Below are 56,078 nucleotides of genomic sequence, written 5' to 3' on the forward strand. Positions count from 1 at the left end.
TCCCGGCGAACGTTCGCCCCAAACTCAAAACCCCGCCGGACCGCTCCGACGGGGTGCTTCAATTCCGTGTTCCGGACCGTCCGGCTCAGATGTCCGACTGGCTCTCGATGATGCGGGAGACGAGGCCGTACTCCTTGGCCTCCTGCGCCGACAGCCAGTAGTCGCGGTCGGTGTCCTTGGCGATCTTTTCGACCGGCTGGCCGGTCGCGGCTGCGAAGATCTTGTTGAGGCGCTCGTTCATCTTGATGATCTCGCGCGCCTGGATCTCGATGTCGGAAGCCATGCCGCGGGTGCCGCCGGACGGTTGGTGCAGCAGGAAGCGGGTGTTCGGCAGGCAGAGGCGCTGTTCCTTCGGAACCGAGACATAGATCAGCGCGCCGGCGGAGGCGACCCAGCCGGTGCCGATGATCCAGACCTTCGGCTTGATGAACTTGATCATGTCGTGGATCGAATCGCCCGATTCGACATGCCCGCCCGGCGAATTGACGAAGACGCGGATGTCGTCGTCGCTGGCGGCGGCCAGTGCCACGAGCTGGGTGCAGACCTTCTGGGCGAGTTCCTGGGTGATCCCGCCATAGATGAAGATCGAACGCGACTTGAAGAGGTTCGCTTCCGTTTCCTTGCCGAGCGGCAGTTCCTTGCTCTTGTCGTCGTCGTCTTCATTCATCGGACATTCTCCACTTGGGGTTCACTCTCCCGCACATAGTGCGACTCAAGTCCTAAAACAATGCGGGAAAAAGGGGAAGCACCGAACCGGTGAACAGGCGGTTAGCAGAGGGAAACGGCAGGGACGGAGGCGCCTCCCTCGCCCGCGGCGGATGATTACCGCGAGATCCGCGTCGACAGGATGATCGAGGAGAGCGTGCGCTCGACGCCGGCCAGTTCGCCGATCCGGTCGATCAGCCGGTCGAGCTCGGCAATCGAGGCGGCGGCGATGACGGCGATCAGGTCGAAGGGGCCGTTGACCGAATGGAGCGTCGTCACCTCACGGATCGCAGCAAGTTCGGCGGTGACCGCCGAGAGCGACTTCGGGGCGATGGTGATCAGCACGTGCGCGCGCACGAGCCCGCTCAGATAGGCGTCCGAGAGCTTCAGCCCGTAGCCGGCGATCACACCGTCGCGTTCCAGCCGCTCCAGCCGCGCCTGTACGGTCGTCCGCGAGAGACCAAGCCGCCGTGCCAGCGTTGCGACCGGCATGCGGGCATTCTCGCCGAGCAGCGCCAGCAACTCCTGGTCCTTGGCCGAAACTTGCATTTTGTCCATTCCCTTTGCCGATATGCCGATACAGGCACATCATATCGCACAAATTGCAGCTATGAAACGACCAATTACGGCGTCATTCTGATGCTTTCCGTTTGCAGAACTTCCAAGGGGACATCAATGAAGGACATTGTCGTAATCGGCGCAGGCAAGATCGGCGGCGCAATCGCCCACATGCTCGCCGCGACCGGCGACTACCGCGTGACGGTAGCCGACCGCAGCCGCGAACAGCTGGACGCTATCGCACCGCACGAGGCCGTTTCCACCGCCGCCGTCGACATCTCCGACAGCGTCGCGCTGGATGCCCTGCTTTCGGGCAAGTTCGCGGTCCTGAGCGCCGCGCCCTTCCACCTGACGGGCGCAATCGCCGAAGCCGCCGCCCGCACCGGCATCCATTATCTCGACTTGACCGAGGATGTCGCCACCACCCGCAAGGTGGAAGCACTCGCCAAGGGCGCCAAGGGCGCCTTCATCCCGCAATGCGGGCTCGCGCCGGGCTTCATCTCGATCGTCGCCCATGACCTCGCGACCGGCTTCGACACGCTGGACAGCGTGCGCATGCGTGTCGGCGCCCTGCCGCAATATCCGTCGAACGCTCTGAACTACAACCTGACCTGGAGCACCGACGGGCTGATCAACGAGTATATCGAGCCCTGCGAGGCGATCGTCGAAGGCAAGCTCGTCACCGTCCCGGCCATGGAAGAGCGCGAGGAATTCTCGCTCGACGGCGTCACCTACGAGGCCTTTAACACCTCCGGCGGCCTCGGCACGCTCTGCAAGACGCTCGAAGGCCGCGTGCGCACGATGAACTACCGCACCATCCGCTATCCCGGCCACCAGGCGATCGTGAAGGCGCTGCTGAACGACCTCAACCTCAAGAACCGCCGCGACGTGCTGAAGGACCTCTTCGAGAACGCCCTGCCGGCCACCATGCAGGATGTCGTCGTAATCTTCGTCACTGTCTGCGGCACCCGCGAAGGCCGCTTCATGCAGGATACGTACGCCAACAAGGTTTATGCGGGCGTCGTCGCCGGCCGCAAGATGAGCGCCATCCAGATCACCACGGCGGCCGGCATCTGCACCGTGCTCGACATGCTGGCGAACGGCGAACTGCCGCAGCAGGGCTTCGTCCGGCAGGAGGAGATCAGCCTCGAACGCTTCCTCGCAAACCGCTTCGGCCGGGTCTATGATCCGGAAACCCTGCGCCTGCCGAAGGCGTCGTAAGTCTCCGCATTTCGCTCTGGCGAATCGTCGAACGGGGTGAGAGTGTCCGCACTCTCACCTCTTCTCTTTATGGAAAGGCCACCATGCCGAAGGCGCTGCTGATCATCGATGTCCAGAATGCAATCCTGGCCGGCAAGGGCTCGCCCGAACGCCAGCCGGTCCTGGACCGCGCCCTCGACGAAACCGTCTCACGACTGAAGACACTGAAGGACAGGGCAAGGGCGGCCGGCATCCCCGTCGTCCTCGTCCAGCACGACGGCCCTGCCGGCCATCGCCTCGCCGTCGGCACACCCGGCTGGGACATCCGCCCCGAGATCGCGCCGGCGCCGGGCGACGTCGTGGTCCACAAGCAGGCCTGCGATTCCTTCTTCGAAACCGACCTGAAGGAAAGGCTCGATGAGAGAGGCATAGACACGCTCATCATCGGTGGCTGCATGACCCAGTTCTGCGTCGACACGACGACACGGCGCGCGGTTTCGCTCGGCTATGACGTCACGCTGGTGGCGGACGGCCACATGACCGCCGATGCCGGCGCCCTCACCTACGATGAGATCATCGCCCACCACAACGCGACGCTCGACGGCTTCGATGCCGGCGAGCGCGTCGTCAGCGTTCGCCCGGCTGCCGGGATTGCGTTCTGACGGCGGTCAGGTCCCGCAGAAGGTCCGCGCGACCCGTTCCTCCAGCTTCGGCGGCTCCATGAAGGCGGCGAATTCCGGCCGCTCGACGTAAGGCTTCGACGTTGCTTCCAGCATTTGCTCGAAAGGTTTGAAATCACCGGCGAGACCAGCGGCGATCACCGCCTCGATACGGTGGTTACGCGGAATGATGGCCGGGTTGACCGCCTCCATCGCCGCCTGACGGTCCGCGGCCGGCCGCAGATCGGCGCTTAGGCGGGCGCGCCACCGGGAGAGCCAGTTCGTGACGCCCTCCGCATCAGAGAAGTGTGCCAGCAGAGGCGCATCCGGCGCGCCGCCGGCGAGCTTGGCGAGTGCCCGGAAGGTCAGCGTGAAATCGGCCTCACCCCGATGCATCAGCGCCAGGAAATCGTTGACGAGCGGCTGATCGTCATGAGCTTCGCCGGTGAGTCCGAGCTTCTCGCGGAAGGCCTCGAGCCACCGCGCCTGGAAGACGCGGCCGAACTCGGCAAGCGCCTCGTTGGCGGCTTCGACATTCTCGTCCTCGCGCCCGCCCATCAACGGCAGCAAGGTCTCGGCAAACCGCGCCAGGTTCCATTGGGCAATGCCCGGCTGGTTGGAATAGGCGTAGCGGCCGCGCTGGTCGATCGAGGAGAAGACCTTGCGCGGATCGTATTCGTCGAGGAACGCACAGGGGCCGAAGTCGATCGTCTCGCCCGAGACGGTCATGTTGTCGGTGTTCATGACGCCGTGGATGAAGCCGATCGACATCCAGCGCGCGACGAGCGCCGCCTGGCGGGCCGCCACCGCCCGGAAAAGCGCAAGATAGGGATCCTGCAAGTCCGCAAGCTCAGGATAATGGCGGGCAATCACATGACCGGCGAGCGCGCGCAAGCCGTCGATATCGCCGCGGACGGCGAAATACTGGAAGGTGCCGATGCGGACATGGCTCGCCGCGACCCGGGTCAGGATCGCGCCAGGCAGCGCCGTCTCGCGGTAGACCGGCTCACCCGTCAGCACAGCGGCGAGCGCCCGCGTCGTCGGAATGCCGAGCGCGTGCATGGCTTCCGAGACGATATATTCCCGCAGCACCGGTCCGAGCGCCGCGCGGCCGTCGCCCTGCCGGGAGAACGGTGTCTCGCCTGCCCCCTTGAGCTGGATGTCGCGGCGGATCCCGTGGCGGTCGAGCACTTCGCCGAGCAGGATCGCCCGACCATCACCGAGCTGGGGCACGAAACTGCCGAACTGATGGCCGGCATAGGCCATGGCAACCGGGGCGGCCCCTTCCGGCAGGGCATTGCCGCTGAAAAGGCGCGCAAGCGCGTCGTCGTCGAACGCGCCGAGATCAAGGCCGAGTTCGTCAGCAAGGGGTGCGTTGAACCGGATGAGGCGCGGCGCGGCGACCGGACGGGGCTCGACCGGCCTGAAGAAGCGCTCGGGCAAACGGGCATAGCTGTTGTCGAAGGCAATCAAGCTTGCGTCTCCTTCGCAAGGTCCGTGCAACCGGGCACATGGGGCAACCATCTCGAATATGGGATCGTCTGCCGTCGGAGCAAGCGGCGAGCTGTGAAAAGCCGCCGTCCGTCGGTTTTCCGGGGGTTATGCCGCCCATTTTTGGGCGGACCGGACGTGTCCTGTTGTCTCGCCTTTTGCCGGCGAACTAACGTCGCCGCGACAAGCCGACAGATCGAGAGGACCCCGCGACCGCGCTTGCGAGGGGAACGGTCTGCCGGATGGCTGGGAAACGACAGGGGTATCCGACATGAAGATCCGTCTCGCCGCACTGGCGCTTGTGGCTGCAGCACTCGTGAGCTGCACGACCACAGAAGAAGCCAACACCGTCATCCAGTCGCGCTGGATCGGCCAGCCGTCCGAACTCTTCTTCTCCCGCTACGGGCCGCCGGTCTCGGAGTTCCGCACCGCCAGTGGCAACACCATCTATACATGGCGTGGCGGGGAAAAGACGCAGTACATCCCCGCGCAATATTCCACACCGGCCGAGCAGCCGGTCTACGGCAAGACCGTCACCAAGACGACCAGCCGCGAAAAGGAACCGGGCGTCACCGTCACCAAGACGACGACGAGCAGCATGGGCGTCTACGTCCCGCAGCAGCCGCAGATGATTTCCCCCGCCCGTGTCGAGGAACTCTTCTGCGAGGTGCAGATCACCGTCGACGCGACCGATCGCATTCGCGCGATTCGGGCGAGCAACGACACGACCGGCGAAGGCTTCAGCCTGTCGCGTTGTGCCGAAGTTCTCGACGCCCAGAAGTAAGGCGAGCTTCTTCCGCCACCGCGGCGTCCCGCGCCCGATGTCGCAATTGCCGATCCCGGCGCCGCAAAGGCTCCGGGATCGTTCATTTCGCTGTGCGTATTTGTTACCGGTGCGAAAATTGCTGCCGAACCGGGCTGACCGGCTTACGTCACGCGTTCGGATGGCCTATAGCTTCGAGGGCAGGCGTGACCGATTTCCGGGCGCCGTGTCGACCAAACCGAGGGACAAGAGATGTTCAAACGACTTTCACTTTCTGCCGCCTTCATCGCCGCTGCCACGGCTCCGGCCTTCGCCCACCTCGATCCGACCGAGCACGGCTCGATGATGGCCGGCGTGTCGCATCCCCTGAGCGGTGCCGACCACGTGCTCGCCATGGTGGCCGTCGGCCTCTGGGCCTCGCAGATCGGCGGCCGCGCGCTCTTCGCCGTTCCCGCAGCCTTCGTGACCACCATGGCCGTCGGCTTCCTGCTTGCCGTCTCCGGCATCGGCCTGCCCTTCGTCGAGCCGGCCGTGCTGGCCTCCGTCATCGGCCTCGGCCTGCTGATCGCAACCGCCGTCCGTCTTCCGACCGCAGTCTCGGCGGCGATCGTCGGTCTCTTCGCGCTCTTCCACGGCCACGCCCATGGCGGCGAACTCGGTGCTGCCGGCGCCGTGCAGTTCGGCCTCGGCTTCCTCGTCTCCACCGCGCTCCTGCATGCAGCGGGCGTCGGCCTCGGCATCTCGCTGTCCCGCATGGGAACGATCACCACCCGCCTTCTCGGCGCTGCGACCGCACTCGGCGGCGCGGCCCTCGTCTTCGGCTGATCCGAAAGCATCCCCAAAACCAGGACGGCGGGCACCAGGCCCGCCGTTTTCATTTGTGCCAATCCTGGGAGGGCTATTCGTCGATCTTCGACGGCTGGCCGCCCTTTCCGCGGCCGCCGGCCGGTGCGCACGATTCAGCCGCGACCGCGATAGGTCGGAACGCCCTGGTCGGGAAGCCACACGCCGGCAGGCACCTCGCCCGTCTGCCAGAACACGTCGATCGGAATGCCGCCGCGCGGATACCAGTAAGCGCCGATCCGCAGCCACTTCGGCTGCAGGAGGTCGACCAGCCGCTTGGCGATATAGACCGAGCAATCCTCGTGGAAGGCACCGTGGTTGCGGAAGGAAAAGAGGAAGAGCTTCAGCGATTTCGATTCCACCAGCCAGTCGCCGGGAATGTAGTCGATGACGATGTGCGCGAAGTCCGGCTGGCCCGTCATCGGGCAGAGCGAGGTGAATTCAGGCGCGGTGAAGCGGACGACGTAGTCGGTCCCGGCATTGCCGTTCGGCACGCGTTCGAGGACCGCGGATTCGGGGGTCGTGGGCGCCTCGACGGACTGACCGAGCTGCGTCAACCCGGAAACGTCGGTCTTGCTCATCATGAAACTCCTTCAGATTTCGACGCCGTTGCCGTGCGCCATTTCGTTCTCCGGCTCGACATGGATCGTGACGCGCGTGCCGGGCAGTGCCTTGTGCAAGGCCATTTCCAGCCGGTCACAGATCACATGGGCATCCCCCACGGTCATCCTGGAGGGCACCACCAGGTCGAAGGCGACGAAGGTGGCGGCACCGGCCCGACGTGACCGAAGATAATGCACCCCGAGCGAGCCTTCGGAATTCTCCTTGATCGTCTGCTTGATCGCCTCTTCCTCCTCCGGCGTGACCGCCTGGTCCATGAGGCCGGCAACGGAATGCGAGATCACCTTCCAGCCCTGGAAGATGATGTTGAGCGCGACGAGGATGGCGAGCAACGGGTCGAGGATCGCGTAGCCGGTGACTATGGCAAGCACAAGGCCGATCAGCACGCCGCCCGACGTCACCACGTCGGAGAGCACGTGGTGGCCGTCCGCCTGCAACGCCGGCGACCGATGCGTCTTGCCGACACGAATGAGTGTCAAGGCCCACACGCAGTTGATGACGGCCGCGAGCGAGTTGATGGCAAGACCGAGCACCGGTGCGTCGAGAAGCTTCGGATTGGGGAGAGCACCGACCGCTTCCTGAAGGATCAGCAGGGCCGCGACGACGATCAGCACGCCTTCGAGGACCGCGGAGAAATACTCCGCCTTGTGGTGACCGTACGGATGGCTCGAATCCGCTGGCTTCTGGGCGTAGCGGATGACGAAGAATGCGACGACCGCCGCCACCACGTTGACCGTCGATTCCAGCCCGTCTGAGAGCAGCGCCACCGACCCCGTCACCTTCCAGGCGACGAGCTTCAGCCCCATGACCCCGATGGAAAGGGGAATGCCCCAGAAGGCCAGGCGCCTTACCAGACCGTTGCTCGCTGTCGTCATCTTCCTGCCGCCCCTGCACTTGCAAGCGAATTGCATTCGCTACTTCCACAACGACGAAACCGCCCACGGACGGTGGACGGTTTCGCAATCAGGTCCCTATGACAAATGGCGGTACGGGGTCAAGCGTTCGCCGTCGTCACGCCGCCTTTTCCTTCGCACGCCGGGCGAGATGCGCGACCACGTTCTCGATCATCCGCATGCCGGCGTCCTGCCCGAGCGTCATGATCGATTCCGGATGGAACTGCACCGCTGCCACCGGCTCCTTGGTGTGCTCGATGCCCATGATCGTGCCGTCCTCGCTCTCCGCCGTGATCATAAAGTCACGGTCGAGCGTTGCGGGATCGGCGAAGATCGAGTGGTAGCGGCCGACGGTCACTTCCTTCGCAAGACCGGAGAAGACGATGCCGGGTTCGAGAACACGGATACGCGAGGGCTTGCCGTGCATCGGGATCGCGAGCTGGCGCAACTCGCCGCCATAGGCTTCGGCAAGCGCCTGCAGCCCGAGGCAGACGCCGAAGATCGGCAATTGCCGCGCCCGCGCCTTCTTGATCGTCGCCTTGCAGTCGAAGTCCTTCGGGGTACCGGGGCCGGGCGAAAGCACCACGAGGTCCGGCTTGAGGCGGTCGAAGACCTCGTCGGCGACCGGCGTGCGCACGGTCGTCACGGTGGCGCCGGTCTGGCGGAAATAGTTTGCGAGCGTATGGACGAAGCTGTCCTCGTGATCGACGAGCAGGATGTTCACGCCCTTGCCGACGGCGGCGACACCGCGCTTCGACTTCTCGTCGTTTCCAGATTTCGCATCGCGAATGGCAGAAATCATGGCGGATGCCTTCAGTTCGGTTTCAGCCTCTTCCTCTTCCGGTATGGAATCGTTCAAGAGCGTCGCGCCGGCGCGCACCTCGGCGATCCCATCCTTGATCCGCACGGTCCTGAGCGTCAAGCCGGTGTTCATGTCGCCGTTGAAGCCGACCATGCCGACCGCCCCGCCATACCAGGCGCGCGGGCTCTTCTCATGCGCCTCGATGAAGCGCATCGCCCAGAGTTTCGGCGCACCCGTCACCGTCACCGCCCAGGCATGGGAGAGGAAGCCGTCGAAGGCGTCCATGCCGTCGCGGAGCCGCCCCTCGATGTGGTCGACGGTGTGGATGAGGCGCGAATACATCTCGATCTGGCGGCGGCCGATGACCTTGACCGAGCCCGGCTCGCAAACGCGGGACTTGTCGTTGCGGTCGACGTCCGAGCACATGGTGAGCTCGCTCTCGTCCTTCTTGGAATTCAGAAGCTTCAGGATCTGCTCGCTGTCGGCGATCGGGTCGGCGCCGCGCTTGATCGTGCCCGAGATCGGGCAGGTCTCGATGCGCCGGCCCGACACGCGGACGAACATCTCGGGCGAGGCCCCGACCAGATATTCCTGGTTTCCGAGATTGATGAAGAAGGAATAGGGAGACGGATTGATCTCCTTCAGCCGCTTCGAAATCTCCGAAGGCTTCGATTCGCAGCGCTCCATGAACTTCTGGCCCGGCACCACCTCGAAGAGGTCGCCGCGGCGGAAGCTCTCCTTGGCCTTGACCACGAGTTCGGCATATTCGCCCGGACGATGGTCGCCGCGCGGCGGGATCGTGTCGGTCGCCTTGAACGGTTCCGGCGCGATTGCGTCCGCCTTGCCCTCGGTCGTCACGCCGTCCTTCTCGAAATCATAGCGGTCGATCCAGGCCTTGGCGGAGTAGTGGTCGACGACGAGGATCTCGTCCGGCAGGAAGAGCACCATGTCGCGCTGGTCTTCCGGACGTTCGAGCGACAGCTTGATCGCATCGAACTGGAAGGCGAGATCGTAGCCGAAGGCGCCGAAAAGGCCGATCGAGCTGTCCGCCTCGGAATGGAAGAGATCGGTGATCGCACGGAGCACGGTGAAGACCGTCGGGATCTTCGAGCGTTCCTCTTCGGTGAAGATGCGGTCGGGCTCGTTGACCGTCAGATCGAGACGGCGCGCCGTCGAGGCGCCGAGCGTGATTTCCGCGACCGTCCGCAGCCTTGCGGCGATGAAGGAGAGCAGCACCTCGCCGCGCTCGTTGTAGGCCTCGATCCACATCTTGCGGCCGAAGCAGGAAATGCCGAGCGGCGGATCGACGATCGCCGTGTCCCAGCGCGTATAGCGGCCCGGATATTCGTAGTTGGAGGAGAAGACCGCACCGCGGCGCTCGTCGAGCCTGTCGATGTAGCCGTTGATGGCATCGGCATAGGGCGCCGCCCGGCGCGAGCGCGTCACCTTGATACCGCCGCGGGTGGTATAGGTCTCCCCGCCATCATCCCGAATGATCGTCGTCATGCTCTCTCTTCACTCCGTCGTTCAAGGCCCGGATGGAGGCGCCTGAATACAAAAAAGCCGCCTCAGGTTTTCCGGGCGGCTTTGGGTCACTTGTCTTTAGGACATGACTGGTCAAGGCCGCGTTAGCGAGCCCACCACCAGTTACCGATGTTCAAAAACGTCGTCATGACGAAACTCATACCGTCAAGCCGGCGGCCGCGCAAGAGGGCTTGGAGGACTGTATTTCCGGCTATCGATGAAACCAAATACGCGCTAGGCCGTTGTCTACAGGCCCGACAACGGAGACAGGACGGTTGCTGAGACTTCTTCTGCTGGCGGCAGCACTCGCCGCCGCCACCGCCGTGGCTGCGCCGGACAATCCTCCGGTCCCCCTGCCGAAACCGCCTCAGGCCGACCAAGCCCCCACCGCAGGGCCTCCCCTGCCCGCTGAAAAGCCGGAGGAAAGGCAAGAGCCGGCGGCACCGGAACCGGAGAAGAAAGAGGAGCCGGCAGCGCCGGCCGACCCCGCCCCTCCGCCGCCACCGATCGAAACCGAAGACCAGGCGACATTCGATGCCTGCACGGCCGAACTGAAGGAACTCGGCGCGGCGTTCAAGCTACTCCCGCGCATCGACGACGGCGAGGGCTGCGGCATCGACAAGCCGATCGCGATGACGCGGCTCTCGGCCGACGTCGCGATCGAACCCGAGGCGACGGCGCGCTGCGAGACGCTGCTGCAGCTCGCCCGCATGACCCGCGATCTCGTCGCGCCCGCCGCACATCTCGGCCTGCCGGACATGGGCAGGCTCGAGGCCGTGCATCAGGCGTCCGGCTACGTCTGCCGCAAGCGCAACAGTGCCGACACGGGTAAGATTTCCGAACACGCCCGCGGCAACGCGATCGACATCGCGGCGCTGGAATTCGAAAAAGGCCCGGTTCCGATGAAGATCGTCGGGCAGGAGGATTCCAACCTCGCCGCCGCCTTCCAGCGGACGCTGAACGCCGCCGCCTGCCTCTATTTCACCACCGTCCTCTCCCCCGGCAGCGACGGCACGCACGAGGACCACATGCATCTCGACGTGATGAAGCGGACGGGCGGCTATCGGTATTGCCGGTGAAGTCAGGGGAAGATGCAGGCGTAGGAGGATGAATTTGCGCCAGTTGCGCACCTGTCGGCCTGGGCTATTTCGCTCATGGCGCATGACAGTGTATGCCGGAGGGAACTATGTTCTCCACGGGAGGCAAAGGCGAATGGCCGGCGATCGAGCCAGTTCAGAAAATCATACGGATGTGCTTGCACTGGCGGAAGATCTTCGCGCCACGCTTGGGAGATTTGTCCGTCTCGTCAAGAGTGAGGCGCATACGCCGACCACGTCTCAGTCGGAGACCCTGTCGCTTCTTGATCGGAGCGGTCCGCTGAGTGTTGCCGAACTGGCGAACCTCCGCAATGTCAGACACCAGAGCATGCGACTGGTCACCGCACAGCTGGAGCTTGACGGGCTGGTCGGCAAACTGCCCAATCCGGCCGACGGGCGCAGTCAACTTCTTTCCATAACCCAAAGGGGGCGGGAAGAATTGTCCCGCTCCCGCGAAGCCCGGACATCGAAGATTGCGGCCCTGATCGAAGAGCGGCTATCCAGCCAGGACAAACAGACGCTTCAAGCCGCAATCCTCGTCATCGAGCGGCTCATGTAGCCCGGACCGCTACGCCTTCGACAGTGCGGCGAGGACATTGGACAGGGTGTTCAGCCCCCAGTGCTCGGCATACCTGCCGTCCTCCACCCGCACGATATCAATGACGCTGATGGCGACGTCCCGGCCTGTGGCGGGAATTCCCATCAATGTGCCGGAGTGAACGCCGCTGATCGTCTTTCGGGTCGTCACCTTGTCACCCTCGGCGATCTGATCGTGGATTGTTATCTTCAGGTCGGAAAAGGCGGGGCGAAGGACGTTCTGGAAGGTGTTCCACATGCTGTCCGGGCCATTCGGCATTCCCTGCGGCGCTGAATGGTTGATGAAATCCGGAGCCATCAGAGCATGGAATTCGGTCTCGTTGCCGTTTTGGATGACCTCGATGTTGAAGCGGCGAACCACCTCCTTGTTGTCGGCAGACATGATTGATCCTTCCCGTCAGCTATCGTATCGAAATTATACAGTTTAACTGTATAGTTTCGATTTATCCGCTGCGGCACCGGTTTTCAAGTGATGCCGTGGATGGAATACGATCAAAGGCGCGTCATGAGACGTCCGCCTCGATCTCGGCCTCGGTGTCCGTGCCGAAATGGTTGATCGCGACGATCACCGCCGCCGCCTGCCTCTGCTTCACCACCGTTCTCTCCCCCGGCAGCGACGGCACGCACGAGGACCACATGCATCTCGACGGGATGAAGCGAAGGGGTGGGTATCGGTATTGCCGGTGAAGGCGGGGGAGATGGGGCGCGGGGGATTGCGGCGGGAGCGGACCTCCGCTCGCCCGCGATAGATGACCGACTTGGGCTCGGAAGGTCACGGTCCGCAATTGGAACGAAAGTACCAACCATCGCAAGCCTTTGCTGGGGCCGCGTCGGACGTTCATTGTCCGGCGGATCATCCTCATACCGTATGCTAGCTTGTAGAGAGAAGCCCGCATTGTATAGGAATAGATGATAATAGTTTGAATGCTGCGTCGGCTCTAAAGAGGAGCGAGACGAAGTTGGAGAAGATTGTCCATGAGCCTACCCACCTCGCTCTATCCCGAGAGAAATATTGTGGACTTCGCAGCACTGGCAAGACTGCAAGACGCAGGTTGCCGGGAGCGTCGCACGCGCCTTTCCAATTGGCTTGTTGAGGTTGGCCTGGATGGGGCCCTGATCACGCGACCTCAGCACCTGACGTACTTTTTTGGGTTGCGAGGATGGAGAAGCTCGCCAGCCTCGGGGTTCGTCGGCCGCGATGGCTTCGGTTTGATCTCGGTCGGCAATTCAATGGAGTCTGACGTCTACGCCGATGAAACAGTCCGGTTCGACGATTCGATGTTCACGACCACTTTCGAAGACCGCGAGCGAGCGGGACTTGCGGCGTTGGATATCCGCCTGGCTAAAACGAAGGCGCTTGGCGCGGATTGCACCGATATCGCAGGACACACCATCACACCGATATCCGGGCATATCTCGTCGATGCGCCGACGCAAGTACCCGGATGAAGTCGCGCTAATTTCCGCGGCCATTGCCGCCAATGAAGCTGGATACCGTGCGATCGCGCCGCATATCGCCCCCGGACTTCTGGAAACCGAAGTGTTTGCCCTGTTTCAGGGAGCTGCAATTGTGGCTGCGGGACAGACGATGGGGGAGCTAGGCAACGATTTTCGTGGGGGACAGCCAGGCGGCCGGCCTCGACCCGTGCCTCTGGTGGAGGGCGATCTTCTGCCCGTGGATGCCGGAGCGGTTGTCGCAAACTATTTTTCCGACATGTGCCGGACTTTCGCTGTGTCGGGGACGCGAGCGCCGGTGCAGGAGGAAGCCTTCAGCCGCGTTGTTCATGCACTGTCGATAGCCGAAGACATGATCCGGCCGGGCGTTCGATGCGGGACAGTTTTCCAGGAGATTACATCCATCCTGAATAGCCACCGCGATGACTGGCGCTTTGACCATCACTTGGGCCATGGGCTTGGCCTGGACCCGGTCGAGCGCCCGTTCATAAATTCGGGTTCGAACGACATCTTTGAAGAGGGCTGTACGTTCACGCTCGAACCCGGCTTGTACGGTGACAGTCTCCGGGGTGGAATACGTCTCGAGCAGAATTACGTCATAGAAAATGGCGCTCTTCGCCGGCTGTCCAACTTACCTCTGGACATCTGAAAATGTCGCGGCCCCGAAAGCTCGCTCTGGGGAGGGACCGCCGCTCATCCTGATGCTGGATGAGGCGATCTCTGCGCTCGACGTATCGATCCAACAGGAAATCCTGAACCTGCTGATGCACCTGCGCGAGCGCGAGGGTCTGACCTGCATCCTCGTCGGCAACGATCTTGCCGTCATCTCTCCTCTCTGTGATCGCGCAGCCGCCTTCCAGCGGGCGCTGAACGCCGCCGCCTGCCTCTGTTTCACCACCGTCCTCTCCCCCGGCAGCGACGAGACGCACCGCGACCACATGCATCTCGACGTGATGAAGCGGACGGGCGGGTATCGGTATTGCCGGTGACGGCGGGGGATGGGGGTGGCGTACGGGAGGACACCACATAGCTCCGAGTGGCGACCGATTTGCGGCTGATTCCAGACGGTCGGCAAGGGCCAACTTAAGGAACGCCGCCATTCAGATTATGGGCGAAGTCGCTTGGAAGGCCCTTGTTCGCTCCGAGTATCGGCCCACGTCGAATTAATTGTAGCCGTAATAGCCGAGCAGAGCCTTTTCCAGAAGCGCACCAGCAGCACCAAGGCTTACAGCCCATGCTCCGGAGCCTGCCTTGCTCACCATCTTGCCAAGCCACACTGTCACCTTGGGGCCGAACTTTTTGTCCTGGCCTATTGCTGGCTCAGAGCTAACGGCTGCTTCAAGTTCGATAAGGTCCGCTTCCTCGACACCCTCTTTTGCCAACACTGACCGAAGGTCTTTGATGCTGCCCGCGTTGACAGTGACATTTATGGTCGCCCCGCTGTTATTGCCCACGGGCCCTGCATTGTCGCCGTGGATTGTGGTATTGTAAATTTGGGTCACTGCTTGATTAACCTCCGGTGTTTTCGTCGTAAGTCCATCAATCTCCCCGGCGTCGGGGTAGGTTCTTTTGAGTTTCAGCACAAAGTCGAGGACGCGGCTGCGAACTGCATCGATAATCCCCATAACCTGTGATGCAGATACCTCTCCCCAAAATCGGGAGATGTTAAAACTTGGCTCGAATAGTTTGCCCTGCATGAGCAGAACGTAATTATCGAGATTGATGGAGAGTTTGCCCTTACTGGCTTTGATCTCGTCAGGGCTAATCGTGCCAATCGGCTGCCGGCACTCGAAAAAGTGGAACGTGTCATCGTTGACGATTTGATTGACGAGAACCTGCGGCACTGGCTGACCCGTCAACTGCCACCTAGCATTGGCGCCACTAACTTTGAAGTTCATTACGAACTTCCGGTACGCAGGAACCTCGACATCAGCATCGTATCCGTGCAACTCATGCCGCACCCAGTCCTCAAGCAGAGCACTATCTAGGTTGGCAGCGAGCACCATCACTTTTCGGAGCAACGTAGCAACCGGAACGGTATCGGAGAGAGCGTCGTTCTGAATTTCAGCAAGCAAACCCATGCAGGCTATCCTTCTGTATTGTAATAATTTAGACACTCTGCCGAACTTAAAGAAGAGTTTTGTTGATTAATTCATCGATTTATTTCGGCCAGCTGCCAACGTATCGCATCCGCCTTGTCCGCAAGAACGGCCAGCACCATGAAATTGTACATGCTGATCTGGATCGCCCGACCCAAGTCAGCAATCAATTTCGTCTGGTCTCGGCGCAGTTATCTTCGAGATGGAGAACTTCTAAGTGTCGACCTCGCCCAGTCAGCCAACGCTCGTAGAAGTCCATCATCGTCAACGCATTGAAATGTATTCCCGCCGTATGCGTAAACTGATGCGTCACTCGATTGGACAGAGTCCATCTTGGGTTTTGCCGAGATGACCTGAACGACCGACATGAAGGCCCTCCCCCTCAGAACAGCCCCTCGATATACCCCTGCTCATTGAGAAAAATCCGCTCGGCGGCGGGGGATTGCGGCAGGCCGGGCATGGTCATGATCTCGCCGGTGATCGCCACGACGAAGCCGGCGCCGGCGGAAAGCCGCACCTCCCGCACGTTGACGACATGGCCCTCCGGCGCGCCGCGAAGGCCGGGATCGGTGGAGAAGGAATACTGGGTCTTGGCGATGCAGACCGGCAGCCCGCCATAGCCCTGCTCCTCCCAGAGCCGCAATTGCTCGCGCACCTGCTTGTCGGCGGTCACCTCGCCGGCGCGGTAGATGTCGCGGGCGATGCGCTCGATCTTCTCGAAGAGCGGCAGCTTGTCGGGATAGAGCGGCGAGAAATGCGCAGTGCCGGCATCGGCCAGATCGGCCACCCGCGCGGCGAGCTCGGTGATGCCGGCGGAGCCCTCCGCCCAGTGCCGGCAGAGGATCGCCTCGGCGCCCTGGCGGGCGGCGCAGCGCTTGACCGCCTCGATCTCGGCCTCGGTGTCCGAGCCGAAATGGTTGATCGCGACGACCACCGGAACGCCGAACTTGCGGACGTTCTCGATATGGCGGGCGAGGTTTTCCGCGCCGGCGACGACGGCGTCCACATTCTCCTGCCCGAGATCGTCCTTCTTCACCCCGCCGTTCATCTTGAGCGCCCGGACGGTCGCGACGATCACCGCCGCCGCCGGCTGCAGGCCGGCCTTGCGGCACTTGATGTCGAAGAATTTCTCCGCCCCGAGGTCGGCGCCGAAGCCCGCCTCGGTCACCACGTAGTCGGCGAGCTTCAGCGCCGTGCGGGTGGCGACCACCGAATTGCAGCCGTGGGCGATGTTGGCGAAGGGGCCGCCGTGCACGAAGGCGGGATTGTTCTCGAGCGTCTGCACGAGGTTCGGCTGCATGGCGTCTTTGAGGAGCACCGCCATGGCGCCGTCGGCCTTGATGTCGCGGGCACGCACCGGGCTCTTGTCGCGACGGTAGCCGATGATGATCTCGCCGAGGCGGTGTTCGAGGTCGGCGAGGTCCTCGGCGAGGCAGAGGATCGCCATCACCTCGGAAGCGACCGTGATGTCGAAGCCCGTCTCCCGCGGATAGCCGTTCGCCACACCGCCGAGCGAGCAGACGATCTCGCGCAAGGCCCGGTCGTTCATGTCCATGACGCGGCGCCAGGTCACGCGGCGGCTGTCGATCTGCTGCTCGTTGCCCCAGTAGATGTGGTTGTCGATGAGCGCGGAAAGCAGGTTGTGCGCCGAGGTGATCGCGTGGAAATCACCGGTGAAATGGAGGTTCATGTCCTCCATCGGCACGATCTGCGCATAGCCGCCGCCGGCCGCCCCGCCCTTCACCCCGAAACAGGGTCCGAGGGAGGCTTCGCGAATGCAGACCATGGCGTTCCGGCCGATGCGGTTCAAACCGTCGACGAGGCCGACGGTGGTCGTGGTCTTGCCCTCGCCGGCCGGCGTCGGGTTGATCGCGGTGACGAGGATGAGCTTGCCGTCCGGCCGGGAGGAAAGCGACTTGATGAAATCGGCGGAAACCTTCGCCTTGTCGTGGCCGTAGGGAACGAGCTTCTCCGGCGGAATGCCGAGCTTCGCCCCGATCTCGGTGATCGGCTTCTTTGCCGCCGCACGCGCGATCTCGATGTCCGATTTCATTCCGGTCATGCACACCCCTCCCCGTTGTCTCACGTCCTGAAACCGGGCAAGGCGCTCTCCGCCTGCACGAAAACGGCGTGATATACCTGATCCTTAACCGGCGAACGGCACCCCAGCAAGCATTTCCGGGCGACGATTTCGGGACCAAATGGCGCAGGCCCACGTATCGGAGAGAGGTCGCCCGGGAGCCGGGCGACCGGTTTTGTCCTCAGCCCTCGCCGATGGCGATCAGGCTCGCATTGCCGCCGGCGGCCGCCGTGTTGACCGAGATCACCTGCTCCTGCGCAAAACGCATCAGGTAGGCCGGACCGCCCGCCTTGAAGCCGGTGCCGGAAAGGCCCGAGCCGCCGAAGGGCTGGGTGCCGACGACCGCGCCGATCATGTTGCGGTTGACGTAGACATTGCCGGCGTCGAGCGCTTCGGCAACGGTCCGCACCGTCGCCTCGATGCGGCTGTGGACGCCGAGCGTCAGGCCGTAGCCGGTCGCGGCGATCGCCTCGACGACCTTCGGCAAGTCCTTCGCCTTCCAGCGCACGACGTGCAGGACGGGACCGAAGACTTCCTTGGTGAGCGCCTCCGGCCGGTCGAGCTCGATGATGTGCGGGGCGACGAAGACGCCCGTATTCGGAACCGTCCCGGCATAGCGGACCTTCTGGCCCTTGCGCATGTCCTCGATGTGGCCGGTCAGCATCGCCTGCTGTTTCTCGTCGATCACCGGGCCGACATCGGTGGTGATCCGTGCCGGATCGCCGAGGTTCAACTCGCGCGCCGCCCCTTCGATCATTTCCAGCATGCCGTCGGCGATATCCTCCTGCAGGTAGAGGATCCTGAGCGCCGAGCAGCGCTGGCCGGCCGAGCGGAAGGCCGACATCACCACATCGTCGGCGACCTGCTCGCCGAGCGCGGTCGCATCGACGATCATCGCGTTGATGCCGCCGGTTTCGGCAATCAGCGGCACGATCGGGCCGTTCTTGGCGGCGAGCGAGCGGTTGATCGCCTGGGCGGTCGCGGTGGAGCCGGTGAAGGCGAGGCCGCCGAGCTTCGGATGGGCGGCGATCGCCGCGCCGACTTCGCCGGCGCCCGGCAGCAGGCAGAGTACGTCGGCCGGAACGCCGGCCCTGTGGAAGAGCCGGACCGCCTCGTAGGCGACGAGCGGCGTCTGCGGCGCGGGCTTGGCGAGCACCGCGTTGCCGGCGACGAGCGCCGCCGACACCTGTCCGAGGAAGATCGCCAGCGGGAAGTTCCACGGCGAAATGCAGGCGAACACGCCGCGGCCGCGCCAGAGCAGCCGGTTGTCCTCGCCGGTCGGGCCGGGCATCGCTTCGGGCTCGGCGAAGAGCCGCCGCGCCTCGCCGGCGTAGTAGCGGCAGAAATCGATCGCCTCGCGCACCTCGGCAATGCCGTCGTCGAGCGTCTTGCCCGCCTCCGCGGAAAGCAGCGCGACGAACCGGATGCGATCGGCTTCCAGAAGCTCCGCCATCCGTTCGAGGCAGGCGGCCCGCGTCTCGACCGGCTCGCGCGACCACGCGGCAAAGCCCTTGCGGGCGGCAACGAACGCCTTGTCGACGTCGGCGGCGGTGGCGTTCACCACCGTGCCGATGCGGCGCGACCGGTCCGCGGGAGAGAGCACCGGCTGCGCTTCGCCGGCCGGCGCCACGCCCGGCACCAGCGGCACGGCCGCGATGTCGAAACGCGCGGCGGAGAGTTCCTTCACCAGTTGCGCGAGGCTCTCGCGATGGCCGAATTCGAAGCCGGCGCTGTTCTTTCGGGCGCCGTAGATCTGCAGCGGCCGCGGGATCTGGCTATGGCGGACACTGCGCCCCTCATCGAGTCCGAGCCGCTCCGCCGGCCGTTCCAGCAGCGTTGCGACCGGCACGTTCTTGTCGCCGGCAACGGCGACGAAGGAGGAATTGGCGCCGTTCTCCAGCAGGCGACGGACGAGGTAGGCGAGCAGGTCGCGGTAGCCACCGACCGGTGCGTAGATGCGGCAGGCGACGCGATCCTCGCCGGAGAGAAGGCTGTTGTAGAGCGCCTCGCCCATGCCGTGGAGGCGCTGGAACTCGAAGCCGGAGCGGTCGGCGCCGGCAAGTTCGAGGATAGTCGAGACGGTCAGCGCATTGTGGGTCGCAAATTGCGGGAAGATGCGTGCCCGCTTGGCGAGCAGCCGGCTCGCGCAGGCGAGATAGGCGAGGTCCGTCGCCGGCTTGCGCGTCCAGACCGGATAGTCGTCGAGCCCCCGCTCCTGCGCACGCTTGATCTCGGTATCCCAGTAGGCGCCCTTGACGAGGCGAACCATCATCCGCCGGCCATGGGCCGCGCAGAGAGCGTCGATGTAGTCGATCACCTCGGGCGCGCGCTTCTGATAGGACTGGATCGCCAGACCGAAACCGTCCCAGCCGGCAAGCGAGGGATCGGCGAAGACGGCGGCGATCACGTCGAGCGACAGTTCCAGCCGGTCGGCCTCTTCCGCATCGACGGTGAAGTTGAGCTCGTGGGCCTTGGCCATCTGCGCGAGCTTCAGGAGGTCGGGCACCAGTTCGCGCATGACGCGGTCGTGATGGGTCGCGAGATAGCGCGGATGCAGCGCCGAGAGCTTGACCGAGATGCCCATACGGTCGGGCAGCCGCTTGCCCTTGCCGTGCTTCGCCATGAAGGCGCCGATCGCCTCGATCGCCTCGGCATAGGACTGGAAGTAGCGCTTGGCGTCGGCCGAGGTCCGCGCGCCCTCGCCCAGCATGTCGAAGGAATGGCGATAGCCCTTCTCCTCGCTCTTGGCCGCACGCGACAACGCATCCTTCATCGTCTCCCCGAGTACGAAGTGATGACCGAGGAACCGCATCGCCTGCTTGGTGGCGCTGCGCACCGTCGGAAGCCCGAGCCGCTTGACGAGGCCGCGCACGACGCCTTCCGGCGTCTCGCCCGGACGGATGACGCGGGCGGACAGGCCGAGCGCCCAGGCGGACGCCGAAACGAACCAGCTGTCGCCATGCGCCTCATGTTCGCTCCAGCCGCCTTCCTTCAACTTGTCCTCGATCAGCCGGTCCTGCGTCAGGGCATCCGGCACGCGCAGCAGCGCCTCGGCCAGCACCATCAGCGCCAGCCCCTCGCGGGTGGAAAGCCCGTATTCGCGCAGAAAATCCTCCACCCCGCCGATCGAGCCGGAATTGTCGCGGATCGCTTCGACGAAGCGCGTCGCACGCCGATCGATGGCGGCATTCTGGGCAGGCGTGAAGGAAAGTTCCGCGGCAAGTTGCCCGAGAAGAGCGTCGTCGTCGCCGGCAAAGGGGGCGCTGAAGGGCGGAACTGCGGGCATGTCTGCGTTGATCATTGTCACCTCCGTGTTATCGGCAACATATCGACGACATACTAGCGATACTCGCCATATTTTGATATACACTCAGAGAAAATGTCCACGAATATCGGCATCTATAGGGAACAATGAAAGAGCTTGACCGCCTCGACCGCAAGATCCTCCGCGCCCTCCAGCAGGAGGGCCGGCTCACCAATATCGAACTGGCCGAACGTGTGAGCCTTTCGCCCACAGCCACGGCGGAGCGGGTCAAGAGACTGACCCGCGACGGCTTCATCACCGGTTACATGGCGATCCTTTCGCCGCAGAAACTCGGGCGCAGCCTGCTCGTCTTCATCGAAGTCAAGCTCGACCGCACCACACCCGATGTCTTCGACGCTTTCGCGGCGGCGGTGAAGCGCAGCGACGATGTGATCGAATGCCACATGGTCGCCGGCGGCTTCGATTATCTCGTCAAGGCACGCGTCGCCGGCATGGAGGCCTACCGGCAGTTTCTATCCGAAGTGATTCTGCCACTCCCGGGCGTGCGCGAGACGCACACCTATGCCGTCATGGAGGAAGTCAAAGCGGGCTCACTCCTTCCCGTCTGACATATAGAAAAGATAACATATTGTGATTTAACGATAAATCGAAGCTTCCCGAAATTATTCCCGTCACTGCCGGCGACAGCGGTAAAAAAAGCTGACTTTTTAATCATTCTGCTATATTCGCTAAAGTTAACATTCTAACAGGTCTAATTCGAACCCGCGCAGATGATAGCCGCCCAACGCCAGTCGCTCCTCAGCAGCGAAATTTCAAGCATCGAGACACGTTCCGGATTCATGGAGTGCATGATGCGGGTCGCAGAGCGGTTCGGGCTGCAGCATTTCTCCGTGCTGACCGTCCCGTCTCCGGATGACGAGTTCCTGGCTCCGCATTTCCTCGAAACCACCCTTCCCGCACAGTACATCCGCGAGTTCGACTGCAACCGTCTGCTACGCTACTGCCCGGTCCTGCCGCAACTCAGCCGGTCGGTGATGCCGCAATGCTGGACCGTCGACGACGACGGCGCCTGCGATTTCGACTTCCCGCAGGCGATGTTCGATCTGCTCAGGAAGTACGGACTGAAGATGGGTCTCGTCTTTCCGCTGACCTCGGTCGATTCCAGTCGCTATTTCTTCCGTTACGATGGAAGCCGCCTGCCGCTGACCCAGGCCGAAATCAACGAACTCGGCATGATCACGCTGCAGGCCTTCGACGTGTTCGACCGCATCCGCCGCGCCGAAAAGGCCTGCGCCAACCTTCTCTCGGCGCGTGAACTCGAAGTGCTTCGCTGGACTGCGCAAGGAAAGACCTCGGTCGAGATCGGACAGATCCTCTCCCTCTCCGACCACACGGTCAACGCCTACATGATGAACGCGATCAAGAAGCTCGACTGCGTAAACCGCACACAGCTTGTCGCCAAGGCGATCCGGCTGAAACTGATCTGACGGCTTTCCGTCCTCCCGATCCTGCAGACAACCAGCGCCGCGCTGAAGGAAGGCCGCCTCAGCGATCGAGCACCGAGCGCAGTTCCACCATGTTCGAGCGGACGCGCAGGATGTAGAAGCCCATCGTCGCGAGATGCGTCGGCATGATCCAGCCGTCCTCGCTGCCGTTCGAGATGATCGCGGGCTGAATTCTGAGCGCCGCCTGCAATTGCTTTTCCATCTCCGACCATATGGCCGTCAGATTGCGGTCCCGAATGACGTCGACGAAGTCGGCATGCGCCGCACGCAGGACGGCATACTGGCCGTAGAGCTGACCGTATGCAAACCAGAAGCGGTCGTCGGCACGCGTATCGAACCAGCCGGAATTGAACTCCTCCGAACGGCGGCGCAGGATGTCGGACGTGCTGCCGAGATCGCTCGCCATGCGGTCGAGGAGCTGGACGAGGTTGTCGGCGCGCGGGTCGAAGACGGCCTTGCAGGCCGCAAGATCGGCGTTGAACTTCGTCCAGTTGCGGATCGCCGCGCGATAGAAGCTCGGGGTCGGCGTCTTGAAGCCGAACGGACTGGTGCCGAAATACCAGGTACCCTCGTCGAACTGGATGTTGCCGCGGGCCTCCTGCAGATCGTTGTTGATGCTCGAAGTGCCACGCACGCGTCCGAGATTGTCGACGAGTTCGATCGCCATGCGGCGGGCAACCTGGTTGACACCACGCTGGAAGGACGCCTTGTTGTCGAAGAAGGGCGTGTGATCCCAGTCAACGCCGAAGAAACCGATCTTGTAGAGCAGCGTCGAGGAAATCCACGTGTTCTTGTTGACGTTGGCGTCGGTGAGATCGGAGACGATGCTGACGATCGCCGAGTTCTCGCAAGCGCCGGGCTGCTCGGCGATCGGCTGTCCGGCCGGACGCTTGCGCTCCTCGAACTTGTAGGCCTGGACGAATTCCGGATCGAAATTGTACCAGACCTGCGTGCGCCAGAAGAACTGGCCATAAAGGCCGATCAGCAGGACGAGGAGCAGGAGGATCGGTCCCCTGACCAGCCAGGTGCGGCGCGAATACCATCCGTGAGCAGCGAGAAACGGCCAGAGCAGACCGGCGACGACCAATCCGACACCGCGTCCGACGGCGCTGAAGACGCGATGGAAGAATGCAATGATCGGGTCAAGCATGGTCGTCTCCTTGTGCCGTCGCAGCCATGGCGAGAGCTTCTCTCGTCATGCACATATGTCTCGACGGGGCGGGATGCAACAGCCTGGCGAAGCACCCGCCGATCGCCGTTGACAGCATCATAGAAGCAGCTTCCGCCGAGACCAAGCGCGACACGGCGTCCGGGAAGCGGCCGACGCCCGCCCTATTTTGTTCCGATGAACGGGACTGCTGAACCCGGAATCATCGTTGCCGGCAACTGGCCGTTCCAACGCTCCGCAGCGATGAGGTCGATCAGGGCCGGGTTGTCACGCAGCGCCGCCCCCTTCGCCCGGATGGCGTCAGCTTCCGCCTCGCCGGCAAGCCGCGTCGCCGCCGCCTGCGCCTCCGCCTGCGCGCGCACAGCCTGCGCCTGGGCGTTCGCCTGGGTCACGGTGATCTCCGCCTGCACCTTTTCCCGCTCGGCGTTCTGTCGCAGCTTCTGCACTTCGACCTCGGCCAGCATGCGGTTTTCGATCGATTGCTCGTAAGCGTCCGAAAAATCGATGTTCTCGATCTGCACGCTGTCGATGAGGACCGGTCCCTTCACCGCATCGCGGATCGCGGTTTCCGTTTCCGCATTCAGTCGCACACGCTCCTGGATCGCGGTCACGGCGTTGAACTTGCCGAAGACGTTCTTCGCCTGTTCGAAGACGCGCCGGTCGATCAGGCGCTGCACCACGCCGTCCTCGCCACCGTACTCGGCGTAGATGCGCTCGACCTCGTTCGCCGGAAGCCGGTAGTTGACGGAGAGCTTCATCGTCGCAGCCTGCTGGTCGCGGGAATAGGTTTCCACCTGTTCGTAGATCTGGGCACGGCTCTGGACGCTGATCTTCACGACCCGGTCGAGGAACGGGATCTTGAAACCCAGCCCCGGCTCGGCGGTGCCGACCACCGCCCCCATCCGCAGGATCACGCCACGCTCGCCTTCGTCGACCGTATAGAACGACTTGCTCCCCATGACCGCGACGATCGCGGCGACGCCGACGTAGAGCAAAATTCTCGCCCGCCCGCTGCCGCCGGCAGACGCCCCGCCGCCATTGCTTCCGAGTGCGTGCCCCAATGCAAGCTTTGCCATTTGTCCCCCTGAACCTTTCCCTTGCGATGTCGTTCGACACCGCTGAACACACCGCAGCCGCGCGCGACGTGGCCGCCCTGCCGGAAGTCTTAGCCGGACGCGTCGTGCTTTTCCAGAAGCCTGACGAAACGACGAGCAAAGGCGTCGTCGGCGAGCGTCTTGCGACGCCGGATCTCACGTGCAGTCTGCGCGCCCTGGCTTGTGGCGTGGATCTCGCCCGCCACGCCCGGCGCGAAGCCGCCGAAGCCCCAGCCCTCGACCGCCCGACAGAGGAGACGTCGTTGCTGTCCGTCGATCGCGAGCTTGTTGAGCAGTGTCTGCATGGCGGCGATGCCGTCGTTCAACGATTCGACCAGCGCCCGGAAAATGGATGTGGCGCGTTCCAGCAGGGCGTCCTCGGCGAACAGTCCGGACTCGCCGGGCTGCCGCGCCGCTAGGTCTAGCAGGCGTGCCGTCCCCTTCCGGCGTTCGATCAGGTGGACGAGGTCTCCCTCCGCTCTTTGCTGCTGCTCGGCGGCAAACGCACGCTCCTCCTCGATCAGGCGAAGGATCGCGCCGGATTTCGAAAGCAGGTCCTCGAGCCTTGCGGCAAGCGAATGCTCCATCGTGCGCGAATGACGCATCCGTCCGGCCTTCCGTATCGAGAAGAACGCGACAAAGTGCTCCAGACGCGTGAACCGCTTCATGCCGTCGAAGGCGACAGCGGTGTCCCCGGTCGCTTCGTCGAGGCGGAGGACGAGCTCGGCGATCGTCGCGACAACCGCCTCCTGCCGACGGATGGTCTCGGCGAGACGGGCGGCTTGCGCGTCAAGTTCGCCGTCCTCCATCCTGCTTTCGGCGGCCGCGATCCTCGCGAGTGCCGCGGTCGACTGCCCCGTCTCTTCTCGCAGGTCTCCGAGGGCGACACGGACCGTCTCGATTTTCCGGTCGAACAGTTCGAGCTTCGCCATTGTCCTTCCCTCCCCTGCGGTTCGCCGCCGATCAACGGTTACCACGTAAGGCTGCGAAAGATCAGCTGCAATCTCCGGTCCGACATCGCAGCTCCGGCTGGCCGCAGCCCCTCTCGCGCGGAGTGCCGGAACACGCGCGAACAAAAAACCCCGCCACCGAACGGCGACGGGGCTTAGCTCCAATGCCGTCAGCGCGGCTTACTGCGCGGCGGCCGGGTCTTTCAGGTAAGCGATGACGTTCTCGATATCGTCTTCCTTCTTGAGGCCAACGAAGGTCATCGTCGTGCCCTTCACGAGATCGCGCGGCTTGGGAAGGTAGGACTGCAGGAGTTCCTCGGTCCAGGTCTTGCCGTCAGCTCCGAATTCGGTCATGGCCTTGGAATACTTGAACCCCTGAGCGGTCGCGACCGGACGGCCGATCACCCCCTGCAGCGTCGGACCGACTTTGTTCTTGCCGTCGACCGTATGGCAGGCGGCGCATTGTTTGAAGACCTTGGCGCCGGCAACCGGGTCGCCGTCGGCAGCGGCGAAACCTGCAGGCAGGACCAGCGCGGCGGCTAGGACAAGACAGTTGATTTTCATAGAATACCTCTCTCCACGTCGTTGATGCCCCTGGGTAGCCAGTGACGATCGGAAGATAGACGATTTTAAGGCTTTTGCCACGAGGCGGGTTGCCGCGGCGACACGCATCCGACGGCAGATGCGGAAACCTCAGGCACAATTGAATTTTTCGTCCCAGTGCCGGCGGCAGAAGGAATCATACTTCTCGTTGCCGCCGACATCGATCTGCGCGCCCTCCCGGATGAGGTTACCTGCGGCATCGAAGCGGGCGGCCATCGTCGCCTTGCGGCCGCAATGACAGATGGTGCGTATTTCCCTCAGTTCGTCGGCGAGCGCCAGAAGCGCCATCGAGCCGGGAAAGAGCCGGCCCTGGAAATCGGTCCTCAGCCCGTAGGCCATCACCGGGACGGACATCCGGTCGGCGACGCGCGCGAGCTGCCAGACATGCGCCTCGGTCAGGAATTGCGCCTCGTCGATGAAGACACAGGCGATCGCCCCTTCGGCGGCAAGTTCCTCGATTGCGCAGTAGAGGTCGGTCCCGGCGTCGAAGGTCAGCGCATCCGTCGAAAGCCCGATGCGCGAAGCCACCTTGCCCGCACCGCTGCGGTCGTCGAAGGCGGCGGTGAAGATCACCGTGCGCATGCCGCGCTCCTGATAATTGTAGGAGGCCTGCAGGAGCATCGTGGACTTGCCCGCGTTCATCGATGCGTAATTGAAATAGAGCTTTGCCATGCTTGTGTCTCCGGTCGCAGCCCCTTTCGGAAAAAGCTCGGCCGGATGGAAGCCCGTGGAGCGAAGAATCACAGCTTTTTCCGGAGGCGGCGACAGACGCGCTTTGCGGGAAAATAAATGTCGAGACGTCGCAAAGGGGGTAGGGAGCACGGCGCAAACGCGCGGATGCGCTTGCTTTTGTGGTGTATAGAATGTTGACTTGGGAACATTAAAACAAAAGGGAGTACCACCAATGCAAAAAATCAAATTGCGCCGCCTTTCGATCGCCACGGCTGCGGCCGTGTTTGCGCTCGGAACCGCTTCGGCCTTCGCTGCCGAGCCGGCGAGCTGTTCGCCTGTCCGCTTCTCCGACGTCGGCTGGACCGACATCACCTCGACGACCGCCACGGCATCCGTGATCCTCAAGGCGCTCGGCTACGAGACCTCGGTGACCGTACTCTCCCTCCCGGTCACCTACACCTCGATGAAGAACAAGGACATCGACGTGTTCCTCGGCAACTGGATGCCGAGCCAGAGCAACGACATCAAGCCTTACATCGACGACAAGTCCGTCGAATCCTTCGGACCGAACCTGGAAGGCGCGAAGTACACGCTCGCGACCAACGCCAAGGGTGCCGAACTCGGCATCAAGGACTTCGGCGATATCGCCAAGCACAAGGACGAACTCGACGGCAAGATCTACGGCATCGAGCCGGGCAATGACGGCAACCGGCTCGTTCTCGAAATGATCGAAAAGAACGACTTCGGCCTCGAAGGCTTCGAAGTGGTGGAATCTTCGGAACAGGGAATGCTCGCCCAGGTCGCCCGCGCCGAACAGGAAGGCGCACCGGTCGTCTTCCTCGGCTGGGCTCCGCACCCGATGAACTCCAACTTCAAGCTGACGTACCTCACGGGTGGCGACGACACCTTCGGCCCGAACTTCGGCGGCGCCTCGGTCTATACCAACGTTCGCGCCGGCTATCTCGACGAGTGCCCGAACGTCGGCAAGTTCCTGAAGAACCTCGTCTTCTCGCTCGACATGGAAAACGTCGTGATGGGCAAGATCCTCGATGAGGGCAAGGACCCGGAAGTAGCCGCGACCGAATGGCTGAAGGCCAACGGCTCGGCGGTCGAACCCTGGCTTGCCGGCGTCACCACCAAGGACGGCGGCGACGCTCTGGCAGCGGCAAAGTCGGCGATCGGTTTCTGATCGGTTCGTTGAAACAAACGCGCGGGAATGGCACCATTCCCGCGCGAGCTTTATGAGCGTTTGTTTGGCGCCAGATTCCGGGAACATTCATGAACTTCTTGACCGACTACAAGATCCCGATCGGGGTCGGAGCGAAGGAAGTGGTCGCTTGGCTGACCACCAACCTTAAGATCTTCTTCGATGCGATTGCCGCGATCCTCAACGCGTCCATCAATGCCATGCTCGTCGTCCTGCAGGCGCCGTACCTGAAAGGAACCGGGCTCGAAGACTTCTACCCGCTCCTCATGATCCTCGTCTTCACGGCGGTCGCCTGGTTCGTCAGACGTTCCGCAGGTGTTGCGACCTTCACGCTCATCGGCCTCCTCGTCATCTATAACCAGGGCTACTGGAAAGAGACGATGGAAACGCTGGCGCTGGTGCTCGCAGCCACCGGCGTGTCCATGGTGGTCGGCGTTCCGATCGGCATCGCCTGTGCGCGCCGTCCGTGGCTCTATGCCGGCGTTCGCCCGATGCTCGACCTCATGCAGACGATCCCGACCTTCGTCTACCTGATCCCGGCCCTCATCCTCTTCGGCCTCGGCATGGTTCCGGGCCTCATCGCGACCGTCATCTTCGCTATTCCCGCACCGATCCGCCTCACCCGTCTCGGCATTATCTCGACGCCGCCGTCGCTCGTCGAAGCCGCCGAGGCCTTCGGTGCCACCAAGACGCAGGTGCTGACGAAGGTGGAGCTGCCATTCGCCACGCCGCAGATCATGGCGGGCCTCACGCAGACCATCATGCTGTCGCTCTCGATGGTGGTCATCGCCGCGCTCGTCGGCGCAAGCGGCCTCGGCGTGCCGGTGGTTCGCGCGCTGAACACCGTCAACATCGCCAAGGGCTTCGATTCCGGTCTCTGCATCGTCATCCTGGCCATTATTCTCGACCGTATATTCCGGTCCTCCGACGAAGGAGACGCATGATGACCGCGGTCAAGTTCGATAACGTCTCCATCGTCTTCGGCGCCAATCCGGAACGGGCGCTCGCGCTGGTCGACAAGGGCAAGACGCGCGACGAGATCGGTGCCGAAACCGGCCTGGTGCTCGGCGTCGCCGATGCCTCGCTCACCATCGAAGAGGGCGAGATCCTGGTGCTCATGGGGCTCTCGGGCTCCGGCAAGTCGACGCTCTTGCGTGCCGTCAACGCGCTCGCGCCGGTCGTGCGCGGCGACGTCAGCGTCTCCAACAGGGGCAAGTTCACCAATCCCTACAAGTGCGACCCGGCGGAACTTCGCGACCTGCGCATGCATTCCGTCTCGATGGTGTTCCAGCAGTTCGGCCTCCTGCCGTGGCGCACGGTTGCCGAGAACGTCGGCTTCGGTCTCGAACTCGCCGGTGTCCCGGATGCCGAACGCCGCCGTATCGTCGGCGAACAGCTCGAGCTCGTGAACCTGACCACCTGGGCGGGCCGCAAGGTGCAGGAACTGTCGGGCGGCATGCAGCAGCGCGTCGGTCTCGCCCGCGCCTTTGCCACCGGCGCCCCGATCCTGCTGATGGACGAGCCGTTCTCCGCGCTTGACCCGCTGATCCGCAACCGCTTGCAGGACGAGCTGCTCGAGTTCCAGAGCCGTCTGAAGAAGACCATCCTCTTTGTCAGCCACGACCTCGACGAAGCGTTCCGCATCGGCAACCGCATCGCCATCATGGAGGGCGGACGTATCATCCAGTGCGGCACGCCGCAGGAGATCGTCAAGAATCCGGCCGACCAGTACGTCGCCGACTTCGTCCAGCACATGAACCCGATCAACATGCTGACTGCCCGCGACGTCATGCGCATGGGCATCGACGCCGCCGCCACCCCCAACGCGGTGATGGGGACGGCAAAACCGGAAACGCCGCTCGTCGACATCCTCGACGCGATGGCGCGTCAACCTGGCGCAATCGGCGTGGTTGACAACGGCACGGTCGTCGGCTCGATTTCCGCCGAAGACATCGTGGCCGGGCTGACGAGGCACCGGCAGAGAGGCTGACCGGCTCGAAGACCAACGTCGGTGTCGCAGCTTTCTGCGGCACCGGCGCGCATTGCGCGCCGCATGGACGACGGATGACTGCCCCCGGTCCCTCCGACGAAGAGAGGCGAGCAGGAAAACCATGACGGACAAACCTTCGGTCATTCGTGAAACCGACGACGAGGCGCGCGGGCTCGCCCGCCGGCTGCTGCGCTCGGCCCGTTACGTCGCCCTTGCCGTCCTCGACCCGGAGACCGGCTTCCCCTTCGTGAGCCGCGTGCTGCTCGGCACGGACACCGACGGCTCTGCGGTCATCCTTGTCTCGGCGCTCTCGGCGCATACGCGGGCCCTGAAGAAAGATCCGCGCGCCTCCCTGCTGGCCGGCGTTCCCGGCAAGGGCGATCCCCTCGCCCATCCCCGCGTAACGGTCCAGTGCCTCGCCGACGCCGTCGATCGCGACAGCCCCGAGCACGACCGGTTGCGGGCGCGCTTCATCGCCCGCCATCCGAAGTCCGCGCTCTACATCGACTTCGGCGACTTCGGCTTCTTCCGGCTAGTGCCCCAGTCGGCAAGCCTCAACGGCGGCTTCGGACGCGCCTATCTGCTGACCGGCGAAGACTTCCGGATCGTCGCTCCTGAGGCGGGAGACATCGCCGGACACGAGGCAGAGGCACTACAAGATTTAGCTAAAATGGCCCCGAATCTGGCGAACGCGATCGCCACCCAAAAATGCGGCCAAAAGCCCGGAAAATGGGCGCTTTGTGGGCTTGACATGGCCGGCATAGACCTCATTTGCGGCGATTCACTCATTCGTTACGAATTCGGTTGCTTAATTACCAGGCGCAAGGACTTGTCATCAGTCCTGACTAATACAGAAAAACCGATACCTTAAATTTAGGAATATACAATTTTTCTCGGATCGCTAGAGTTTTACAGCGGCATATTTGACTGATTGTAGACGGCACATTTCCAACCAGAAGGTGCCGCGCATAGGGAAGACTGAACATATGAAGACCAAATCATTGTCCGAACAATCGACCGTAGCAGCAGGACTTCTGTCGGCCATGGCGAACCCCAAACGATTGATGATTCTCTGCAGCCTGGTGAAGGGGGAAGTACCGGTTGGCGTTCTCGCAACCCAGGTCGGGTTGAGCCAGTCGGCACTGTCCCAGCATCTGTCGAAGTTGCGTGCCCAGAAGCTCGTGAAGACACGGCGCGACGCACAGACGATTTACTATTCCAGCTCATCGGAATCCGTCATCAAGATTCTGGAGACGCTGGAAGACATTTATTGTGAGGCAAATACTAACAGGACTGCCGCGTAACCAAGAAGCCCGTATGAGGGGGACAGAGAAGCTGTCGAGAGGGCGATGAACGCCTGAACTCGATACAGCGGCGATTTCGACTGACGAGCATGCTAATAACCCTGGCCGGCAGATCCACGATCTGCCGGCCTTTGTTTTTTGCAGCAGGACGGGTGGCGAGGCGGCGAAGGCGTTCGCGGGTCCGGGCAAAACCCGTTCTTTCCAGCGATTTTCGCCCCCATCCATAACCGCCGAACAGGGCATCCATGACGTTTTGTGATGCCGGGTTGACGCTTGTCCAAGCCTTGATAATTTGGCCCTGCCATTCGCTTTTTTCGGCAGTTTTGCAGCCAATCGGGAAATGGCCGCCCACAAAATCAACGGCCATGGAGAGCATCATGTCCAACCGCCTGACTTCCACCCCCAACGACCTGCGCGCCTTCTGGATGCCGTTCACCGCCAACCGGCAGTTCAAGAAAGCGCCGCGCCTCTTCGTCGGGGCGAAGGATATGTACTACACGACCCATGACGGACGGCAGGTGCTCGACGGCACCGCCGGCCTCTGGTGCGTCAACGCCGGCCACTGCCGTCCGCAGATCACCGAGGCGATCCGCGAGCAGGCCGGCGAACTCGACTACGCGCCGGCCTTCCAGCTCGGCCACCCGAAGGCCTTCGAGCTCGCCAACCGGCTGGTCGACATCGCCCCGGACGGCATGAGCCACGTCTTCTACACCAATTCCGGTTCGGAGTCGGTCGACACCGCGCTGAAGATCGCGCTCGCCTACCAGCGCGTGAAGGGTGAAGGTACGCGCACCCGCCTGATCGGCCGCGAACGTGGCTATCACGGGATCAACTTCGGCGGCATGTCGGTCGGCGGTATCGTCGGAAACCGCAAGATGTTCGGCACGCTGCTCGCCGGCGTCGACCACATCCGCCATACCCACCAGCCGGACAAGAACGCCTTCACCAAGGGGCAGCCGGAATACGGCGCAGAACTCGCTGACGATCTGGAACGCCTGGTCAACCTGCACGACGCTTCGACGATCGCGGCCGTCATCGTCGAGCCGGTTGCCGGCTCCACCGGCGTCCTCATCCCGCCGAAGGGTTACCTGCAGCGCCTGCGCGAAATCTGCGACAAGTACGGCATCCTGCTGATCTTCGACGAAGTCATTACCGGCTTCGGCCGCCTCGGCACGCCGTTCGCGACGCAGTATTTCGACGTCAAGCCTGACATCATCACCACCGCCAAGGGGCTTACGAACGGCGTGATCCCGATGGGTGCGGTGTTCGTCACCTCCGAGATCCACGACGCCTTCATGACCGGCCCGGAGCACCTCATCGAGTTCGCCCACGGCTACACCTATTCCGGCAACCCGATCGCGTCCGCGGCCGGCATCGGCACGCTCAACACCTATCGTGACGAAGGCCTGCTCACCCGCGCCTCCGAGCTCGCCCCCTACTGGGAAGAACAGCTCCATTCCCTGCGCGATTGCCCGAACGTGATCGACATCCGCAATATCGGCCTCATCGGCGCAATCGAGCTCGCGCCGATCGCCGGCGAACCGACCAAGCGCGCCTTCAACGCCTTCCTCAAGGCCTATGAAGACGGGCTGCTGATCCGCACCACCGGCGACATCATCGCGCTGTCGCCGCCGCTGATCATCACCAAGGACCAGATCGACGAACTGTTCGGCAAGCTCCGCAAGGTACTGCAGAACAACATCTGATCCGCGAGCCCCCTCCCCCGACCCGGCGGGGGAGGCTACCCCGCCGCTGCATCTTTGCACGCAAGGCACGTTACCTTTCATCGCCTTTCACGCTATTGTCGCATCCGCGACTTCGTTAGCCATCAATGAAGCACCGACCCGGCGGCTCCAAAACAGGGAACCGCCGGCGACGAACGGTGCCGAGCCCGGGCCGTAGGGCCCATCCAAGGAGACGAAAATGAACCTGAGACTCTTGACAGGCACCGCCCTGGTTGCCTCGCTGGCATTCGCACAGGTTGCCCATGCGGAACTCGTTCTCGGCCTGATCGCACCGCTGACCGGCCCGGTCGCCGCCTATGGCGAGCAGGTGAAGAACGGCGCCGAAACCGCCGTCAAGGAAATCAACAAGAACGGCGGCATTCTCGGCGAACAGGTCGTCCTGAAGGTCGCCGACGACGCCGGCGAACCGAAACAGGGTGTTTCGGCGGCAAACCAGCTGGTCGGCGAAGGCGTCCGCTTCGTCGTCGGGCCGGTGACCTCGGGCGTCGCCATTCCGGCCTCCGACGTCCTTGCCGAAAACGGCGTCCTGATGGTGACGCCGACCGCCACCGCCCCGGACCTCACCAATCGCGGCCTCACCAACATCCTGCGCACCTGCGGTCGTGACGACCAGCAGGCGGAAGTCGCCGCGAAATACGTGCTCGGCGCGTTCAAGGACAAGAAGATCGCCATCATCAACGACAAGGGCCAGTACGGCAAGGGCCTCGCCGACGCCTTCAAGAAGACGCTGAACGAAGGCGGCATCACTGAAGTTTTCAACGACGCGCTCACGCCCGGCGACAAGGACTTCAGCGCGCTGACCACCCGCCTCAAGGCCGAGAATGTCGACGTCGTCTACTTCGGCGGCTACCATCCGGAGGCCGGCCTGCTCGTGCGGCAGATGCGCGACCTCAACATGGACGCGACGCTCATCGGCGGCGACGGCCTGTCGAACACGGAGTTCTGGACGATCGGCACCGAAGCTGCGGCCGGCACGGTCTTCACCAATGCCTCCGACGCGCTCAAGAACCCGGACTCGAAGGCTGCCGCCGACGCGCTTGCCGCCGCCAATATTCCGGCCGAGGCCTTCACCCTCAACGCCTACGCAGCCGTCGAAGTGCTGAAGGCCGGTATCGAGAAAGCCGGAAGCGCCGAGGATGCGGAAGCCGTCGCAACCGCGCTGAAGAGCGGCGAACCGATCGCAACCGCGATCGGCAAGGTCACCTACGGCGAAACCGGCGACCTCACCTCGCAGGCCTTCTCGCTCTACAAGTGGGAAGACGGCAAGATCGTCCCGGCCGAGTAAGGTCGAAATCACCTGGAATCCGGAAGGCGGCTGGCGACAGTCGCCTTCTTGCGCTTCGTGCATGCAGGAAGGTCCGTGGCCAGCCGATCGCCGCGTCAGTCCGCGATCATGCCCGAGGTGAGGTTCACATACGCGGCCGTCATGGCGCGCGCCCTGTCCGACATCAGGAAGACGGCCGTCTGGGCAACGTCCTGCAGGGTCGGCAACCGTCCGAGCATGGTCGTTCCGGCCGCCGCGGAGCCGATCGCTCCCGAGCCGCCGAAAATGACGATGTTTTTGTTAGAGAGAAACATGATGACCTCCGCGGGCTGGTGCGAACGGCAAGATCTGCCGCATGCCGGAGTTAATTCACCCACATGGTTGAATAATATCTTTCATAAGTCGCGGTACTGAGATAATCAACCATAAGGATGAATATAGGATATCCCGTTCGACCAAGGCATCCGGTGACAGCGGCGGCCGGGCTGCTATGGTCCGTGCCACGACAGATCAGGAGAACGGCGTCCTTGCGCCGCAGGAGGACAGAATGAAGAGAGGTTACAAGGCCTTGCTCGCGGAGGCGAATGCGGTCGTCGAAGCGATCGACGCAGCTGAGGCGAGGATGCTGCACGGTCGTAGCGACGTGATCTTCGTCGATCTGCGCGATCCGCGGGAGCGGGAACGGGAAGGCACGATCGAGGGTGCCTTCTCCTGTCCGCGCGGCATGCTGGAATTCTGGATCGACCCGGAAAGCCCCTATCACAAGCCTGTCTTCGCCGGAAACAGTCGCTTCGTCTTCTTCTGTGCAAGCGGCTGGCGCTCCGCACTCGCAACGAAAACGGCCGGCGAGATGGGTCTGGAGAATATCTGTCATCTGGATGGCGGCTTCACCGCCTGGCGGGCCGCCGGTCATCCGGTCGAGGCGGTGGCGGCGAAGCCGCGGACGTGAACCGGAAAGCGCCGCGCGTTGCTGCTGGCGGCAACCGCCGCGCTTGCGCTATGATCAGTACGTGAAAGGCGGGTGTCATCATGTCCGAGACGATTCTGATCGAGAACGAAGAGCTCGCCGTAGAGGTGCATCATTTCGGTGCCGAGATGCAGTCGTTGAGAACCGCGGATGGCCACGATTTTCTCTGGAACGGTGATGCCCGATGGTGGACGGGCCGCTCGCCGATCCTCTTTCCCATCGTCGGCAAGGCGCCGGACGACGTGATCGCCGTCAACGGCAGGACCTATCCCATGGCCCAGCACGGCCTTGCCCGGCGACGCATCTTCGACCTCGTCGATCACACGACAAACGCCTGCCGGCACCGCCTCGTCTCGACGGAGGAAACGCGCGAGGTCTATCCCTTCGACTTCGGCCTCGTGGTCGAGCACCGTCTCGACGGCCGGACCCTAACCGTCTCCGCCGAGGTGACCAATCCGGGAGACAGTCCCCTTCCCTTTGGCATCGGTTTCCACCCGGCGTTTCTGTGGCCCCTGCCCGGCGCGGCAGGAAAGGCGCATCACGTGATCCTCGACAACGGCGCAGAACCGGGCGTCGTGCAGCTGGAGAACGGCCTCATCGGAAAGACGCTGCACAACTCGCCCTTCGAGGACGGGCGACTGGAACTCGCACCTTCGCTCTTCGAGAACGACGCGCTCATCTTCCCCGAAGGCGCCGGCACCGGCCTCACCTACGGCACCGACGGCGGACCGACACTGCATTTCACCTTCGAGAACCTGCCCATCGTCGCGCTCTGGCAGAAGCCCGGCGCCCCCTTCCTCTGCATCGAACCCTGGCACGGCATGGCCGCGCATGCCGGCGGCACAGCCGAACTGGTCGAGCGTCCCTATACGGTGGCTCTGGCCGCGGGCGAGAGCATGCGCTTCGGGTTTGCGGTCGAGATCAGGGCGTAGGTCGACGGCTGCACGGGCATCGCAACGTCTCGTCGAAATCGCAGATGCTCTGCCGCTTGCCGCCGGAATGCACATCCTCACGGTCGGCTGCGGTCCGGTGTTCTGACCCGCCTCATCGACGGGGTGCCTTTCGGGCAGGTAATCCCCTCAAGGAACTCGCGCTTCTGCGCCACCGCGACTAGAGTGAAGGTACAACGGAATCGGAGACACCGCATGACTGACCTCGAACGCCGCATCGACCAGGGAACGGGACGCGAACCGGCCGACATGGTGCTCAAGGGTGGGCGCTTCTTCGATCTCGTGACCGGCGAACTGGTCGCCTCCGACATCGCAATCTGCGGCGGCACCATCGTCGGCACCTGCGGGGACTACCACGGCCGCGAGGAGATCGACATTTCAGGCCGCATCGTCGTGCCGGGCTTCATCGACACCCATCTCCACATCGAATCCTCGCTGGTAACGCCCCACGAGTTCGACCGCTGCGTCCTGCCCTACGGCGTCACGACCGTCATCTGCGATCCGCACGAGATCGCCAACGTTCTCGGCACCGAGGGCATCCAGTTCTTCCTCGACAGCGCACTCGAAACGATCATGGACATCCGCGTCCAGCTCTCATCCTGCGTTCCGGCCACCCATCTCGAAACCTCCGGCGCCGACCTGCCGATCGAGCGTCTCCTGCCCTTCCGCAGCCATCCGAAGGTTATCGGGCTCGCCGAATTCATGAATTTCCCGGGCGTGATCCACAAGGATCCCGTCTGCATGGCGAAACTCGAAGCCTTCCAGGGCGGTCATATCGACGGCCATTCGCCGCTTCTTTCCGGCAACGACCTGAACGGCTATCTCGCCGCCGGCATCCGCACCGATCACGAATGCACCACAGCCGAAGAGGCGCTCGAAAAAATCCGCAAGGGCATGCATATCCTCGTGCGCGAGGGCTCGGTATCGAAGGATCTCCACGCGCTGATGCCGATCCTCACCGAGCGGCTCTCGCCTTTCCTCGCGCTCTGCACCGACGACCGCAATCCGCTCGACATCGCCGAACAGGGCCATCTCGACTACATGATCCGCGAGGCAATCGAAAACGGCGCCGACCCGGTCGCCGTCTATCGTGCCGCCTCGATCTCGGCGGCCCGCGCCTTCGGGCTCCGCGACCGCGGCCTCGTCGCCCCCGGCTGGCGCGCCGACCTCGTGGTCATCGACAGTCTCGAGAACTGCAAGGCTGAAATGGTCTTCGCGGCCGGCCGGCGCGTGACGGACGAGCTTTTTGCCACCCGCAAGCCGGTCGCGCCCGTAGGCCTCGACAGCGTCAAGGCGCGGATCGTCAAGGCGGCGGATTTCGGCGTGCCGGTGACCGAGGGCGAGACGCCGGTGATCGGCGTGCTGCCGGGCAAGATCATCACCGAACATCGCCGCTACCATCTGCCGACCTCCGGCAACCAGACCGCCGTCGATCTCGACCGCGACATCATCAAGGTCGCCGTCATCGAGCGCCACGGCAAGAACGGCAACCATGCCAACGGCTTCGTGCAGGGTTTTGGACTGAAACGCGGCGCGATCGCCTCCACCGTCGGCCACGACAGCCACAATATCTGCGTCGTCGGCGTCAGCGAGGACGACATGGCGCTTGCCGCCAACCGCCTCGGCGAGATCAAGGGCGGTTTCGTGGTTGTCGACGGCGGCAAGGTGACGGGCGAGATCGCCCTCCCCGTCGCCGGGCTGATGAGCCTCGAACCGTACGAGGCCGTGCGCGACACCCTGCACGACCTGCGTCACGCGGCCTATGCGCTCGGCACCACGCTGCAGGAGCCCTTCCTGCAGGTCGCCTTCCTGCCGCTGCCGGTCATCCCGCATCTCAAGATCTCGGACATGGGCATGGTGGACGTCGACAAGTTCATGCTGCTCAAGTGAAAAATAACGCGATCTCCGGCGCGTTCGGCTGTAAGTCGCCGTTTTCCGGAAACGCTCACAGCTCCTTGCGGAAATAGACCACCCGTTGCGTCTCCTCGAAACCCAGATGCCTGTGCATCGCATGTGAGACCGTGTTGGCAAGATCGGCGTCGGAGGCAACTTCCTGCACGCCGATCTCGCGCGCCCATTGCTCGACGGCAGCGACGAGTTGACCGGCAACGCCGCGGCGACGGTGTTCGGGCACGACGAAGATGCCCTCGAGAAAGACGACCGGCGAGGTTCCGCAACCGTTGACGTAATCCCGACGAAGGCTCGCCTCGGCAAAGCCGCAGACGCTTCCTCTCTCCTCGTACAGGAAGGCAGCGAAACGGTCGGGGGCCTCCAGCATGGCGGCCTGTTCGCCGGAATGCGCATCTACCGGGGTGTCCGGCCAGAGCTGCAAGCGCAGCCTTCCCCATGCAGCCAAATCGTCAACGGTGGCCCTACGGACCTTCATGCGCCTACCCTCACACAGCAACCATCGAGGGCGCCGAGCCGCAGCTGCCCCTTCTCGATACGTCCGGAGCAGCCGGGCAGCGCCAGCACTTCCTTGACGGTGACATGGGCCTGCAGCGCCACGTCCTGCGGTCCACGGCGCATGTTGAAGACGAAGAGCAGCCGTTCCCCGCCCTTGTCGCGGATGAAGGCAAGCACGTCCTCTTCCATATCCACGAAGGTCAGGCCCCCCTCGACCACCGCCGGATGCGCCTTGCGGAAGGCGATCGTCCGACGATAGTGATTGAGGACGGTTTTCTCCGCCGCCGCCTGTACTTCCACTGACAGGGCCTTGTGCTCGCGCGGAACCGGCAGCCAGGATTTATGCCCCGACGAGAAGCCGGCATGATTGCCGCCGGAGGTCCAGACCATCGGTGTGCGACACCCGTCGCGGCCCTTGTAGGCCGGCCAGAACCGGATGCCGTAGGGGTCGCGCAGGTCCTCGAAGGAAAGCTCGGCTTCGGGCAATCCCAGCTCCTCGCCCTGATAGAGGCAAATCGAGCCGCGCAAGGCGGCAAGGATGCTGATCGACAGCCGCGCGACCGCCTCGCGCTCTTCCGCCGATTGCGCAAACCGGCTCGCATGGCGCTCCACGTCGTGATTGGAGAAGGCCCAGCAGATCCAGCCGTCGGAAATCATCTCTTCCGCAGCGCGGACGCAAGTGCGGATGTGGTTCGCGGTGAAGTCCGGCGAGAGAAGGTCGAAGGTGTAGCACATGTGCAGCTTGTCGCCGCCGCCGGTATAGGCCGCGACGGTCTTCAGCGAGCGGGCGCCGTCACCCACCTCGCCGACGGTCGTGCGCCCCGGATAGCGATCGATCAAAGCCCTCAGTCGTTCGAGGAAAACGAGATTCTCCGGCTGGGTCTTGTCGTAGAGGTGGTTCTGCATGCCATAGGGATTGACGTCTGGCGCATCGAGGCCCGGCGCATCGTCGTCCGTCACCATCGCCGGATTGTCCCGGAGCTCCCGGTCGTGGAAGAAATAGTTGACCGTGTCGAGGCGGAAGCCGTCGACGCCGCGCTTCAGCCAGAACTCGACGACCTGCAGCAGCGCCGCCTGAACCTCCGGATTGTGGAAGTTGAGGTCCGGCTGGCTCGCGAGGAAATTGTGCATGTAATACTGCTTGCGCACGCCGTCCCACTCCCAGGCCGGACCGCCGAATATCGAGAGCCAGTTGTTGGGCGCCGTGCCGTCCGGCTTCGGGTCGGCCCAGACATACCAGTCCGCCTTGGGATTGTGGCGGTGCGCGCGGCTTTCCTCGAACCAGGGATGCCGGTCGGAGGTGTGCGACAGAACCTGGTCGATGATGACCTTGAGGCCGAGCCGGTGCGCCTCCTTCATCAGTTCATCGAAATCCGCGAGCGTCCCGAACATCGGGTCGACGTCGCAATAGTCGGCGACGTCATAGCCCATGTCGGCCATTGGTGAGGTAAAGAATGGTGAAAGCCAGATCGCGTCCACCCCGAGCGAGGCGATGTAACCGAGCCGCTGCGTCACGCCCCTGAGATCGCCGATGCCGTCGCCGTCCGTATCCTGGAAGGACCGCGGATAGACCTGATAGATCGTGGCGCCCCGCCACCAATCCGATCGGCTCGTTCGGCTACTGCTCTTGTGGTCGGGAGAGGGCATCGAGGCTCCTGCGGTTCGGCCAGTGGTGATCGTGGGGCAGTATAGGCGAAGGCGGCAACGAGGCCAGAGGCCGATGTTGTGAACAGGCGGGTGACATCAACCTGTAACACTGCGGCCACATAAAGCCTGAAGAAAGCGGAGGGTTCCCGCCTTCCGGTGCCGAAGAGAAGTTCGTCCAGGCATGCCCAGAATTGTCATCGTCACCGACGCATGGCGACCGCAAGTCAACGGCGTCGTCCGGTCCATCGAGAACACCAATCGCGAACTCGCGCGCATGGGCGTCGAGGTCGCGATGATCACTCCGGACGCCTATCCGAGCATCCCCATGCCGACCTATCCTGAGATCAGGCTGTCGATGGCGCGTTACAGCCGTGTCGCCCGCGCCATCGAGAGCCACGCGCCGGATTACCTCCACATCGCGACGGAAGGGCCGCTCGGACTGATGGCGCGCCACTGGTGCCTGAAGCAGGGCATGGGATTCTCGACCACCTACCACACCCGCTTTCCGGAATATGTCGCAGCCCGCGTCCCGGTGCCGATGTCCTGGCTCTATGCCTATGTCCGCTGGTTCCACAACGGCGGCGGCGTCTGCATGGTCGCGACGGAGAGCCTGAAGAGGGAGCTGGAGGGGCACGGGCTCGACAACCTGCGCCTCTGGAGCCGCGGCATCGACCTCGATCTCTTTCACCCGAGGCCTCGCGCGGAGCGTCCCTTCGGCCTGCCGCGGCCGCTCTTCATGACGGTCGGGCGCGTTGCGGTGGAAAAGAACCTGCCGGCCTTTCTCGACCTCGACCTGCCGGGCTCGAAGGTCGTGGTCGGCGACGGTCCCGAACGGGAAAACCTGCAGCGGCGCTATCCGGACGCCGTCTTCACCGGCGCCAGGTTCGGCGAGGACCTCGCCGCCGCCTATGCGCAAGCCGATGTCTTCGTCTTTCCCTCGCGCACCGACACCTTCGGCAACACCATCCTGGAAGCGCTCGCCTCCGGTGTGCCGGTCGCTGCCTTTCCCGTCACGGGGCCGGTCGACATCATTCCGGGAGACGGCAAGGCGGGCGTTCTGAAAGAGGATCTCCGCTCCGCCTGCGAGGCGACGCTGGCATGTTCCCGCGACGACGCGAGGGCTCTTGCCGAGACGTTTTCATGGGAGCGCGCGACGCGCCAATTCCTCGACAATGTCGAGGCAGCCAAAGCGCGGCCCTCGCCGCGCTGGGCGACGGCCACGGGCTAGCGATCAGCGCTTTTTCTTCTTGCCCTCGAACGGGTTTTCGGACGCCCGCAGATGGATGCGGATCGGTACGCCCGGCATCTGGAAATCGTTCCGGAGCCCGTTCGTTAGGTAGCGAAGATAGGATTCCGGCAGTGCTTCCGGCCGCGTGCACGAGATCATGAAGGCCGGCGGACGGGCCTTCACCTGCGTCATGTACTTGAGCTTCACGCGGCGTCCGGAGACGGCCGGCGGCGGATGCTGCACCTGCTGGCTTTCGAGCCAGCGGTTGAGCTTCGCCGTCGAGATGCGGCGGTTCCAGACGCGGTCGGTCTCGACCACCGACTGCATCAGCCGGTCGAGGCCGTAACCGGTCTGCCCGGAGATCGGCACCGCGCGGATGCCGCGCACCTGCGGCAAAAGCCGCTCGGTCTTTTCACGCAGATCCGCAAGGAACGCCTGCGGGTCCTCGATCAGGTCCCACTTGTTGAAGGCGAGCACCGGGGCACGACCTTCGCGGGCAACGAGATCGACGAGATGCAGGTCCTGCTTCTCGAAGGGGATCGTGGCGTCGAAGACGATGATGACCAGTTCGGCGAAGCGGATGGAGCGGAGGCTGTCGGCGACGGAGAGCTTTTCGAGCTTCTCCTGCACCCTCGCCTTCTTGCGCATGCCGGCGGTGTCGAACATCTTGATGGTGCGGCCGCGCCACTCCCATTCGACGGAGATGCTGTCGCGGGTGATGCCGGCTTCGGGGCCGGTCAACAGGCGATCCTCGCCGAGGAAGCGGTTGATGAGCGTCGACTTTCCGGCGTTCGGACGGCCGATGACGGCGATCCGCAGCGGCTTCGTTTCGTCGTATTCCGGCTCGACCTCCTCGTCTTCGGCACTCTCCGCGGCACCGGGCACATCACGCACGTCGACGTCGGTGACGGCCACATCGTCCGCCTCCGGGAAGGCGCGCTCCTCGCCGATCGCCGCGACGATCGCGTCGCGCAGGTCGAGCATGCCCTGGCCGTGCTCGGCCGAGATCGGGCACGGTTCGCCGAGCCCGAGCGTAAAGGCATCGTAAAAGCCGCCGTCGGAGCCGCGTGCTTCCGACTTGTTGGCGACGAGCACGACCGGCTTGCCGCTCTTGCGCAGCATCTCGGCGAGCGTCTGGTCGGCCGGCGTCAGTCCGGCCTTGGCGTCGATGACAAAGAGGGTGACGTCCGCCTCGTCGATCGCGGCACGGGTCTGCGCCCACATCCGGCCCTGCAGCGTCTCGGGACCGGATTCTTCGAGGCCGGCGGTATCGATGATGGTGAAGCGCAGGTCGATGAGCTTTGCCGCGCCCGGACGACGGTCACGCGTCACCCCCGGCGTGTCGTCGACGAGCGCCAGCTTCTTCCCGACCAGGCGGTTGAAGAGCGTGGACTTGCCGACATTCGGACGACCGACGATGGCGACGGTAAAACTCATGGACCTTGCTTTCTGGCTGCCGCCGGTGTGCCGCTTACGGCGCCTTGCCGGAAGCGACGATGTTGTCGAGCATCATCTGTGCCCGGCTGGAGACATTCCCCGGCGTTTCGTTGTCTTCAGTAATCTGCTCGAACCACTCGCGGGCCTTCACCATGTCGCCGGCCTTGTAGGCGGCAAGCCCCAGCACTTCGCGAGCCGAATGGCGCAGCGCGTCGCGGGGTGCTGCGAGCACCTCGACCTCGGCAGAGACCTGCTCGTAGGTGCCGGCGTCGACCAGCAGCCAGGCGGCGCGAAGGCGCGCGACGTCGCGGATCACCTGCGGCACGGAAGTGTCCTTGCCGATCGCGGTGAAGGCGTCGATCGCCGCCTGTGTCTCGCCCTTCTCGGCCTGAACGGTCGCCGCCCGCATGCGGGCGAGCACGCTATAGGCGCCGTAGCCATCCTTCTCGAGCGCGGCGAGTGCGGCAAGCGCCTCGTCCCGCTTGCCTTCGCTGGCGAGCGTCAGGGCCGCGAGGAACTGGTCGCCAGAGGCCGAGGACTGACGGTCCTGCCAGTATTCGTAGCCGCGGTATCCGGCCGTGCCGACCACGATCAGGACGGCGACGCCGATGATGTATGTCCCGAAGCGGCGCCACACCTGCTTGACCTGATCCGAGCGAAGCTCTTCGTTCACTTCGCGGATGAAGCTGTCGTTGTTCTCAACCATGGTTGTCTCCGGCCTGACGGCCATTCATGCCTTTGTGTTCGTGAGCGGCCTTCTACCCGATTTTTCGGGCCTTGTAAGTGGGAATGCCGCGAATCCTTTGCAAAGCCTACATGACGATCGGCGGAACGCCGATCAGCAAGGCATGCAGCCTCGCGATGAAGAGGCCCCAGACGATCGCGCCGATCACGATCGCCAGCAGGTCGTAACGGGCGGAAACGAAGGGCCGCGGCTTCAGATCGCCCGCCCTTTCCCGCCGCTTCAGGGAAATGCGGACGACGACACCCCAGGCGAGGAAGGAGCCGAAGAGCAGGACGGAGCGCAGATCGCCGTTCGCCAGCAGGTGGGCGAACGCCCAGATCTTCACCGAGAGCACCATCGGATGTTTGGCTCTGGCGGCGATATGGCCCGCCGGCAGCAGGCTTGCCACGAGGACGATCATCGCCAGCAGCATCAGGGTCAGCGTCAGATGCGCCGTCCAGACCGGCGGATAGTAGAGATCGACGATCGGCGCGTTTGCGTAGCCGTAGACGAGCACCACCAGCGCCGCGAAACTCGCCAGCGAATAGAGCCCCTTCCAGCGCTGCTCGCCGAGCTTCGCGACCGTCGCGTCGCGGAAGCCGGGCGCCACGATCCGTGTCAGATGTATGCCGAGAAACACCACGATCCCAAGGATGAGCAAAGCCATCGTTTCGAGCCCCATTTTGAACATTCCCAATGGAATAGAGTGCACGGGGCGAAATTGCCAGCGCGTTCAAAGCTTCGCCCCATTTTGATGACAGGAAATCCCCTCTCCCGCGAGGGCTCCGGGAAAGGCGCGAGGCGCCTTTCGTACGGCATCGCCCGAAAATGAGACAAGGCGCCCGGCTGCTCGAACGCCGCAAGCCGCCCCACCGTCAGGATTGCCATGTACCGTTCGCTTCTCCTCCTCTCCACCGCCCTCCTCATGCCCGTGACCGAGGCCGCAGCCGCGGAGCAGCCGATCCTCAGCAGGCGTCCGCAGATCCTGGTGATCTCGTTCGATGGCGCGGGCAGCAACGAGCTCTGGGCGAGGAGCCGGGCGATGGCGAAGAAGGTCGACGCCCGCTTCACCTATTTTCTCTCCTGCACCAACCTGATCCCGCGCGAGGCGAAGAAGGGCTATGCGGCACCCGGTCAGAAGCCGGGCCGCTCGAATGTCGGTTTCGCGCCGAGCAAGGAGGATGCCGCCGCCCGCCTTGATCACATCTGGCAGGCCCATCTCGAAGGCCATGAGATCGCAAGCCACGCCTGCGGCCACTTCGACGGCAAGGACTGGACGCGCGACGACTGGCTGAAAGAATTCTCGACCTTCGACACCGTGCTGAAGGGCGCATGGCAGGCGAACGGCGTCGGCGAGCGGGAGCCGAAGGAGTGGCAGGATTTCGTGGAGAACGGCATTACCGGATTTCGTGCGCCCTACCTTTCCGCGACCAAGGCACTGACCGAGGCGGAGCGTGCCGCCGGCTTCGTTTACGACGCGAGCGGCGTGGCCAAGGGACCGCAATGGCCGGAAAGCGACGGCGGGCTCGTCCGTTTCGCCCTGCCGCTGATCCCCGAGGGGCCGCGGGACCGGCAAATCCTCGGCATGGACTACAATCTCTTCATCCGCCATTCGGCCGGCCTCGACAATCCGTCGAAATCGATCGAATACGAGGAACGCGCCTACGCCGCCTTCAAGAGCGCCTTCGACGCACAATATGACGGCGAGCGCATTCCCCTGCAGTTCGGCTTCCACTTCGTCGAGATGAACGGCGGCGCCTACTGGCGGGCGCTCGAGCGGCTGGTGGGCGACGTCTGCGGCCGCGCCGACGTCGCCTGCGTCAGCTACACGGAGGCCATGCACGTCATCGAAACCGGTCAGCGCCGCGCGGCGCCGGCCTCCAATTAGGATTGTCGCCCGGCGGCGATCCGCCGGGCGAATGTCGCTTACCGGGTAGCGGGCAGTTCGTTGGCGTCCTGCAGGTATTCCTGGTCGATCTCCGGCAACGGTTCGTTGTCGATCGTCGCCTCGAAGGCGCGCAGGCGCTTGTAGATCGACAGCAGTTCGACGATCGTGGTCCACGAATTGACGAGATACTGGAACGAGCCCCTGACTTGGTCAAAGACGTTGTTGATCTGCGTCATCAGCCCGAGCGTCAGCTTGCCGGCGACGATCGACGGCACGAGCACGACGAGGCTGAAGAGATTGTCGGCCTGAAGATAGAAAATGCGGGCAACATTGAAATACATGTAGTGAAAATACAGGCGGAAATAGTTGCGGCGCACCTCGTCGTAGAGCTCCGCCACCGTCATCGGCCGGGCGCGTGAAGGATCGTCCTCGCCGTAGACCAGTTCCTTGCGATAGGCCGCTTCGACGCGTTGATTGCGGAACTCCAATCCCGGAAGTTTGACCCCGACGGCAGCGAGGAAGACAGTCCCGAAAACCGACCAGAAGATCGCCGCCCATACCAGCGCATGGGGAATATTGCCAATGAGCGGCAGTTCGGTGATGTTCGCGCCGAGGGTAAACAGAACCGGCAGGAAGGCGATCAGCGTCATCACGGAACTGACGAGGCTGACGCCGAGGCTCTCGACGGTCGACGAAAAGCGCATCGTATCTTCCTGGACACGCTGTGAAGCGCCCTCGATGACGCGGAGCTTCGGCCAGTAGGCCATGTAGTATTCGTTCATCGCCGTGCGCCAGCGGAAGATCCAATGACTGACGAAGAAGCGACTCAGCACACCGATGGTGATCGCGATGAAGGCGATCCCGGCGAAACCGAGCATGCCCATGTAGAGTTCGCCGGCGGAGACCGAACCGGCCTGCGACAAGGCTTTCTGGATCATGTCGTAGAACGGACCGTACCAGGCATTGATGGCGACGCTCACCTGAACGCTGAAATAGGTCGTGAAGATGATGAGCGCGCTGCCGAGCACCGACCAGCGCTGCCAGCGATGCGGGCTGACGATGAACCAGAAGGCACTGAAGATCGCAACGGCGACGGTGTAGTAGATATAGAACCAGAGGAACGGGGTCGACCAGAAGACCGAAGCCCCGATCGGGGGCTGCTGTCCCGCGGCCAGCGGCGGAAGTCCGATCACTGCGCCGAAGTCACTGCCTCCGGCATACCAGATGAAAATGGCGGCCAACGACCAGAGCGTTGCCGAGAGAAAGAACAATCTGGGGTTCGGGAAGAATGATTTGAACACGGGCGGGTACTTTCCTGGCAGGCGCCTTCAGGCTTCGTCGGACGTCTCGATTGTCGCGAAACTAGGGCAGAACGATGTTGCCAGCAATGCTCTCAGGGGTTTGTTACGACATTGTAACCTGCTGTTCACCACCCCGCGGAAGCCCGCACTAACGCAGCCTCAACCGACGCGTTTCCACACCGGCACCGCCAGAACCGCAGCGAGAACAAGCGCCAGGATCGCGCCCGCAGGGTATCCCGTGAAATTGTCTACCGAGATGGACCACCCTTCAGCTGCGACCAGCTTGAACCACCGTTTCAAAGCCCGGCTTGCTCCCACGGCAAAAATCGCTAGTGGAGAAGCGACAATCCGAAGGAGCACCCCATGAACGACCTCACCCTGAGCCAAGCCATCGACAACATCTATGCCTCGCTCAACAACAACAACGAGGAGATCGACCTCCACATCGCGGCGCTGAAGGGGGCCATGGCCCGCGAGGGCGTCAAGGAAGCGGTGTTCGAGACGGCGAAGCTCGCCCAGTCCAACCGTCAGGGCCGCAAGATCATGCAGTCCTACTTCAAGAAACGGGGCGTCGCCGTCGCGTTCTCCGCCTGAGATCGGGCGGCCACCGGCGACTCGCCGTCATGGCGCCTCGAAATCAAAATCCTCATCGAGGGGCATCCCCGGCGGACGTTGCTGCCCGTGGCGAATGCCGAGGATGACGATAACGCCTGGGCGGATTTCGTAATCGACCAGATAGGCTCCCATGACGAAACGGAGGACTCCTGGCACCGGGGTCTCGTCCGATACTTTTCCCAAATGCGGAAACTGTGACAGATGCTCCTTGAGCTGCTTCAGGCTGTCGGCAAAACGCCGCGCAGCCTGCGGACTGCGAGCCTTGAGATATCGCGCCTCGGACGAAACGTAGTTCCTGGCCTCCGGGGCGAGCAGCACCTTCAAGCGGCGGCTCCCTTAACGATTGCCTCGACCTCCTTGAGCACGTCGTCGAGATCGTGGACATCGCCAGCATCGACCGCCCGACGCGCTCTTGCGAGTTCGAGAACTTCTCGTCCTTCGTTTGCCAGATAGGATTTCAGCGCCCGGACGATGACCCAACTGCGGCTTCGCTCGCATGTCCGGGCCACGTCCTCGATCTCCGACAGAACGTCGACCGGCAGGCGAAGGGTGATCGGATCGGATAGCTCACGCTTGACGGACATCACTTTTCACCTCCGTTTGTAATACGAAGATAGTCCCGAACAGGGCCGAGGTCAAACCGGAGGCGCCTTGCCGCCCGCTCTCAGTCGGCGAGCGTCAGGATCAGCGGCCCGTTGCGGGTGACGACCAGCGTGTGCTCGAACTGGACGGTGGGCGCCTTCGGTTCGCTGTAGAGCGTCCAGGCGTCGTCGCCGTCCTCCGCCCAGTGCCCGCCGAGCGACAGGAAGGGTTCGACGGTGAAGACCAGCCCCTCTTCCATGATCCGTGTTTCGTCAGGATCTGGCCAGGTTGCGACCTCCGTCGGCTCCTCGTGCAGCGACCGGCCGACGCCGTGGCTCGCAAGGTTGGTGATCAGCGTGTAGCGGTTCTTCTTCGCGAAGGTGCCGATCGCGTTGCCGATATTGGCGAGCGGCTGTCCGGTGCGGATCTGGTTGAGGCCGACCCAGAGCGCCCGTTTGCCGTCGCGGCAGAGGCGTTCGGTCTTCGACGTGACCGGAGGCACGGCGAAAGACGCGCCTGTATCGCCGAAGAAACCGCCCTTCTCCGCCGAGACGTCGATGTTGACGAGATCGCCCGCCTTGATGATCCGGTCGCCCGGAATGCCGTGGGCGATTTCCTCGTTGACGCTGATGCAGGTGGCGCCGGGAAACTGATAGCAGAGTTCGGGTGCCGAGCGGGCACCGGCATCCTCGAGGATCTTGCGGCCGATCATGTCGAGTTCGCGGGTGGTGATTCCGGGCTCCAGCGCCGCCCCCATGGTTTTCAGCGCGACCGCGCAGAGGCGGCCGATCTCCCTCAGGCCGTTGAGTTCGTCTTCACTGGAAACAATCATTCGTGCTCTTTCACGCGCAGGCAGACCGGGCAGTGGCCGGTCGCGGCTGTTTCGGGCTGCTTACGCGCCCGTTTCCGCGGGCGTCAACGCTTTTCTGACCAGCGGGGCGACTTTTGTGCCGAAGAGCTCGATGCCGCGCATCACCTCCCGGTGCGGCATCAGGCCGATCGCCATCTGCAGCAGGAAGCGGTCATTGCCGAAGATCTCGTGGTGGGCGACGATCTTCTCCGCGACCGTCTCCGGGTCGCCGACGAAGAGCGCACGCTCCGGCCCGCGCGACTGGTCGAAATGCTGCCGGTTGGTCGGCCCCCAACCGCGCTCCCGGCCGATGCGGTTCATCACCGCCGCCTGCGGCTCGTAGAAGACGTCCGCCGCCTTCTCGGTCGTATCGGCGATGAAGCCGTGGACGTTGATGCTGGTCTTCAGCGTCGCAAGATCGCGGTTGGCGCGACGCGCGCTCTCGCGGTAGAGGTCGAAGAGCGGCGCAAAGCGGCGCGGCTGACCACCGATGATCGCGAGCGCCAGCGGCAGGCCGAGCACGCCGGCACGGGCGACCGATTGCGGCGTGCCGCCGACGGCGATCCAGAGCGGCAGCGGCTGTTGCAGCGGCCGCGGATAGACGCCGCGACCGGGGATCGCGGCGCGCGTCTCGCCGGACCAGCTGACGACTTCCTGTTCGCGCAGCGTCAGCAGAAGATCGAGCTTCTCGGCAAAGAGCCGGTCGTAATCGTCGAGATCGTAGCCGAAGAGCGGGAAGGATTCGATGAAGGAGCCGCGACCCGCCATGATCTCGGCACGGCCGTTCGACAGAAGATCGACGGTCGCAAATTGCTGGAACACCCGGACCGGATCGTCCGAACTCAGAACCGAGACCGCGCTGGTGAGCCGGATTCGCTTCGTCCTGACGGCGGCGGCCGCGAGGATCGTCGCGGGAGAGGAGACGGCGTAGTCGGCCCGATGATGCTCGCCGATACCGAAGACGTCGAGCCCGACCTCGTCGGCAAGCGCGATCTCCTCCATGAGGTTCGCGAGCCGGCGTGCGCCCTCGGCTCCCTTGTCCGTAGCATTCGGATCGACGTCGGCGAAGGTATAGAGGCCGAGCTCCATGGCTTTGTCCCTTGGTGACTGGTGAACCGCATGAGAGATAGCAGCCGGTTCACCCGAAACAAGGGACTGTCCCGGCGACACAGTGTTCGCCGGGCTGCTTTGATGTTCGAGTGCTCGGTCAGAAGTCGCTCAGTGTGCGCCGTACCGCATTCCGCCAGCCCTTGAGCTTCGTCGTGCGGGTCTTCTCGTCCATTGCCGGCTCGAAGCGACGGTCACGCGCCCAGGCCTTGGAAAACTCCTCCATGCCCGGCCAGATGCCGGCGCGGCTGCCGGCGAGGAAGGCGGCACCGAGCGCGGTGGTCTCGGTGATCGCCGGCCGGTCGACCGGGGAATCGAGAAGGTCGGCGAGGCGCTGCATGGTCCAGTCGGAAGCGACCATGCCGCCGTCGACCCTCAAGACAGTCTCATCGCCGCCGTTGCGCCAATCCTTGTGCATTGCGTCCAGCAGATCGCGGGTCTGGTAGCAGACCGCCTCGAGCGCCGCGCGGGCGAATTCGGCCGGTCCGGTATTGCGGGTCATGCCGAAGACGGCGCCGCGCGCTTCCGGGTCCCACCACGGAGCGCCGAGGCCCGTGAAGGCCGGCACCAGGTAGACCTGCTGGCCGGGATCGGCGAGTTCGGCGAGCGTGCCCGTCTCGCGGGCGTCGCCGATGATCTTCAGCCCGTCGCGGAGCCACTGCACCGCCGCACCGGCGATGAAGATCGAGCCTTCGAGCGCATAGGTGGTTTTGCCGTCGATCCGGTAGGCGATCGTGGTCAAGAGCCGGCTCTTCGAGCGGACCATGTCGCTGCCGGTGTTCAGGAGCGCAAAGCAGCCGGTGCCGTAGGTCGACTTCATCATGCCCGGCGCAAAGCAGGCCTGGCCGATCGTCGCCGCCTGCTGGTCGCCGGCGACACCGAGGATCGGGACGGCCGCGCCGAACACGGCGGGATCGGTCACGCCGAAATCGGCCGCGCAATCTTTCACCTCCGGTAGCATCGCGGCCGGCACGCGAAGGATTTCGAGCAGTTCGGAATCCCACTCGTTCGTCGCGATGTTGAACATCAGCGTCCGCGACGCATTCGTGGCGTCGGTCACATGGGCGCGACCGCCGGTGAGCCGCCAGATGAGATAGGTGTCGATCGTGCCGAAGCAGAGCTCGCCCTTCGCCGCCCTCGCCCGTGCCCCCTTGACGTTGGAAAGCAGCCAGGAAAGCTTGGTGCCGGAGAAATAGGGATCGAGCAGCAGCCCGGTCTTCCTGACGAAGAGCTTTTCGAGGTCCTGGCGCTTGAGCTTGTCGCAATAGCTCGCCGTGCGGCGGTCCTGCCAGACGATCGCGTTCTGTAGCGGCCGGCCGGTTTCGCGGTCCCAGACGACCACCGTCTCGCGCTGGTTGGTGATGCCGATTGCGGCAATCTGGTGCGGCTCGACGCGTGCCCGGCCGAAAGCGTCGTGGATCGACGAGAGAACGCTCTGCCAGATGTCCTCCGGATCATGCTCCACCCAGCCGGATTTCGGGAAGTGCTGCGGGAATTCCTTCTGGCCGATGCCGACGATCCGCATGTCGCCGTCGAAAACGATCGCCCGGCTCGATGTCGTCCCCTGATCGATCGCAAGCACAAATCCGCCCATACACTTCCTCCCCGATATGCGCAGTTTCTTCTCCGGGCGTGAGTTCAATACGACTGCCGGATACTTGTCAAAAAGAAAGCGCGGCGATCCGGACGCTCGCTTCCGGGACATCGGGAAAAGACGAATGCGCCCCGCAACAACGCAATTGCCACCGTCGCCGGTTTGCGCGTAACTTCGTTCGACTATTGCGGCGCAACAGAACGCCGCGCTGTTCCAGAAAGAAGTTCTCGGGAGAAACTGAAATGGCCAGAACCGTCGTCGTCACCGGCTCCACCAGCGGCATCGGGCTTGCGATCGCCCGCGGCTTCGCCGCCGAAGGCGACAATCTCGTCATCAACGGGTTCGGCGATGCGGCGGAGATCGAGGCGATCCGCAGGAGCCTGGAAGAGAAAGGCGGCCGCGCAATTTATCACGGTGCCGACATGACGAAGCCGGAAGAGATCGCCGACCTCATGGCGACCGCCGCCGCCGAGTTCGGCATGGTCGACGTGCTCGTCAACAACGCCGGCATCCAGCACGTCGCGGCCATCGAGGAATTCCCGGTCGAGAAATGGAACCAGATCATCGCTATCAACCTGTCGAGCGCCTTCCACACCATGCGCGCGGCGATCCCGGCGATGAAGGAGAAGCGCCACGGCCGCATCATCAACGTCGCGTCCGCCCACGGGCTGATCGCCTCGCCGTTCAAGGCCGCCTATGTCGCCGCCAAGCATGGGATCATGGGGCTCACCAAGACGGCGGCGCTGGAACTCGCCGAATTCGGCGTGACGGTGAACGCCATCTGCCCCGGCTACGTGCTGACCCCCCTCGTCGAAAAGCAGATCCCCGACACCGCCAAGGCCCGCGGGATCAGCGAGGCACAGGTGAAGTCCGATGTCATGCTGAAATTCCAGCCGACCAAGGACTTCGTCGCCGTCGAGGAGGTCGCCGCCGTCGCGCTGTTCCTGGCGAGCGACGCTGCCCGCCAGATCACCGGCACGCACATCTCCATTGATGGCGGCTGGACGGCGCAGTAACCTTGACGGTTCAGACAGCGGAAAGGCACTGCATGACCGACTGCATTCGCTTCATCCTGAACGGGAAGGACGTCGCATTGAGGGACGTCGATCCGACGGCCACGCTTCTCGACTTCCTCCGTCTCGACCGCCGCCTGACCGGCACCAAGGAAGGCTGCGCCGAAGGCGACTGCGGCGCCTGCACCGTTCTCATCGGGCGCCTCCGGAACGGCGGACTGCGCTACGAGACGGTAAACGCCTGCATCCGTTTCCTGGGCTCGCTGCATGCCACCCACGTGGTGACGGTCGAACATCTCGCCGCGCACGACGGCACGCTGCATCCGGTCCAGCAGGCGATGGTCGACTGCCACGGCTCGCAATGCGGCTTCTGCACGCCGGGTTTCGTGATGTCGCTCTACGGCCTCTGGCTTTCCAACGAAAACCCCTCGCGCGCCGAGATCGAGAAGGCGCTGCAGGGCAATCTCTGTCGCTGCACCGGCTATGAGCCGATCGTCAAGGCGGCGGAGCTCGTCTCCAGGACACGGCCGAGCGCCCTCTTCGATCCGCTCGAACGGGACCGGACGGCAATCAGCGCCAAGCTGTGGGAACTGAAGACCGGGGAAACCATCGCCATCGGGAAGGCCGGACGCCGGCTGATCGTGCCGGGGACGGTCGCAGCACTCGCGGACGTGCTTGCTGCAGAACCCTCCGCGACCGTCGTCGCCGGTGCGACCGATGTCGGCCTCTGGGTGACCAAGCAGATGCGCGATCTCGACCCGGTCGTCTTCATCAATCACCTGGACGAGCTGCAGGCAATCGAGACAGGCACGGACGGCATCACGCTCGGTGCCGGCGTCACCTACGAGCACGCCTCCGCGAGGCTTCGCGCCGAAATTCCCGCGATCGGACGGCTGATCGACCGCATCGGCGGGCAGCAGGTCCGCAATGTCGGAACCATCGGTGGCAATATCGCCAACGGCTCGCCGATCGGCGACATGCCGCCGGCGCTGATTGCGCTCGGCGCGACGATCACACTGCGCTCGGCTTCGGGCAAGCGCGTGCTGCCGCTCGAGGACTACTTTATCGCCTACGGCAAGCAGGACCGCCGCCCCGGCGAGTTCGTCGAGAGCATCTTCGTGCCGCGGCCGCGGGATGACCAGCATTTTGCCGTCTACAAGGTGAGCAAGCGCCGTGACGAGGATATTTCCGCGCTCTGCGGTGCCTTTCTGCTCACCCGCGACGAAGACAAGGTGTCCGATATCCGGATCGCCTTCGGCGGCATGGCGGCGACGCCGAAGCGGGCCCGCGCCGTGGAGGCGGCCCTTCGCGGCAAGCCCTGGACCGAGGCGACGATCGCTACCGCCCGCACCGCCTTCGACGACGACTACACGCCGCTCACCGACTGGCGGGCGAGCGCCGAATACCGCCAGCTGGCCGCCAAGAACCTTTTGACGCGCTTCTTCCTTGAAGCCTCGGGAACACCGCAGGAGCTGAAGCGCTTTGCGGAGGAGGAGGCGTGATGGTCGAGTGTCTCTCCACCTCCCCCTTGAGGGGGGAGGTCGCCGTGAAGCGGCGGGTGGGGGTGATCCCTGCTGTCACTTCCGACAAATCAGCCAGCGAGACTGGAACAATGCACACCCCACCCCGGAGCTATGCTCCGACCCTCCCCCTCAAGGGGAGGGTGGAACTGGGAGGCCTTTCCCATGCATAAGCCGACCTACGAAACCTACAAGTACATCAACGGCCCGATGCATCAGGCGCTGCGCCATGATTCAGCACACAAGCATGTCGCCGGAAGTGCCGAATATATCGACGATATTCCGGAACCCGCCGGCCTCTTGCACGGCGCGCTCGGACTTTCCGACCGCGCCCATGCCGAGATCCTCTCGGTCGACCTCTCGGCGGTGAAGGCTCATCCCGGCGTGGTCTGCGTCCTGACCGGCGCCGACGTGCCGGGCGTCAACGACATCTCCTCCGGCGGCCACCACGACGAGCCGCTGCTGGCGACCGAAGAGGTCCAGTTCCACGGCCAGCCGGTCTTCGCGGTGATCGCGACGACACGCGACGCCGCCCGCCGCGCCGCCCGGCTCGCGCGCATCGACTATCGCGACCTGCCGCACTGGACCGACATCGACGGCGCGATCGAAAACGGCGCACCCCTCGTCACCGCCGGCATGACGCTCGAACGCGGCACCCCGGAGGCTGAACTCGACAATGCCGAGAACCGCCTGATCGGCGAGATGCGCATCGGCGGGCAGGAGCATTTCTATCTCGAAAGCCATGTGGCGCTCGCCATCCCCGGCGAGGACGACGAGGTGCAGGTCTGGTCCTCCACCCAGCACCCGTCGGAAATCCAGCATGTCGTCGGCCATGTGCTCGCCATCCCGTCGAACGCGGTCACCGTCCACGTGCGGCGCATGGGCGGCGGCTTCGGCGGCAAGGAAACCCAGGGCAACCTTTTCGCGGCACTCGCAGCACTCGCGGCGAAGAAGCTCGGTCGCGCCGTCAAGTTCCGTCCCGACCGGGACGAGGATATGACGATGACCGGCAAGCGGCACGACGTCCGGATGGATTTCGACGTCGCCTTCAACGGCGACGGGCGGATTCACGCCCTCGTCGCCAATTTCGCCGCGCGCTGCGGTTACTCGGCCGATCTCTCGGGACCGGTCACCGACCGCGCGCTCTTCCATGCCGACTCGAGCTACTTCTATCCCCATGTGAGGCTGACCTCGCAACCCTTGAAAACGCATAGTGTTTCCAACACGGCCTTCCGCGGCTTCGGCGGTCCGCAGGGCATGCTCGGCGGCGAGCGGATCATCGAAGAGATCGCCTATGCGCTCGGCAAGGACCCGCTCGATGTTCGCAAGGCGAACTTCTACGGCGCCCCCGGCTCGGGCCGTGACGTCACGCCCTACCACCAGAAGGTCGAGGACAACATCATCGCCCGTATCGTCGACGAACTCGAACGGAGTTGCGACTATCAGGCACGCCGCAAGGCGATCATCGACTTCAATGCGGAAAGCCCGGTCATCCGCAAGGGGATCGCGCTGACGCCGGTGAAGTTCGGCATCTCCTTCACGATGACGGCCTTCAACCAGGCCGGCGCCCTCGTGCACGTCTACCAGGACGGCTCGATCCACCTGAACCATGGCGGCACCGAGATGGGCCAGGGGCTTTACACGAAGGTGGCGCAGGTGCTCGCCGAAGCCTTCCAGGTCGACATCGACCGCATCAAGATCACCGCCACGACGACAGGCAAGGTTCCGAACACCTCGGCGACCGCGGCCTCCTCGGGTTCCGATCTCAACGGCATGGCCGCCTACGATGCCGCCCGACAGATCAAGGAACGGCTCGTCGCCTTCGCGGTCGAGCACTTTGAGGTGCCGCCGGATGAGGTGGAGTTCCTGCCGAACCGGGTGCGGGTCGGCGATCAGGAGATCCCCTTCCCCGACCTCGTAAGACAAGCCTATTTCGCCCGCGTCCAGCTTTCGGCCGCCGGCTTCTACAAGACGCCGAAGATCCACTGGGACCGGGCGGCCGGGCGTGGCACGCCCTTCTACTACTTCGCCTATGGCGCGGCTTGTTCGGAAGTGTCGATCGACACGCTGACCGGCGAATACGTCATGGAACGCAC

Annotated in this window: 53 protein-coding genes and 2 pseudogenes (1 of these 55 running past the window's edge); 27 read left to right on the forward strand and 28 right to left on the reverse strand. The window is 63.7% G+C overall.

The genetic code is table 11. The features are described 5' to 3' along the window. Window positions 1-85: 85 nt before the first annotated feature. Both NHF53_RS12655 and NHF53_RS12660 read right to left on the reverse strand, forming a co-directional pair. A complete protein-coding gene (locus tag NHF53_RS12655; protein WP_112690860.1) occupies window positions 86-667 on the reverse strand; it encodes an ATP-dependent Clp protease proteolytic subunit in 582 nt (193 codons plus the stop codon). A gap of 155 nt (window positions 668-822) precedes the next feature. Further along, a complete protein-coding gene (locus NHF53_RS12660; RefSeq protein ID WP_112690878.1) occupies window positions 823-1,254 on the reverse strand; it encodes an Lrp/AsnC family transcriptional regulator in 432 nt (143 codons plus the stop codon). Window positions 1,255-1,380: 126 nt separating this feature from the next. Between NHF53_RS12660 and NHF53_RS12665 the strand changes: the two genes are divergently transcribed. Continuing rightward, window positions 1,381-2,484 carry a saccharopine dehydrogenase family protein gene (locus tag NHF53_RS12665; RefSeq protein ID WP_252834473.1) on the forward strand — a complete coding sequence of 368 codons (1,104 nt, stop codon included), beginning with the start codon at window positions 1,381-1,383 and terminating at the stop codon, window positions 2,482-2,484. Window positions 2,485-2,567: 83 nt separating this feature from the next. Further along, window positions 2,568-3,125, forward strand: coding sequence for a cysteine hydrolase family protein (locus NHF53_RS12670; RefSeq protein ID WP_252834474.1), 558 nt, complete (start codon window positions 2,568-2,570; stop codon window positions 3,123-3,125). Between the two features lie 6 nt (window positions 3,126-3,131). On the opposite strand, the gene NHF53_RS12675 is transcribed toward NHF53_RS12670, so the two are convergent. Next, window positions 3,132-4,646 carry a YdiU family protein gene (locus NHF53_RS12675; RefSeq protein ID WP_252834475.1) on the reverse strand — a complete coding sequence of 505 codons (1,515 nt, stop codon included), beginning with the start codon at window positions 4,644-4,646 and terminating at the stop codon, window positions 3,132-3,134. 238 nt (window positions 4,647-4,884) lie between these two features. Here NHF53_RS12675 and NHF53_RS12680 point away from each other — a divergent pair, with 238 nt between their 5' ends. Continuing rightward, window positions 4,885-5,397, forward strand: a complete 513-nt coding sequence (locus NHF53_RS12680; protein WP_114361288.1) for a hypothetical protein — start codon at window positions 4,885-4,887, stop codon at window positions 5,395-5,397. Between the two features lie 231 nt (window positions 5,398-5,628). Further along, window positions 5,629-6,201, forward strand: coding sequence for a HupE/UreJ family protein (locus tag NHF53_RS12685; protein ID WP_114361287.1), 573 nt, complete (start codon window positions 5,629-5,631; stop codon window positions 6,199-6,201). A gap of 134 nt (window positions 6,202-6,335) precedes the next feature. Here NHF53_RS12685 and queF read toward each other — a convergent pair whose 3' ends face one another. The 3 genes from queF to NHF53_RS12700 form a co-directional block, all read right to left on the reverse strand. Next, window positions 6,336-6,800 (reverse strand): preQ(1) synthase, encoded by a 465-nt coding sequence (gene queF / locus NHF53_RS12690; RefSeq protein ID WP_112690879.1) that lies wholly within the window; start codon window positions 6,798-6,800, stop codon window positions 6,336-6,338. Between the two features lie 12 nt (window positions 6,801-6,812). Beyond that, window positions 6,813-7,715, reverse strand: a complete 903-nt coding sequence (locus NHF53_RS12695; RefSeq protein ID WP_114361286.1) for a cation diffusion facilitator family transporter — start codon at window positions 7,713-7,715, stop codon at window positions 6,813-6,815. A gap of 136 nt (window positions 7,716-7,851) precedes the next feature. Continuing rightward, on the reverse strand, window positions 7,852-10,041 hold the full coding sequence (locus tag NHF53_RS12700) for an anthranilate synthase (protein WP_252834477.1): 2,190 nt from the start codon (window positions 10,039-10,041) through the stop codon (window positions 7,852-7,854). Between the two features lie 293 nt (window positions 10,042-10,334). Between NHF53_RS12700 and NHF53_RS12705 the strand changes: the two genes are divergently transcribed. Together NHF53_RS12705 and NHF53_RS12710 are read left to right on the forward strand one after the other, a co-directional pair. After that, on the forward strand, window positions 10,335-11,138 hold the full coding sequence (locus tag NHF53_RS12705) for an extensin family protein (protein ID WP_252834478.1): 804 nt from the start codon (window positions 10,335-10,337) through the stop codon (window positions 11,136-11,138). A gap of 28 nt (window positions 11,139-11,166) precedes the next feature. Further along, on the forward strand, window positions 11,167-11,715 hold the full coding sequence (locus NHF53_RS12710; protein WP_252834479.1) for a MarR family winged helix-turn-helix transcriptional regulator: 549 nt from the start codon (window positions 11,167-11,169) through the stop codon (window positions 11,713-11,715). 9 nt (window positions 11,716-11,724) lie between these two features. Here NHF53_RS12710 and NHF53_RS12715 read toward each other — a convergent pair whose 3' ends face one another. Beyond that, window positions 11,725-12,135 (reverse strand): ester cyclase, encoded by a 411-nt coding sequence (locus NHF53_RS12715; RefSeq protein WP_252834480.1) that lies wholly within the window; start codon window positions 12,133-12,135, stop codon window positions 11,725-11,727. 182 nt (window positions 12,136-12,317) lie between these two features. On the opposite strand from NHF53_RS12715, the pseudogene NHF53_RS12720 reads away from it, so the two are divergent. The 3 genes and pseudogenes from NHF53_RS12720 to NHF53_RS24295 all read left to right on the forward strand — a co-directional run. Beyond that, window positions 12,318-12,440, forward strand: a pseudogene (locus NHF53_RS12720) (extensin family protein); the annotation flags it as partial. 288 nt (window positions 12,441-12,728) lie between these two features. Then, the gene (locus tag NHF53_RS12725) at window positions 12,729-13,856 is read left to right on the forward strand and encodes a Xaa-Pro peptidase family protein (protein WP_252834481.1); all 1,128 of its coding nucleotides are present in this window, start codon (window positions 12,729-12,731) and stop codon (window positions 13,854-13,856) included. Between the two features lie 40 nt (window positions 13,857-13,896). Then, window positions 13,897-14,196, forward strand: a pseudogene (locus tag NHF53_RS24295) (extensin family protein); the annotation flags it as partial. Between the two features lie 174 nt (window positions 14,197-14,370). On the opposite strand, the gene NHF53_RS12735 reads toward NHF53_RS24295, so the two are convergent. From NHF53_RS12735 to putA, 3 genes are all read right to left on the reverse strand, one after another. Continuing rightward, a complete protein-coding gene (locus tag NHF53_RS12735) occupies window positions 14,371-15,288 on the reverse strand; it encodes a hypothetical protein (RefSeq protein WP_252834482.1) in 918 nt (305 codons plus the stop codon). A gap of 400 nt (window positions 15,289-15,688) precedes the next feature. Beyond that, a complete protein-coding gene (locus tag NHF53_RS12740; protein ID WP_252834483.1) occupies window positions 15,689-17,368 on the reverse strand; it encodes a formate--tetrahydrofolate ligase in 1,680 nt (559 codons plus the stop codon). A 199-nt stretch (window positions 17,369-17,567) separates the two neighbouring features. Then, window positions 17,568-20,687, reverse strand: coding sequence for a bifunctional proline dehydrogenase/L-glutamate gamma-semialdehyde dehydrogenase PutA (gene putA / locus NHF53_RS12745; RefSeq protein WP_252834484.1), 3,120 nt, complete (start codon window positions 20,685-20,687; stop codon window positions 17,568-17,570). 110 nt (window positions 20,688-20,797) lie between these two features. On the opposite strand from putA, the gene NHF53_RS12750 reads away from it, so the two are divergent. Next, window positions 20,798-21,259, forward strand: a complete 462-nt coding sequence (locus tag NHF53_RS12750) for an Lrp/AsnC ligand binding domain-containing protein (protein ID WP_114361276.1) — start codon at window positions 20,798-20,800, stop codon at window positions 21,257-21,259. A gap of 162 nt (window positions 21,260-21,421) precedes the next feature. After that, window positions 21,422-22,138, forward strand: a complete 717-nt coding sequence (locus NHF53_RS12755) for a LuxR family transcriptional regulator (protein ID WP_252834485.1) — start codon at window positions 21,422-21,424, stop codon at window positions 22,136-22,138. Window positions 22,139-22,196: 58 nt separating this feature from the next. Here the strand turns inward: NHF53_RS12755 and NHF53_RS12760 are convergent, their stop codons facing one another. The 5 genes from NHF53_RS12760 to NHF53_RS12780 all read right to left on the reverse strand — a co-directional run bounded on the left by NHF53_RS12760 (window position 22,197) and on the right by NHF53_RS12780 (window position 26,643). Continuing rightward, window positions 22,197-23,306: a DUF2333 family protein gene (locus NHF53_RS12760; RefSeq protein ID WP_252834486.1), complete on the reverse strand. Its 1,110-nt coding sequence runs from the start codon at window positions 23,304-23,306 to the stop codon at window positions 22,197-22,199. A gap of 182 nt (window positions 23,307-23,488) precedes the next feature. Further along, the gene (locus NHF53_RS12765) at window positions 23,489-24,283 is read right to left on the reverse strand and encodes a prohibitin family protein (RefSeq protein ID WP_114361796.1); all 795 of its coding nucleotides are present in this window, start codon (window positions 24,281-24,283) and stop codon (window positions 23,489-23,491) included. Between the two features lie 206 nt (window positions 24,284-24,489). Next, window positions 24,490-25,350 carry a hypothetical protein gene (locus tag NHF53_RS12770; protein WP_252834487.1) on the reverse strand — a complete coding sequence of 287 codons (861 nt, stop codon included), beginning with the start codon at window positions 25,348-25,350 and terminating at the stop codon, window positions 24,490-24,492. Between the two features lie 198 nt (window positions 25,351-25,548). Continuing rightward, on the reverse strand, window positions 25,549-25,932 hold the full coding sequence (locus tag NHF53_RS12775) for a cytochrome c family protein (RefSeq protein WP_252834488.1): 384 nt from the start codon (window positions 25,930-25,932) through the stop codon (window positions 25,549-25,551). A 129-nt stretch (window positions 25,933-26,061) separates the two neighbouring features. Further along, window positions 26,062-26,643 (reverse strand): thymidine kinase, encoded by a 582-nt coding sequence (locus NHF53_RS12780; RefSeq protein WP_252834489.1) that lies wholly within the window; start codon window positions 26,641-26,643, stop codon window positions 26,062-26,064. Between the two features lie 232 nt (window positions 26,644-26,875). On the opposite strand from NHF53_RS12780, the gene NHF53_RS12785 reads away from it, so the two are divergent. The 5 genes from NHF53_RS12785 (at window position 26,876) to NHF53_RS12805 (ending at window position 31,144) form a co-directional block, all read left to right on the forward strand. Beyond that, on the forward strand, window positions 26,876-27,832 hold the full coding sequence (locus tag NHF53_RS12785; RefSeq protein WP_252834490.1) for a choline ABC transporter substrate-binding protein: 957 nt from the start codon (window positions 26,876-26,878) through the stop codon (window positions 27,830-27,832). An 89-nt stretch (window positions 27,833-27,921) separates the two neighbouring features. Continuing rightward, the gene (gene choW, locus NHF53_RS12790; RefSeq protein WP_114361270.1) at window positions 27,922-28,794 is read left to right on the forward strand and encodes a choline ABC transporter permease subunit; all 873 of its coding nucleotides are present in this window, start codon (window positions 27,922-27,924) and stop codon (window positions 28,792-28,794) included. Next, window positions 28,794-29,840 (forward strand): choline ABC transporter ATP-binding protein, encoded by a 1,047-nt coding sequence (gene choV, locus NHF53_RS12795; protein WP_252834491.1) that lies wholly within the window; start codon window positions 28,794-28,796, stop codon window positions 29,838-29,840. The genes choW and choV overlap by 1 nt, the downstream gene beginning before the upstream one ends. A 121-nt stretch (window positions 29,841-29,961) precedes the next feature. After that, on the forward strand, window positions 29,962-30,711 hold the full coding sequence (locus NHF53_RS12800; protein ID WP_252834492.1) for a HugZ family protein: 750 nt from the start codon (window positions 29,962-29,964) through the stop codon (window positions 30,709-30,711). A 115-nt stretch (window positions 30,712-30,826) separates the two neighbouring features. Next, window positions 30,827-31,144, forward strand: coding sequence for a helix-turn-helix transcriptional regulator (locus NHF53_RS12805; RefSeq protein ID WP_114361267.1), 318 nt, complete (start codon window positions 30,827-30,829; stop codon window positions 31,142-31,144). Here NHF53_RS12805 and NHF53_RS12810 read toward each other — a convergent pair. Then, window positions 31,125-31,523, reverse strand: a complete 399-nt coding sequence (locus NHF53_RS12810; RefSeq protein ID WP_252834493.1) for a hypothetical protein — start codon at window positions 31,521-31,523, stop codon at window positions 31,125-31,127. The genes NHF53_RS12805 and NHF53_RS12810 overlap by 20 nt on opposite strands. Here NHF53_RS12810 and NHF53_RS12815 point away from each other — a divergent pair. Next, complete coding sequence (locus NHF53_RS12815) at window positions 31,522-32,850, forward strand: aspartate aminotransferase family protein (RefSeq protein ID WP_252834494.1); 1,329 nt, start codon at window positions 31,522-31,524, stop codon at window positions 32,848-32,850. The genes NHF53_RS12810 and NHF53_RS12815 overlap by 2 nt on opposite strands. A gap of 217 nt (window positions 32,851-33,067) precedes the next feature. Continuing rightward, window positions 33,068-34,174, forward strand: a complete 1,107-nt coding sequence (locus NHF53_RS12820) for a branched-chain amino acid ABC transporter substrate-binding protein (protein WP_252834495.1) — start codon at window positions 33,068-33,070, stop codon at window positions 34,172-34,174. 95 nt (window positions 34,175-34,269) lie between these two features. On the opposite strand, the gene NHF53_RS12825 is transcribed toward NHF53_RS12820, so the two are convergent. Further along, window positions 34,270-34,467: a hypothetical protein gene (locus NHF53_RS12825; RefSeq protein WP_252834496.1), complete on the reverse strand. Its 198-nt coding sequence runs from the start codon at window positions 34,465-34,467 to the stop codon at window positions 34,270-34,272. 233 nt (window positions 34,468-34,700) lie between these two features. Between NHF53_RS12825 and NHF53_RS12830 the strand changes: the two genes are divergently transcribed. The 3 genes from NHF53_RS12830 (at window position 34,701) to ade (ending at window position 37,960) form a co-directional block, all read left to right on the forward strand. Next, window positions 34,701-35,102 carry a rhodanese-like domain-containing protein gene (locus NHF53_RS12830; protein ID WP_252834497.1) on the forward strand — a complete coding sequence of 134 codons (402 nt, stop codon included), beginning with the start codon at window positions 34,701-34,703 and terminating at the stop codon, window positions 35,100-35,102. A gap of 80 nt (window positions 35,103-35,182) precedes the next feature. Further along, window positions 35,183-36,052, forward strand: a complete 870-nt coding sequence (locus tag NHF53_RS12835; protein WP_252834498.1) for an aldose 1-epimerase family protein — start codon at window positions 35,183-35,185, stop codon at window positions 36,050-36,052. Between the two features lie 213 nt (window positions 36,053-36,265). Beyond that, complete coding sequence (gene ade / locus NHF53_RS12840; protein ID WP_252834499.1) at window positions 36,266-37,960, forward strand: adenine deaminase; 1,695 nt, start codon at window positions 36,266-36,268, stop codon at window positions 37,958-37,960. Window positions 37,961-38,015: 55 nt separating this feature from the next. Here the strand turns inward: ade and aac(6') are convergent, their stop codons facing one another. After that, a complete protein-coding gene (gene aac(6'), locus NHF53_RS12845) occupies window positions 38,016-38,456 on the reverse strand; it encodes an aminoglycoside 6'-N-acetyltransferase (RefSeq protein WP_252834500.1) in 441 nt (146 codons plus the stop codon). Beyond that, window positions 38,453-40,123, reverse strand: a complete 1,671-nt coding sequence (locus tag NHF53_RS12850; RefSeq protein WP_252834501.1) for an alpha-glucosidase — start codon at window positions 40,121-40,123, stop codon at window positions 38,453-38,455. Before NHF53_RS12850 ends, aac(6') begins: the two co-directional genes overlap by 4 nt. Window positions 40,124-40,304: 181 nt before the next feature. On the opposite strand from NHF53_RS12850, the gene NHF53_RS12855 reads away from it, so the two are divergent. Then, a complete protein-coding gene (locus NHF53_RS12855; RefSeq protein ID WP_252834502.1) occupies window positions 40,305-41,351 on the forward strand; it encodes a glycosyltransferase family 1 protein in 1,047 nt (348 codons plus the stop codon). 3 nt (window positions 41,352-41,354) lie between these two features. Here NHF53_RS12855 and der read toward each other — a convergent pair whose 3' ends face one another. The 3 genes from der to NHF53_RS12870 all read right to left on the reverse strand — a co-directional run bounded on the left by der (window position 41,355) and on the right by NHF53_RS12870 (window position 44,179). Then, complete coding sequence (gene der / locus NHF53_RS12860; protein WP_252834503.1) at window positions 41,355-42,788, reverse strand: ribosome biogenesis GTPase Der; 1,434 nt, start codon at window positions 42,786-42,788, stop codon at window positions 41,355-41,357. 34 nt (window positions 42,789-42,822) lie between these two features. Further along, window positions 42,823-43,494 (reverse strand): tetratricopeptide repeat protein, encoded by a 672-nt coding sequence (locus NHF53_RS12865; protein WP_252834504.1) that lies wholly within the window; start codon window positions 43,492-43,494, stop codon window positions 42,823-42,825. 106 nt (window positions 43,495-43,600) lie between these two features. Further along, on the reverse strand, window positions 43,601-44,179 hold the full coding sequence (locus NHF53_RS12870; RefSeq protein WP_114361792.1) for an NnrU family protein: 579 nt from the start codon (window positions 44,177-44,179) through the stop codon (window positions 43,601-43,603). A 219-nt stretch (window positions 44,180-44,398) separates the two neighbouring features. Here NHF53_RS12870 and NHF53_RS12875 point away from each other — a divergent pair, with 219 nt between their 5' ends. After that, window positions 44,399-45,400 carry a polysaccharide deacetylase gene (locus NHF53_RS12875; protein ID WP_374591097.1) on the forward strand — a complete coding sequence of 334 codons (1,002 nt, stop codon included), beginning with the start codon at window positions 44,399-44,401 and terminating at the stop codon, window positions 45,398-45,400. A 38-nt stretch (window positions 45,401-45,438) separates the two neighbouring features. On the opposite strand, the gene sbmA is transcribed toward NHF53_RS12875, so the two are convergent. Further along, entirely contained in the window at window positions 45,439-46,701 is a 1,263-nt protein-coding gene (gene sbmA, locus NHF53_RS12880) for a peptide antibiotic transporter SbmA (RefSeq protein WP_252834505.1), read from the reverse strand. A 363-nt stretch (window positions 46,702-47,064) separates the two neighbouring features. Between sbmA and NHF53_RS12885 the strand changes: the two genes are divergently transcribed. After that, entirely contained in the window at window positions 47,065-47,295 is a 231-nt protein-coding gene (locus tag NHF53_RS12885; RefSeq protein WP_114361252.1) for a hypothetical protein, read from the forward strand. A gap of 27 nt (window positions 47,296-47,322) precedes the next feature. Here NHF53_RS12885 and NHF53_RS12890 read toward each other — a convergent pair whose 3' ends face one another. The 5 genes from NHF53_RS12890 to glpK all read right to left on the reverse strand — a co-directional run bounded on the left by NHF53_RS12890 (window position 47,323) and on the right by glpK (window position 51,449). Then, window positions 47,323-47,640 carry a type II toxin-antitoxin system RelE/ParE family toxin gene (locus NHF53_RS12890; protein ID WP_254007845.1) on the reverse strand — a complete coding sequence of 106 codons (318 nt, stop codon included), beginning with the start codon at window positions 47,638-47,640 and terminating at the stop codon, window positions 47,323-47,325. Beyond that, entirely contained in the window at window positions 47,637-47,900 is a 264-nt protein-coding gene (locus NHF53_RS12895; protein WP_114361251.1) for a CopG family ribbon-helix-helix protein, read from the reverse strand. The genes NHF53_RS12890 and NHF53_RS12895 overlap by 4 nt, the downstream gene beginning before the upstream one ends. Before the next feature lie 80 nt (window positions 47,901-47,980). Further along, window positions 47,981-48,730: a type I methionyl aminopeptidase gene (map, locus tag NHF53_RS12900; protein WP_252834506.1), complete on the reverse strand. Its 750-nt coding sequence runs from the start codon at window positions 48,728-48,730 to the stop codon at window positions 47,981-47,983. A 60-nt stretch (window positions 48,731-48,790) separates the two neighbouring features. Further along, on the reverse strand, window positions 48,791-49,837 hold the full coding sequence (locus NHF53_RS12905; protein WP_252834507.1) for an LLM class flavin-dependent oxidoreductase: 1,047 nt from the start codon (window positions 49,835-49,837) through the stop codon (window positions 48,791-48,793). Window positions 49,838-49,955: 118 nt separating this feature from the next. Further along, on the reverse strand, window positions 49,956-51,449 hold the full coding sequence (glpK, locus tag NHF53_RS12910) for a glycerol kinase GlpK (RefSeq protein WP_252834508.1): 1,494 nt from the start codon (window positions 51,447-51,449) through the stop codon (window positions 49,956-49,958). A gap of 242 nt (window positions 51,450-51,691) precedes the next feature. Between glpK and NHF53_RS12915 the strand changes: the two genes are divergently transcribed. The 3 genes from NHF53_RS12915 to xdhB all read left to right on the forward strand — a co-directional run. Next, entirely contained in the window at window positions 51,692-52,465 is a 774-nt protein-coding gene (locus NHF53_RS12915) for a 3-hydroxybutyrate dehydrogenase (RefSeq protein WP_252834509.1), read from the forward strand. 32 nt (window positions 52,466-52,497) lie between these two features. Beyond that, a complete protein-coding gene (gene xdhA, locus NHF53_RS12920; protein WP_252834510.1) occupies window positions 52,498-53,964 on the forward strand; it encodes a xanthine dehydrogenase small subunit in 1,467 nt (488 codons plus the stop codon). A 183-nt stretch (window positions 53,965-54,147) separates the two neighbouring features. Further along, window positions 54,148-56,078, forward strand: partial view of a xanthine dehydrogenase molybdopterin binding subunit gene (gene xdhB / locus NHF53_RS12925; protein ID WP_252834511.1) — the 5' portion only. It continues 406 nt past the right edge of the window; only the first 1,931 of its 2,337 coding nucleotides appear in the window; the start codon lies at window positions 54,148-54,150; its stop codon lies beyond the right edge, outside the window.

Origin of the sequence: Ciceribacter sp. RN22 (assembly GCF_024054295.1) — a bacterium.
In the GTDB taxonomy this organism is placed as follows: domain Bacteria; phylum Pseudomonadota; class Alphaproteobacteria; order Rhizobiales; family Rhizobiaceae; genus Allorhizobium; species Allorhizobium lividum.

Excerpts from the sequence above, each read along its gene's own strand:
- NHF53_RS12905 (WP_252834507.1), bottom strand. The coding sequence starts at position 49,837 with ATGGAGCTCGGCCTCTATACCTTCGCCGACGTCGATCCGAATGCTACG.
- NHF53_RS12815 (WP_252834494.1), top strand. The coding sequence starts at position 31,522 with ATGTCCAACCGCCTGACTTCCACCCCCAACGACCTGCGCGCCTTCTGG.
- NHF53_RS12895 (WP_114361251.1), bottom strand. The coding sequence starts at position 47,900 with ATGTCCGTCAAGCGTGAGCTATCCGATCCGATCACCCTTCGCCTGCCG.
- NHF53_RS12675 (WP_252834475.1), bottom strand. The coding sequence starts at position 4,646 with ATGGTTGCCCCATGTGCCCGGTTGCACGGACCTTGCGAAGGAGACGCA.
- NHF53_RS12825 (WP_252834496.1), bottom strand. The coding sequence starts at position 34,467 with ATGTTTCTCTCTAACAAAAACATCGTCATTTTCGGCGGCTCGGGAGCG.
- NHF53_RS12760 (WP_252834486.1), bottom strand. The coding sequence starts at position 23,306 with ATGCTTGACCCGATCATTGCATTCTTCCATCGCGTCTTCAGCGCCGTC.
- NHF53_RS12785 (WP_252834490.1), top strand. The coding sequence starts at position 26,876 with ATGCAAAAAATCAAATTGCGCCGCCTTTCGATCGCCACGGCTGCGGCC.
- putA (WP_252834484.1), bottom strand. The coding sequence starts at position 20,687 with ATGATCAACGCAGACATGCCCGCAGTTCCGCCCTTCAGCGCCCCCTTT.
- NHF53_RS12735 (WP_252834482.1), bottom strand. The coding sequence starts at position 15,288 with ATGGGTTTGCTTGCTGAAATTCAGAACGACGCTCTCTCCGATACCGTT.
- NHF53_RS12740 (WP_252834483.1), bottom strand. The coding sequence starts at position 17,368 with ATGACCGGAATGAAATCGGACATCGAGATCGCGCGTGCGGCGGCAAAG.
- NHF53_RS12680 (WP_114361288.1), top strand. The coding sequence starts at position 4,885 with ATGAAGATCCGTCTCGCCGCACTGGCGCTTGTGGCTGCAGCACTCGTG.
- NHF53_RS12685 (WP_114361287.1), top strand. The coding sequence starts at position 5,629 with ATGTTCAAACGACTTTCACTTTCTGCCGCCTTCATCGCCGCTGCCACG.
- glpK (WP_252834508.1), bottom strand. The coding sequence starts at position 51,449 with ATGGGCGGATTTGTGCTTGCGATCGATCAGGGGACGACATCGAGCCGG.
- NHF53_RS12915 (WP_252834509.1), top strand. The coding sequence starts at position 51,692 with ATGGCCAGAACCGTCGTCGTCACCGGCTCCACCAGCGGCATCGGGCTT.
- NHF53_RS12855 (WP_252834502.1), top strand. The coding sequence starts at position 40,305 with ATGCCCAGAATTGTCATCGTCACCGACGCATGGCGACCGCAAGTCAAC.
- xdhA (WP_252834510.1), top strand. The coding sequence starts at position 52,498 with ATGACCGACTGCATTCGCTTCATCCTGAACGGGAAGGACGTCGCATTG.
- NHF53_RS12805 (WP_114361267.1), top strand. The coding sequence starts at position 30,827 with ATGAAGACCAAATCATTGTCCGAACAATCGACCGTAGCAGCAGGACTT.
- NHF53_RS12695 (WP_114361286.1), bottom strand. The coding sequence starts at position 7,715 with ATGACGACAGCGAGCAACGGTCTGGTAAGGCGCCTGGCCTTCTGGGGC.
- NHF53_RS12755 (WP_252834485.1), top strand. The coding sequence starts at position 21,422 with ATGATAGCCGCCCAACGCCAGTCGCTCCTCAGCAGCGAAATTTCAAGC.
- NHF53_RS12765 (WP_114361796.1), bottom strand. The coding sequence starts at position 24,283 with ATGGGGAGCAAGTCGTTCTATACGGTCGACGAAGGCGAGCGTGGCGTG.
- queF (WP_112690879.1), bottom strand. The coding sequence starts at position 6,800 with ATGAGCAAGACCGACGTTTCCGGGTTGACGCAGCTCGGTCAGTCCGTC.
- NHF53_RS12870 (WP_114361792.1), bottom strand. The coding sequence starts at position 44,179 with ATGGCTTTGCTCATCCTTGGGATCGTGGTGTTTCTCGGCATACATCTG.
- ade (WP_252834499.1), top strand. The coding sequence starts at position 36,266 with ATGACTGACCTCGAACGCCGCATCGACCAGGGAACGGGACGCGAACCG.
- NHF53_RS12780 (WP_252834489.1), bottom strand. The coding sequence starts at position 26,643 with ATGGCAAAGCTCTATTTCAATTACGCATCGATGAACGCGGGCAAGTCC.
- NHF53_RS12820 (WP_252834495.1), top strand. The coding sequence starts at position 33,068 with ATGAACCTGAGACTCTTGACAGGCACCGCCCTGGTTGCCTCGCTGGCA.
- NHF53_RS12850 (WP_252834501.1), bottom strand. The coding sequence starts at position 40,123 with ATGCCCTCTCCCGACCACAAGAGCAGTAGCCGAACGAGCCGATCGGAT.
- NHF53_RS12865 (WP_252834504.1), bottom strand. The coding sequence starts at position 43,494 with ATGGTTGAGAACAACGACAGCTTCATCCGCGAAGTGAACGAAGAGCTT.
- NHF53_RS12670 (WP_252834474.1), top strand. The coding sequence starts at position 2,568 with ATGCCGAAGGCGCTGCTGATCATCGATGTCCAGAATGCAATCCTGGCC.
- NHF53_RS12770 (WP_252834487.1), bottom strand. The coding sequence starts at position 25,350 with ATGGCGAAGCTCGAACTGTTCGACCGGAAAATCGAGACGGTCCGTGTC.
- map (WP_252834506.1), bottom strand. The coding sequence starts at position 48,730 with ATGATTGTTTCCAGTGAAGACGAACTCAACGGCCTGAGGGAGATCGGC.
- NHF53_RS12775 (WP_252834488.1), bottom strand. The coding sequence starts at position 25,932 with ATGAAAATCAACTGTCTTGTCCTAGCCGCCGCGCTGGTCCTGCCTGCA.
- der (WP_252834503.1), bottom strand. The coding sequence starts at position 42,788 with ATGAGTTTTACCGTCGCCATCGTCGGTCGTCCGAATGTCGGCAAGTCC.
- NHF53_RS12715 (WP_252834480.1), bottom strand. The coding sequence starts at position 12,135 with ATGTCTGCCGACAACAAGGAGGTGGTTCGCCGCTTCAACATCGAGGTC.
- NHF53_RS12800 (WP_252834492.1), top strand. The coding sequence starts at position 29,962 with ATGACGGACAAACCTTCGGTCATTCGTGAAACCGACGACGAGGCGCGC.
- NHF53_RS12655 (WP_112690860.1), bottom strand. The coding sequence starts at position 667 with ATGAATGAAGACGACGACGACAAGAGCAAGGAACTGCCGCTCGGCAAG.
- NHF53_RS12660 (WP_112690878.1), bottom strand. The coding sequence starts at position 1,254 with ATGCAAGTTTCGGCCAAGGACCAGGAGTTGCTGGCGCTGCTCGGCGAG.
- NHF53_RS12875 (WP_374591097.1), top strand. The coding sequence starts at position 44,399 with ATGTACCGTTCGCTTCTCCTCCTCTCCACCGCCCTCCTCATGCCCGTG.
- NHF53_RS12700 (WP_252834477.1), bottom strand. The coding sequence starts at position 10,041 with ATGACGACGATCATTCGGGATGATGGCGGGGAGACCTATACCACCCGC.
- NHF53_RS12835 (WP_252834498.1), top strand. The coding sequence starts at position 35,183 with ATGTCCGAGACGATTCTGATCGAGAACGAAGAGCTCGCCGTAGAGGTG.
- NHF53_RS12750 (WP_114361276.1), top strand. The coding sequence starts at position 20,798 with ATGAAAGAGCTTGACCGCCTCGACCGCAAGATCCTCCGCGCCCTCCAG.
- NHF53_RS12830 (WP_252834497.1), top strand. The coding sequence starts at position 34,701 with ATGAAGAGAGGTTACAAGGCCTTGCTCGCGGAGGCGAATGCGGTCGTC.
- NHF53_RS12810 (WP_252834493.1), bottom strand. The coding sequence starts at position 31,523 with ATGATGCTCTCCATGGCCGTTGATTTTGTGGGCGGCCATTTCCCGATT.
- NHF53_RS12665 (WP_252834473.1), top strand. The coding sequence starts at position 1,381 with ATGAAGGACATTGTCGTAATCGGCGCAGGCAAGATCGGCGGCGCAATC.
- choW (WP_114361270.1), top strand. The coding sequence starts at position 27,922 with ATGAACTTCTTGACCGACTACAAGATCCCGATCGGGGTCGGAGCGAAG.
- choV (WP_252834491.1), top strand. The coding sequence starts at position 28,794 with ATGACCGCGGTCAAGTTCGATAACGTCTCCATCGTCTTCGGCGCCAAT.
- NHF53_RS12710 (WP_252834479.1), top strand. The coding sequence starts at position 11,167 with ATGAATTTGCGCCAGTTGCGCACCTGTCGGCCTGGGCTATTTCGCTCA.
- NHF53_RS12725 (WP_252834481.1), top strand. The coding sequence starts at position 12,729 with ATGAGCCTACCCACCTCGCTCTATCCCGAGAGAAATATTGTGGACTTC.
- NHF53_RS12885 (WP_114361252.1), top strand. The coding sequence starts at position 47,065 with ATGAACGACCTCACCCTGAGCCAAGCCATCGACAACATCTATGCCTCG.